A 57,671-nucleotide genomic window follows, 5' to 3' on the forward strand; every position below is an offset into this window, starting at 1 on the left:
TGGCGCGTCCTGGAGGATTCGAACCTCCGACCGCCTGGTTCGTAGCCAGGTACTCTATCCAGCTGAGCTAAGGACGCACTTTGTTCTTTGTTTGGCTGCTAACCCAAACAAGGCAAGAATGGCGGTGAGGGAGGGATTCGAACCCTCGATGCGGCTACAAACCGCATACTCCCTTAGCAGGGGAGCGCCTTCGGCCTCTCGGCCACCTCACCGTCTTGCGGAGGCACATATTACGATTTACCAAAAATATGTCAAACATTTTCTTGGCAAAAATAGCAAAAACCAAGTCAATCGTTGCCTATTTAATCAAAGCGCTATGAAATTACACTTTTATTAAAAATAAGCATCTCTTAAAAACAAAAAAGGCTGGCGAATATGCCAGCTCTTTTGAAAATTAGTAGTTGCCAGTTGCAACGTTACCATTGCCCTTTTCAGCTTGAATGCGCATGTAAATTTCTTCACGGTGAACAGATACTTCTTTCGGCGCATTTACACCAATACGTACTTGGTTACCTTTTACGCCTAAAACAGTAACAGTGACTTCATCACCGATCATTAGAGTTTCGCCAACACGACGAGTCAAAATTAGCATTCTTTGCTCCTTGAGTAATCTCTGAATTATCTTGCAGTTACACTATTATCCAACAGAAGTTATATTTTGGTAAACTCTGTTGGCAGTTTATTAACCTAAAGATACTTGCCTAGGTTGAAAATCTAATAGTTCGTCAGAAGTTATAAAAGCCTCATGCAAAATATTAGCTGCTGAATTAACACTTTCTGGACTTAACATAAGCATGAATGATTGCGAAGTCGTTGAAACATAATGAATATTTATGTCGTGCTCAGTCAGTAATGCAAAAGAACGGTCAACGAAGCTCGGGGCTTGTAAACCTACTGTGGTCAATAAACTCACATGCTCACTATTACGGATTTTGTCACTGAACACCAGCTTCAACTTAGCACAAGCATCAAGTTTTATGACCACTCCTGCCCAATCTGTATCCTCGATCACACTCCACACCTCAATACCTAACATTTGGCAACGTTTCTGTAGGTTTGAAAGCGCTTCATGTTCAATGGTAATCAAAGCCATATCTCTTTGAATGGCGATACCACAGACAGGTTTGGTTCCCTGTTCCCCTTTAATCAAACTACCTTGATTAACATCAAAAGTAGACAATACACGAAGTGGAACCGCATTGTCCCATGCGTACTGAACACATGGTAAATGTAAAACTTTTGCACCCTTACGAGCCATTTCTTCCATAGATGGGAAATCTACAACATCTAATTTCTGAGCATTCGCTACTACTCTTGGATCGCAAGAGTAGACACCATCTACATCAGTAAAGATTTGGCATTCGTCAGCCTTGAGAGCTCCGGCAAGTGTCACAGCACTTGTATCTGAGCCACCGCGCCCTAACGTGGTGATGTCCCCATTCTCATTAACACCTTGAAAACCAGCGACTATCACTATTTGATCTTGTTCTAGTAGCTCGTTAATCGTTCGTGTATCAATGTACTTAATCGTCGCGTCATTGTGCAGATTATCTGTCACTATGTTCGCTTGAGCTCCGGTTAGTGAACGGGCAGCAAAACCTAATTTATTTAAAGTCATTGCTAACAGTGCCATAGACACTTGTTCACCAGCAGAGAGCAAAACATCAAGTTCTCTTGCAGTTGGTACGCTATCGATTTGCTGAGCTAACGCGACTAATCGATTCGTTTCACCCGCCATTGCAGATACAACTACAACAACTTGATTACCATCATTTTTCGCCTTTATGATGTGTTCAGCTACAGTATGGATTGTTTCAATTGAACCCATAGAAGTTCCGCCAAACTTTTGCACGATAAGGGACTTTTTCACCAGTATTCACCTTCCCAAGACCGAAGTCTCATACGCACCAACTCGTTTATCCAACCGATAAATTCGTTTAGTAATAACAAAAACAAAACCAAGCAGATAACTGAGCGGAAAACTCCACCCAATTAAACCACTTGGTCAATGGAATTAAACATACGTCAGTTTAAGGTGAAACCGACGTAGCTAATTAATTTATAAGCGTTCTTCTAGCCAAGGCTGAACAGTTTGCATAGCCGCCGGTAAAGCTGATACGTCAGTACCACCTGCCTGAGCCATATCAGGGCGACCGCCCCCCTTACCGCCAACTTGTTCTGCAACCATTTTAACTAAATCACCTGCTTTAACTTTGCCAGTCAGGTCGTTAGTTACACCAGCAATAAGGCCGACTTTGTCATCCGCCACATTGGCTAGTAGAACAACACCACTACCAAGTTGATTCTTAATATCGTCAACCATGGTTCTTAGATTCTTACTGTCTGCGCCTTCAAGACCTGCGATAAGAACTTTAGTGCCGTTGATCACTTGAGCTTTGCCCATGATGTTGGCACTTTCAGCCGCTGCCATTTTATCTTTCAGCTTCTGAATTTCTTTCTCTAACGCTTTCGCTTTGTTAGCCGCTTCAACAAGTTTCTCTTCATACTTGCGTGTTTGCGCATCAATAACGTCTAGTGCTGATTCACCAGTAACCGCTTCAATACGACGGATACCCGCTGCGATACCACCTTCAGAAGTGATCTTGAACAGACCAATATCACCTGTATTTGATGCATGAATACCACCACACAACTCAGTTGAGAATTCACCCATTGAAAGCACACGAACTTGATCATCGTATTTCTCACCGAACAGTGCCATTGCACCTTTCTTCTTCGCTGATTCGATGTCCATGATGTTCGTTTCAATCTCGTGGTTACGACGCACTTGTTCGTTAACCAAACGCTCCACTTCTTTCAGCTCTTGAGCAGTTACCGCTTCCAGATGAGAAAAGTCAAAACGCAGGCCTTCAGGTTTCACTAAAGAACCTTTCTGAGTTACGTGTTCACCCAATACTTGGCGTAGTGCTGCGTGTAACAGGTGAGTCGCTGAGTGGTTAAGAGACGTTGCTTGACGACGTTTAGCATCGACAACCGCCGTAACTTTATCGCCTTTAGCAAATACGCCTTCAACAAGCACACCGTGATGAGCAAAAGCATTGCCTAGTTTCTGAGTGTCTTCGACTTTGAACAAACCTGATTCAAGTTTTAGAACACCAGCATCACCACACTGACCACCCGATTCTGCATAGAAAGGTGTTTCATCTAGTACGACAATCGCTTTGTCACCCGCAGACAATGAATCAACGTCATTGCCTTCAACGAACATAGCAGTGATAGTGCCCTGACCTTCTGTCGCGCTATAACCACAGAACTCAGTGCTACCATCGACTTTGATTAGCGTGTTGTAATCAGTGCCGAATTGACCCGCTTCGCGAGCACGTTGGCGTTGCTCTTCCATTGCCGCTTCAAAGCCAGCTTCGTCGATTGTGAAATTACGTTCACGAGCAACGTCGTTAGTTAAGTCAGCAGGGAAACCGTATGTGTCATACAGTTTGAATACTGTTTCACCGTCAAGCTCATTGCCTTCTAGGTTATCCAGTGCTTCATTTAGAATAGCCATACCGCGGTCAAGTGTGCGGCTGAAGTTTTCTTCTTCAATACGAAGTACTTTCTCTACCACTGCTTGTTGCTTCTTAAGCTCTTCACCTGCCGTACCCATAACATCAGCCAGTACAGACACAAGTTTGTAGAAGAAAGAGCCTTGAGCACCCAGTTTGTTACCATGACGAACTGCACGACGAATGATACGGCGCAGTACATAGCCACGGCCTTCGTTAGAAGGCATAACGCCATCTACGATTAAGAATGCACATGAACGGATATGGTCAGCAACAACGCGCAATGACTGGTTAGAAAGATCGTCATGACCTGTCACTTCAGCGGCTGCTTTAATTAGTGTTTGGAATACATCGATTTCGTAGTTTGAGTGTACGTTTTGCATAATTGCAGAGATACGCTCAATACCCATACCCGTGTCCACGGATGGCTTAGGTAATGGTTCCATCGTGCCATCAGCATGACGGTTGAACTGCATAAATACGTTGTTCCAGATCTCGATGAATCGGTCACCATCTTCTTCTGGAGAGCCCGGAGGACCGCCCCAAATATGATCACCGTGATCGTAGAAAATTTCTGTACATGGACCACATGGACCAGTATCGCCCATCTGCCAGAAGTTATCTGATTCATACGCTTTACCGCCTAGCTTGTCGCCAATGCGAATAATGCGTTCTGCCGGAATACCAACTTGTTTGTTCCAGATATCGAATGCTTCGTCGTCAGTTTGGTAAACCGTTACTAGCAGGCGATCTTTTGGTAGTTGCAGAACTTCAGTCAGAAATTCCCATGCGAATTTGATGGCATCTTCTTTGAAGTAATCACCAAAGCTGAAGTTACCCAACATTTCAAAGAATGTGTGGTGACGCGCGGTGAAACCCACGTTCTCCAAGTCATTGTGTTTACCACCAGCACGAACACAGCGTTGAGCTGTTGTGGCGCGAGTGTATGCTCGTTTCTCTAAACCTAGGAAACAATCTTTAAACTGGTTCATCCCTGCGTTGGTGAACAGCAAGGTTGGATCGTTAGCAGGCACCAAAGACGAACTTTCGACGATTTGGTGGCCTTTACTTTCAAAGAATGAGAGGAACGCGCGGCGAACCTCATCCGTGCTCATGTACATGCAGCTCTTCCTGAAATACTCAAGTTAGAATTTTGCGCTATTGTAAAGCATGGATAAGAGTTCGCCTAGTTTTCTTAAAGAAAAGACGAACAAGAATTGAAATTTAGCGGAATGTCATGAAGTTAAATGACAAATAGAATTGAGACGAGTGACAGCAAGCGACGGAGCAATTGGTGCTCAGTTAGCGCCTTCTTCATCAGCACTCAAAGCATAGTTTATTTGGTCGAAGTTAAAGCCACGATACTGAAGGAATCTTACCCTCTTCGCGTACTCTTTTTTATCTTGAGTCATAACCTGTTTGAATTTCTTTTCTGCCGTTTGCTTCGCTAACTCAAACCAATCGACTTCTTCTTGTTCTATTGCACTACTAATCGCATCATTTTCAACGCGTTTTTGTTGCAGCTCCTGACGAATTCGTCTTTCTCCATGCCCTTTCGCAATATGTTGTCTAACTTGGCTTCGAGCAAAGCGTTGATCATCTAAATAACCTTGCTCTTTGCAATAATTGACAGCTTGTTGAACGTCCTCTTCTTCAAAACCTTTCAACAATAACTTTTGCCAAAGTTCGAACTCGCCGTGATCACGTCTTGTCAGCAGATACAAAGCACGCTCTTTGCAGCTCATTTTATTGGGGCTTGAATACATAACACCTCAAAGACCTCACCTAAATCTGAGTAATAAAAAGCCCCGCTAAACAGCAGGGCTCTGAATTCACGATCACAGTGGTGATGAAAACCAATAGAGATTAAAACTCTTCTTCTTCAACAGACGGTTGAGCTACATCAGCAGACTCAGCCTTTTCTAAACTAGGGTTTAGCAACATTTCACGAAGTTTAGCATCAATAGTTGCAGCCGCTTCTGGATTCTCACGTAGGTATTTACATGCGTTAGCTTTACCTTGGCCGATTTTGTCGCCGTTGTAGCTGTACCAAGCACCCGCTTTCTCAACCAGTTTGTGTTTAACACCTAGGTCAATCAACTCACCTTCACGGTTAAAACCTTGACCGTAAAGAATTTGCGTATCCGCTTGTTTAAATGGCGCAGCGATCTTGTTTTTAACCACTTTGATACGAGTTTCGTTACCAACAACTTCATCGCCTTCTTTGATAGAACCGGTACGACGAATATCTAGACGTACAGAAGCGTAGAATTTAAGAGCGTTACCACCCGTTGTTGTTTCAGGGTTACCAAACATCACACCAATCTTCATACGAATTTGGTTGATGAAGATACACATACAGTTTGACTGCTTCAGGTTACCCGTTAATTTGCGCATTGCTTGAGAAAGCATACGAGCTTGAAGTCCCATGTGGCTATCGCCCATTTCACCTTCAATTTCTGCTTTCGGCGTTAGTGCTGCAACTGAGTCGACAACCATAACATCTACCGCACCAGAACGAGCCAATGCGTCACAGATTTCAAGTGCTTGCTCACCAGTATCTGGCTGAGAAACCAATAGTTCATCAATATTAACGCCGAGTTTGCGAGCGTAGATTGGGTCTAGAGCATGCTCAGCATCAATAAAGGCACAAGTTTTACCTACACGTTGCGCTGCAGCAATCAGTTCAAGAGTCAGTGTTGTTTTACCTGAAGATTCTGGACCGTAGACTTCTACAATACGTCCCATTGGTAAACCACCAGCACCTAACGCGATATCCAAAGAAAGTGAACCCGTAGAGATGGTTTCTACATCCATAGTACGGTTGTCACCAAGGCGCATAATCGAACCTTTACCGAATTGCTTTTCAATTTGACCTAGGGCTGCGGCTAACGCCTTCTGTTTATTCTCGTCCATTACTTTCTCCAGACTGTCACTTGCGTGATGTTAGGGTTCATTGACCCTGGAAATTGGTTTGACTTAACTACGTCGAATGCTGCTCATTATACTGTTGATTCATACAGTGTCTACCCCTGTATGGAAAAAAGTTGTCACTTGCCGAAAAGTCAGAGACTTAAGACAAATGTTCTTTAATTGTTTCTAAAGCATGGATCACTGCTTGGGTACGAACAGCACTACGATCGCCAACAAAATGTTGAGTTTCAACCTTGAGCCATTCGGATTTATCTGCCCAAGCAAAGCACACTGTCCCTACTGGTTTTTCTTCACTTCCTCCAGTCGGGCCAGCAATACCGCTGATCGAGACACCGATAGTCGCGTTGGAATTTTTCAGAGCTCCCTGCACCATTTGAATCACAACGGGTTCAGATACCGCGCCAAATTTCGCGAGAGTTTGCCCTTCGACGCCAATCATTTCTTGTTTTGCTTCATTGCTATAGGTAACAAAAGCCCGATCAAACCATGCAGAACTTCCTGCAATTTCCGTGATCGCACTTGCGACGCCACCACCAGTACAAGACTCAGCCGTCACTAAAACCTGTTTGTGCTTAAGCAATAACTCGCCCAGATGTTGGCTTAATTGTTCTACGGAATTCATGAGAAAACACCTAACCTTTTATCAATCAGATAAAGCTAACTGATAGTCAACCAATTGCCAACCGTAGAAACAACAAGAGTGCCAAATGGCACTCTTGTTGTAAGGGTTTGTTAAAGCATATAAAACAAACATTAAATCTCGAACATTAAGTTGCCCGGAGCCAAGAACGGCCAGCGTATTACTTCCGGTGCTTGATGGGAATCATCAGCAAAGAAGTAACCGACTTGAGGCAAAGCGAAAACCTGATCGCCGCGCTTTAGAGACTGCTCATTCAGAGATCTGTGAGAAAGTTTCGCTTCCCAAAGTTCATCGGTTTGCCAGCCAATCGGTGATAACTCAACACGCACTTCAGCCCCAACGGGGTTGATAGACACCACTTCGCAAGGCAATGATGCTTGGCTGTTTTCTTTTGTCGATAGACTCAGCTCATGGCTGCGTATGTAGAGCTGACCGTTTTTCTGTGTTGCTTCATTAAATGGTGGCAAAACAAACGCTTCGCCATTCTTCCACTGTTCTTGCTGCCAGTTCGCTTTGAACTGGTTGACGTTACCAAAGAAATCAAACACAAAACGGCTATTAGGATGCGCATACAGTTCAACCGGTGAATCTACCTGCTCAATACAACCATTACTCATCACCACCACGCGATCAGATAGCTCTAACGCCTCATCCTGATCGTGCGTCACGAATACGCTGGTAAAACCCAGCTCATCGTGCAGACTGCGTAACCAGCGACGCAAGTCTTTACGTACTTTTGCGTCCAACGCACCGAATGGCTCATCAAGTAAAAGTACTTCTGGCTTGGTTGCTAGCGCTCGCGCAAGTGCAATACGCTGCTTTTGTCCGCCAGAAAGCTGCTCTGGGTAGCGACCAGCTAAATGCCCAAGCTGCACAATTTCTAACAGTTGCTTTACTCGCTTATTGATTTCAGCTTGAGAAGGACGTTGTGAACGTTCCATAACCTGCAAACCAAACGCAACGTTATCAGCCACCGTCATGTGACGGAACAGCGCATAGTTTTGGAAAACAAAGCCAACTCGGCGGTCACGTACGTGTACGTTAGTCACATCGCGATCGCGGAAATGGATGGAACCAGAATTAGCACTTTCCAAACCAGCAATAATACGCAGTAGCGTTGTTTTACCTGAACCAGAAGGTCCAAGTAAGCCAATCATTTCACCATCTTCAATATGCAAGGAGAGTGGCGAAAGTGCCTGAAATTTGCCGAAATGCTTCGAAATATTGTCTAAACGAATACTCATAACGTTCCTTGCTGCTCTTGTTCTATGACATGATTTCGTTCTTGGCGCCATTCAACAAAGGCTTTCAAAATCAAAGTTAATAACGCGATAAAGGCCAAAAGTGATGCACTCGCAAATGCCGCTTCCGATTGGTAATCCTCATAGAGAAGCTGAACATGCAAAGGCAAAGTGTTGGTTTCTCCACGGATGTTGCCTGACACTACCGCCACTGCGCCAAACTCACCGACGGCTCTAGCATTGGTTAGGATCACACCGTAAATCAATGCCCACTTAATGTTTGGCAGAGTGACTCGGCGAAACAGTTGCCACCATGAGGCTCCGAGAATAACCGCCGCTTCTTCATCGCTACGACCTTGTTGCTGCATCAGAGGAATCAATTCTCTGGCAACAAATGGACAGGTCACAAACACCGTCACAAGTACAATGCCCGGCCAAGCAAACATGATTTGTAGATCGCGTTCATATAGCCATTCACCGAGCCAACCGCTGCTGCCATAAAGCAGCAGATAAAGCAGGCCTGCAACAACAGGCGATACAGCAAATGGAATATCAATTAAGGTGGTAAGAAATTTACGCCCTGTAAATTCAAAACGAGTTACAGACCACGCTAACATCACACCGAACACTAAGTTAATCGGCACCGTCAGTAACGCCACCACTAAGGTTAAGCCGATTGCATGTAACGTATCTGGCTCACTAAGGTTAGTGATATAAGTTTCTAGGCCACTCACAAAAGCTTGTTGGAAAATGCTTAGCAGTGGAATCAACAGCAGCACTGCCACAAAAAATAACGCGAGAGAGATTAAACTCCATTTAACCCAAGGCTGTTCACCGACTCGCAAAGGTCTTTGATTTGCCGTTCTTTGATTAGACATAACGAATAGACTCCCTATCGACCATGAATTCGGCGTAAATACGCGCCTTGCCACAGGTTAATCACTAACAGAAGTGACAACGAGGTAAGAAGGACGACTGAAGCAATCGCACTCGCCGCTGGGAAATCAAATTCCTGTAAACGAACAAAGATCATCAGAGAAGTAATTTCACTGACATAAGGCATGTTGCCCGCAATAAATATCACCGCACCAAACTCACCTAAACTACGAGTGAATGACAAAGCAATACCCACCAGCAAAGCTGGCCATAGCGAAGGCATTATCACACGCAAAAATACTGCGCTGTCAGACGCGCCAAGCGTCATACCGGCTTCTTCTTCCTCACGGGAAATTTCTTCAAGTACTGGTTGTACGGTACGAACAACGAAAGGAATACTGGTAAACGCCATAGCGACAATAATGCCCAAAGGGGTATACGCTACTTTCAAACCTATGCTTTCCAGCACACTGCCTATCCAACCGTGGCTTGAATACAATGTTGCTAGGGTAATACCTGCAACCGCTGTAGGTAGCGCGAAAGGCAGGTCAACTAATGCATCAAGAATTCGTTTACCTGGAAAGGTGTAGCGAACCAGAACCCAAGCCAGTAACAGACCAAAAGCACCGTTAAACAGTGATGCGACGAATGCGGATATAACAGTCACTTTGTAACTTGCTACCACGCGAGGGTCCGCGATCACCTGCCAATATTCACTAAAAGACATTCCCTTGGTTTGCATTACCAGACCTGTTGCTGGGAGCAACAAAATCAAGCTAACAAACAACAATGAGATACCTAAGCTAATTGCAAATCCCGGTAAAACACGGGTTTTCTTAGGTACTACATGATGTTTCGGGCGAGATGTCACAACAGATCCGCTCATAAACTCTCAACCTAACTTATCAAACAGGAAGATAACCGTCTCTTAGCCCTGATTTAGCAGAGGAAGAGACGGCCTTTATCGATTAACGACGTTGTAATTGGTCTAACTTAGCGCCATTAGCGAATTGGGTTTTCATTGCTTGGTCCCAACCACCGATGATCTGCTCAACAGTCAGTAGTTCTACCGCTGGGAAACGGTCAGCAAATTCTGCTTTCACTGTTTCATTGTGCACACGGTAATTAAAGCTAGCTAACATACGTTGTGCATCTTCACTGTATAGGTATGAAAGATACTCAGTTGCCACGTCTGTTGTGCCGTTACGTTTTGCATTACGCTCAACAACGGCTACAGGGAACTCTGCAAGAATTGACGTTTTCGGTACTACAACTTCGTAGTTATCTTCACCGTACTGTTTGCGGATGTTGTTTACTTCTGATTCGAACGTGATAAGAACGTCGCCTAATTGACGCTCAACGAAAGAAGTTGTCGCACCACGACCGCCTGTATCAAATACCGCAACGTTTGCTAGGAATTGTTTCAGGAATTCATCTTGTTTCGCTTCGTTATCTTTACCAAACGCTTTCTGAGCGTAGCCTAGAGCCGCTAGATATGTGTAACGCGCATTACCTGAAGTTTTTGGGTTAGGGAAAACAGATGACACATCTTCACGAGCTAGATCGCCCCAATCCTGTACATTTTTAGGGTTACCTTTACGCACCAAGAACGCCGTTGTTGAGTAATAAGGTGAACTTGCGTTTGGTAGCAACTCTTGCCAGTTGGCAGGAATCAATTTGCCTTTGTCATGGAGTACTTGTACGTCTGTAACTTGGTTAAAAGTCACCACATCCGCAGACAGACCTTGCAGAATAGAACGAGCTTGCGCAGATGAACCGCCGTGAGATTGCTTAATCTCAATCGTTTTGCCTGTTTTTTCTTTCCAGTGCTCTGCAAACAACGGGTTATATGAAGCAAACAACTCACGAGCAATATCGTAAGAAGAGTTCAAAATAGTTTGATCTGCTGCTGAGGCGTTGAATGATCCCGCAATTAACAAAGCTGCGAGTGCTGACTTCATCTTTTTCATTATGTTCATACTCCAAAATCATCTTGCCAATATGGCTTCCTTTTAAACTAGAGTATGTGCATAAAACGATTATAACAAAGGTTATAAATAGAACCTTTTGGAATAATATCAAACAATAAATTGTATGCTCATCGCTAATAGAGACTTGTGTTGGAGTGAAGAAGAATTAGACAATAGCAGCACTTAAAAGACTAACAATAAAGGGCTGATAACGTGTCTGACTTTCCAACCATTGAAGCTTATGTAGGCCAAACGCCTCTGGTGAAACTACAGCGTCTTGCGGCGGGTAGCCAAAGTACCGTGCTCGTGAAACTGGAAGGAAATAACCCTGCTGGTTCAGTTAAAGATCGCCCTGCACTGAATATGATTATCCAAGCCGAAGCTCGCGGCACTATTCAACCTGGTGACACCATTATTGAAGCGACGAGCGGTAACACAGGTATCGCTCTGGCGATGGCGGCGGCAATCAAAGGCTATAAAATGATTCTTATCATGCCGGATAACTCTACTCAGGAGCGCAAAGATTCGATGCGTGCTTATGGCGCAGAGTTGATTCTGGTAAGTAAAGAGCAAGGAATGGAAGGCGCGCGAGACCTAGCATTACAAATGCAAAGTGAAGGCAAGGGTAAGGTTCTCGATCAGTTCAACAACCCAGATAATCCTGATGCACACTTTCACTCTACGGGTCCAGAAATCTGGCAACAAAGCCAAGGCAAGATCACTCACTTTGTTTCGAGCATGGGTACAACGGGAACTATCATGGGTGTATCTCGCTACCTAAAAAGCCAGAATCCTGAAATTAATATTGTTGGTCTGCAACCTTCAGAAGGTAGTGCCATTCCAGGTATTCGTCGCTGGCCGCAAGAGTATTTACCGGGCATCTTCAATGCCGCCGACGTTGACCAAGTGATAGATATTAATCAGCAAGATGCTGAAAACACGGCCAGAGCATTGGCTCGTGAAGAAGGTATCTGTGCAGGCGTAAGCTCCGGTGGTGCAGTATTCGCAGCGATAGAAATTGCCAAACAAAATCCGGGATCAGTGGTGGTTGCGATAATCTGTGATCGCGGCGATCGTTACCTATCTTCAGGCCTTTTCTCTTAGCACCTCTTCCTTTCGAAGCTTTTGTCTCGTATTCATCCCCTTATCATTCGCGATGTAAGGGGATAATTGCTCTGTCGTTGTTTGATTTGTTATCATCACTCACCGTTTTCAAGTGACCTTACGCGTGACTTAGCTCATGACTATTTATCTGATAGTTAGAGCAAAAGGACTGCCAACGATACCAACAAGTGATGTAACGCCATGAATCAATCGAGCGAGTCTCTTTCGCACCACACTCCAATGATGCAGCAGTACCTGAAACTCAAGGCTGAAAACCCTGAGATATTACTGTTCTATCGTATGGGGGATTTTTATGAGCTTTTCTACGATGACGCTAAACGCGCGTCGCAACTGTTGGATATCTCTCTGACCAAACGAGGCGCATCTGCCGGTGAGCCTATTCCTATGGCGGGCGTTCCATTCCACGCGGTAGAAGGTTACTTAGCGAAATTAGTTCAATTGGGTGAGTCTGTCGCAATCTGCGAACAGATTGGCGATCCTGCCACCAGCAAAGGTCCTGTTGAACGTAAAGTCGTCCGTATTGTTACTCCGGGTACGGTCACGGACGAAGCACTGCTATCTGAACGCCTTGATAACCTTGTTGCAGCGATTTATCACCACGATGGCAAATTTGGTTACGCCACTTTGGATATTACTTCTGGTCGTTTCCAACTGAGTGAACCTGAAACCGAAGAAGCAATGGCCGCAGAATTACAAAGAACCGCACCACGTGAACTGCTTTTCCCTGAAGATTTCACACCAGTTCAGCTTATGGCGAGCCGTAAAGCTAACCGCCGCCGTCCTATTTGGGAATTTGAACTTGAGACCGCTAAGCAGCAACTTAACCAACAATTTGGCACTCGTGATCTGGTTGGCTTTGGGGTTGAAAATGCAAAATTGGGATTGTGTGCTGCGGGTTGTTTGATCCAATACGTCAAAGATACTCAGCGCACTGCGCTACCGCATATCCGCTCATTAACCTTTGATCGTCAGGATCAATCTGTCATTTTAGATGCAGCCACACGCCGCAATTTAGAATTAACACAAAACCTTGCGGGCGGAAATGATAACACCCTATCTGAAGTGCTTGACCATTGTGCTACCCCTATGGGCAGTCGTATGCTTAAACGTTGGATCCATCAGCCAATGCGCAGTCTGGAAACGCTCAACCAACGTTTAGATGCTATCGGTGAAATCAAACAATTAGGACTGTTTGCTGATCTTCACCCTGTATTAAAACAAATCGGCGACATTGAACGAATTTTAGCGCGTCTAGCTCTACGTTCTGCCCGACCAAGAGATTTGGCCCGCCTGCGTAATGCCATGCAGCAGCTTCCAGAACTTAGCGATACATTGACAGAGCTGTCACATCCTTATTTGGCTAAGTTACGTGATTACACCCAACCGATGGATGAACTGTGTGACTTGCTAGAACGAGCTATCAAGGAAAACCCACCTGTGGTCATTCGTGATGGCGGTGTGATTGCAGAAGGCTACAACTCAGAGCTCGACGAATGGCGAGATCTCGCCACTGGCGCAACCGAATATCTGGAAAAAATGGAAGCGGATGAGCGAGATCGTCATGGTATCGACACACTTAAAGTCGGTTACAACGCCGTTCACGGCTTCTTTATTCAGGTAAGCCGAGGACAAAGCCACCTTGTTCCACCGCATTATGTTCGTCGCCAAACCTTAAAGAATGCAGAGCGCTACATCATCCCTGAGCTGAAAGAACACGAAGATAAGGTGCTAAATTCAAAATCGAAAGCACTGGCTTTGGAAAAGCAGCTTTGGGATCAACTGTTCGATTTATTACTGCCTCATCTTGAGCAAATGCAGAACCTTGCATCCGCTTTATCACAGCTGGATGTTTTGCAAAACTTAGCAGAGCGCGCAGAAAGTTTAGATTACTGCCGCCCAACCATTACCGAAGATCCTGGAATTCATATTCAGTCAGGTCGCCATCCCGTGGTTGAGCAAGTCATGAATGACCCGTTTATTGCTAACCCAATAGAACTGCACGCTCAGCGCAAAATGTTGATCATTACTGGTCCCAATATGGGCGGTAAATCTACCTACATGCGTCAAACAGCGTTGATTGCCCTACTTGCACATATTGGTTGTTATGTTCCTGCGGAATCGGCACAAATCGGTTTGTTAGACAGAATCTTCACCCGTATCGGCGCTTCAGATGATCTTGCCTCTGGACGTTCAACCTTCATGGTTGAAATGACAGAGACGGCTAACATCCTGCATAACGCAACAGAGAAAAGTTTAGTCTTGATGGATGAAATAGGTAGAGGAACCAGCACTTATGATGGCCTATCGCTGGCTTGGGCGAGTGCTGAGTGGCTGGCAAAACAGATCGGTGCTTTAACCCTGTTTGCTACTCACTATTTTGAGCTCACTGAGCTACCAAATGTATTGCCAACCTTGGCAAACGTTCACTTAGATGCGGTTGAGCATGGTGATAGCATTGCCTTTATGCACGCGGTACAAGAAGGTGCTGCCAGTAAATCTTATGGCTTGGCCGTTGCAGGTCTGGCTGGAGTACCAAAATCAGTGATCAAAAATGCGCGCAGCAAGCTGACTCAACTTGAGCAACACAGTTTGCAGCAAAATGGGCAACTTTCTTCAGTATCAAGTTCTAGAGTCGATATCGCCAACCAACTAAGTTTGATCCCTGAGCCAAGTGAAGTTGAGAATGCATTAGCTGAGATTGATCCTGACGATTTAACCCCACGCCAAGCGTTAGAAGAGTTGTACCGTCTGAAAAAATTGCTGTAACTATTTGGCATGGATTCAATAAGAAAAGGCACTCATTGAGTGCCTTTTTACTAAATAAAATTTGAACTTAAGAGTGAGGGTATTAAGCTTCCACTTCCACGTTGAACAAAGATTCCATGTTCAAACCTTGTTTCATCAGGATCTCTCTCAAACGGCGTAGCCCTTCAACCTGAATCTGACGAACACGTTCACGAGTGAGATTAATTTCACGTCCAACTTCTTCCAAAGTTGATGGCTCATAGCCTAACAAACCAAAACGTCGTGCTAACACTTCTTTTTGTTTAGGATTTAGCTCTTCAAGCCATGCAATCAATGAATCACGGATATCATCATCTTGAGTCGAAACTTCAGGATCAGAGTTGTTTATGTCAGGAATAATATCGAGTAGCGCTTTATCCCCATCACCACCAATAGGTGTATCCACTGAGCTGATACGTTCATTTAAACGCAGCATCTTGCTGACATCATCAACCGGTTTATCCAGTTCAGAAGCGATCTCTTCCGCAGTTGGCTCATGGTCGAGTTTTTGCGAAAGTTCACGTGCGGTACGTAGATAGATATTGAGCTCTTTAACTACGTGTATTGGTAGACGAATCGTACGAGTTTGATTCATCAGCGCACGTTCAATCGTTTGACGGATCCACCAAGTGGCGTAGGTTGAAAAGCGGAATCCACGTTCTGGATCGAATTTTTCAACCGCGCGGATCAAGCCCAAGTTACCTTCTTCAATAAGATCCAGTAAAGCGAGACCACGATTGCTATAACGACGGGATATTTTCACCACCAGACGCAGGTTGCTCTCTATCATGCGTCGTCTTGCAGCTTCGTCTCCACGAAGTGCTCGGCGAGCATAAAGAACTTCTTCTTCGGCGGTTAAAAGAGGTGAGAAACCAATCTCGCTGAGATACATTTGCGTTGCATCTAAGCTTTTGGTGGAAGCATCGAACTCTTCACGGACTTCTTCCGTTTGGTCAATGTCATCGTCTTCGGTAGTAATCTTAGCGTCGACTTCAACAGCCTCTGTTGAATCAATATCTAAGTCAAGCTCTTCCTTGGTTACTGTATTGCTGATACTCATAGCGCCTCCCCCGGCGAGCTAGCAAGACATTACTGCTCAATATGTCACTACATAACTCTCACAAGTATGTTTAAGGTAAATACCGTTTTGGATTAACAGACTTACCTTGATAACGAATTTCAAAGTGTAGACGAACACCGCTCGTACCAGAGCTGCCCATTGTTGCTATTTTTTGGCCAGCTTTAACACTTTGTCCTTCTTTAACCAACAGGCGGTCATTATGGGCATAAGCACTTAAATAATGCTCATTATGCTTTACGATGATTAAGTTACCGTAACCTCGCAATGCATTACCCGAATAGACCACCGTTCCAGCAGCAGTAGAAGTAATGGCTTGACCTCGCTGTCCTGCAATGTCGATGCCTTTATTTCCTTGATCTCCTGCTGAAAAGTTTTTAACAACTCTCCCTTTTGTTGGCCATAACCACTTATCGACTTTATTGTTTTGTGGTTTGGGTTTACTTATAGTTTTGTTAACATTTTGTTGAGTATTAGAACCAACATACTCTTTTGTTTTCGATTGATCAATCGTCTTATTTGGATCTTTTTTGACCGAATTCGTCGATTTGTTAGCTTGGGCAGTATTAGTATTTTTGCTCGATTTTGGAGGAGAAACCGACGTTGATGTGGTTGTAGCGACCGCTGGAATACTAGATGTAGTAGCAACGACTGCACCAGCCCCAGTGCCACCATAGGCAGGCGCAGTATATGCAGGACGCCAAAGCCTTAACTTTTGACCAGGGTGGATTGTGTAAGGCGGTGTAAGTTTGTTGTAACTGATGATGTCTTTTACATCTTTATCTGTGACATAAGCTATAAAATACAGCGTATCGCCACGGTTCACTTCATAGTAACTACCGCGATAACTGCCTCGTGCAATTTCTCGGTAATCTTTTTTCAGCCCAGAGACTGGCGCAGGAGAGCTTGCTGTACATCCTAGTAATAGGCCACACAGTCCACACGTCAACAATGTCTTAAGCTGAAAACGCTTCATTACGCTAAGTCACCAGCAACTAAAGGTACAAACCGTACCGTTTCTATTAGCTGAGAGATAAATTCATCACCTTTACGAATAATCTTGTAGAGCTGCTGCTCATCTTCACCGACCGGAATAACTAAACGTCCTCCGTCAGCAAGTTGATCCAACAAAGCTTGTGGCACTTTCTCCGCCGCAGCCGTTACTATAATGGCATCAAAAGGAGCTTTTGTTGCCCAGCCCTGCCACCCGTCGCCATGTTTAGTCGAAACGTTATAAATATCTAGCTGCTTTAGACGACGTTTCGCTTCCCATTGCAAAGATTTAATCCGTTCAACAGAAAACACATGCTCAACTAAGTGAGACAAGATCGCGGTCTGATAACCAGAGCCTGTTCCCACTTCCAATACTCGGCTCTGTCTCTGCAACGCCAACATTTGAGTCATTTTTGCAACAATATACGGCTGAGAGATGGTTTGCCCTTGACCAATCGGCAGAGCATTATTGTCATAAGCTTGATGAACCATCGCCTGAGAAACGAAATACTCACGAGGCAATTGATGTATTACCTGCAAAACTTGCTGATCAGTAATACCATTTGCTAATAAAAACTGAATTAATTTATCGGCTTTTGGATTAGCCATCAGTTCTGTCCTTTAACCAATGATCCATACTACCTAAAGACTCATGGGCAGTAAGATCTACCTGCATTGGAGTCAGTGAAACAAACCTATGCTCAATGGCATAGAAGTCAGTCCCTTCACCGGCGTCTTGCTCTTTACCCGGAGGACCTAACCAATAAATATCATGACCACGAGGATCTTTCTGCTTAATCATGCTTTCTGCGTGATGACGAGCACCTAAACGCGTCACTTGTGTACCAGCAAGCTCTTCAAATGGGACATCTGGAACATTAACGTTCAATAAACGATTGGTTGGAATAGGTCGACGCAGATGTTGCTCTACCAATTGGCGAGCAATTTTTCCTGCTGTAGAAAAGTGTTGGTTTCCAACTAATGAAAAAGCAATCGACTGAACACCTAGGAAGTGACCTTCCATTGCAGCGGCAACAGTACCAGAATAAAGAACGTCATCGCCAAGATTCGCGCCATGATTGATCCCAGTTAACACCAGATCCGGCATTGAATCTTTGAGCAGTTCATTCAAAGCAAAATGGACGCAGTCCGTTGGCGTACCTTGAACTGAGTATGTATTCTGCGCCACTTTAGAAACACGCAGTGGCTGTTCTAATGTCAGAGAGTTCGAGGCTCCAGAGCGGTTTCTGTCTGGCGCAACAATAATAACTTCTGCCAGATCCGAGATGGCAGCCGCTAGAGCATGAATACCATCGGCAAACACGCCGTCATCATTGCTTAATAGTATTTTTAGTTTCTTATTGCTCATACACACGCTCTACAGGAATTTCTTCTATGAGTTCTCTCACTATCGAAGTCGCAAAACTGCCCGCATCAAGAGCGAATTTTAACGTAATAGAATCACCATCCACTTGCCAACTCAAATCTTGAGCTTTCAACGCTATTGCTCTGCGATCATGACGCATGCGATTACCGCGAATCAGCTTCATTAAGTCTTCTTCAGCATCGATAAAATGCTGTTCAATTTTTTGTGCTTCAGCTTGTGTCGGTAGTGCGTTATCACCAGCCAAAGCCGCAGAAATCTGTGCTTTATCTTGCTCAAGCTGTTGGTTGAATTCAGCAACCTTGTCTGCACTCACCAACGTTTGCTCACCGTTCACCAAAGCGATATCACCGTCGATGAAACGATAGAAACAGTTTTGCTCAATACGCGAAGAAACAATGCGGTTGAATATCCATGAGCGAGCAGTGGAAAGATAAAGACTACGCTGATTCTGATTGCGAGTACGGACATTTTCACGTCCCCAGCGACGAGATTCTTCTAAGTTGTTCCCATCTTTGCCAAAACGCTGATTACCGAAGTAATTAGGCACACCTTGTTTTGCCACCACTTCTAAACGATTAACCACTTCTTCAACATCGGTGACTTCTGACATAGTGACTTCGAAGTAGTTACCCGCTAAGTCACCCGGACGTAACTTTTTGTTGTGGCGAGTCATCGTTAACACTTCAATGCTCGGATGCTGCGATTGAAACAGCGCAAGATTCGGAAAACCCGCGCTAGGTAAATGAACACTTAACCATTGTTCTGTCACCGCATGGCGGTCTTTCAAGCCTGCCCAGCTAACATCTTTTGACTTTACGCCACACGCTTTCGCCAGTTCATTGGCAACAAAACTGGTATTTTCACCCGTCTTACGAATAGAAACCATAAGGTGCTCACCGCTACCCGTAAACTCATACCCCAGATTTTCAACCACTTTAAAATCTTCTGGTTTAGCTTTTATTTTGCCTTTCGCTGTAGGTTTACCGCACAGGTAAGCGAGTGAAGATAAAATATCTGTCATTTTCGACTCTTTATGCTTTCATCAGTAGTACAACGGCTTCACACGCAATGCCTTCTTTACGGCCAGTGAAACCTAAACGTTCAGAAGTCGTTGCTTTGACATTTATATTACCAATGTCTGTTTCTAGATCCTGAGAAATTGCCGCACACATCGCTTCTATATGAGGAGCCATTTTAGGTGCCTGAGCAATAATGGTGACGTCCGCGTTTCCTAGGCGATAGCCCGACTCTTTTACTCGACGATAAACATCTTTCAACAGTTCACGGCTATCTGCTCCTTTCCATTTATCATCAGTATCCGGAAAGTGCTTACCAATATCACCCGCAGCAATAGCCCCGAGTAGTGCATCACTTAATGCATGCAAAGCAACATCACCATCAGAATGCGCAATTAAACCTTGTTCATAAGGAACGGCAACTCCGCCAATAATGACAGGGCCTTCACCACCAAATTTATGCACATCAAAACCATGGCCAATTCGTATCATGCTTATTCCTTATTTCGGCTCAAATAGAACTCAGCCAACGCGAGATCTTCTGGCTGAGTAATTTTTATATTATCTGCTCGGCCATTAACCAAAGCCGGGCTTAAATTCAGTCTTTCGAACGCGGATGCTTCATCGGTAATATTCGCTTTACTCGCTAACCCATCAATCAAAGCTTCGCGCAAAGGTAGAGTGCGGAACATTTGTGGTGTCAAAGCATGCCAGAGATTCGAACGTTCAACCGTGTGATCGATATTCTGTAGCTCATCGCTACGCTTCATCGTATCTCTGACTGGAGCTGCGAGAATGGCGCCAACAGAATGATTTTCAGCACATTCGATGAGTCGTGTAACATCCAGCTCTGTGAAACAAGGGCGAGCCGCATCATGAACGAGAACCCATTCACTGACTTCATGTTTACAGATGTAATTCAATGCAGAAAGAACGGAATCTGCTCGTTCTTTGCCGCCGTTAACTCGAATAACTTGAGGATGGTTAGCAAGTGCTAACGTAGAAAAGTAAGGGTCATCTTCGCTGACTGCGACAACCACTTTGGAAACTTTGGGATGCGCGAGTAGCTTGGACACGGTGTGCTCAAGTACGGTTTTACCCAAAAGCTTTAAATATTGTTTGGGACGGTCGGCCTGCATCCGACTGCCAACGCCCGCAGCAGGTACAACCGCAATGATTGATTTATCCATTAACGATTATCCTCTCCGGTAATACGGTAAAAAGTTTCTCCACTTTTCACCATTCCCAATTCATGACGAGCTCTTTCTTCAATCGCATCAAGCCCTTGTCGCAAGTCATCAATTTCCGCGAACATCTCTTGGTTACGTTGATGTAAGTTAGTATTCACTTGCTCTTGAACTTCTATCTCTGCCGCAACAGCATGATAATCAGATATTCCGTTCTTCCCCTGCCATAAGCTGTATTGTAGAAAACCAAGCAGCAGGGTTAAGGTCACCGCAAGTACTCGCATTACTTTCACACTCGTCAATATTGATAAAAATCGGTGTATATAGAAGAAAGGCCGAATAAAAACGGCCTTTTTGTCAATTTGGGTAGAAACGCCCTATTTATACCATAAGCCCCCTTTTCAGGCGACTAACGGCTTAATAGAAAGGCAAATAACCCCACACCTAAAATCAAACGATAAATTACAAATGGGGTCATACCCATTCGAGAAATAAGCTTTAAGAAAAAGAAAATACAGATATAGGCGCTAACAAATGACGTCAAAATACCTGTCATCAAGAATCCTAGATGGATTGGTTCACCACTGGTAACCAGCTTCAAACCTAGGTAGCTTCCCGCCAGTACGATAATCGGAATCGACATTAAAAACGAAAAACGCGCTGCCGCTTCACGAGTAAAACCAAGATAAAGAGCCGCGGTAATGGTAATACCTGAACGTGAGGTTCCAGGAATCATGGCTACCGCTTGTGCTAAACCGATGAAGAGCGCTTTCTTCCAACCAGATTGATATTCATTAATATTCTGTTTAGCCGTTTTATCGGCGTACCACAGAGGAATGCCGAAAATAATGGTAGTAGCGGCAATCACCCATGCGCTACGCAAGTAGACTTCAATGACGTCTTTCATCACTAAGCCAAAGATACAAGCTGGGATAGTCGCTAAAATAATGCACCAAGCTAGGTTGGCTTCTTTGCTTCGATCTCCTTTGAAAATAGAAGCAAAAAATGCGCTTAATAGTGCTTTGACTTCGTTTCTAAAGTAAATCACAACCGCAGTTAGGGTGCCGACATGAACCGCCACATCAAACGCTAAACCCTGATCAGCCCAACCTAATACTGCCGATGGCAAGATAAGATGTGCAGAGCTGGAAATTGGCAAAAATTCAGTAAAACCCTGAATTAAAGCCAACATAAAAGACTCGAAATAACTCATTATTTTCTCTTACTTGATACTAAACCAGAGGGGAACTGGTTTCAGTTGTTCTAAAAGTTCAGCGTTTTGCCAGACCTTTTCGATAGACAAATCTGTTCCCGGAATATTGAGTTCTGGGCATAACTCATACAAAGGCTGTATCACAAATGGATATTGATAAATATCCAGACGCGGGACAACAGGTGAGCTTGGGGATATGACATCACCAAACAGAATAATATCCATATCCAGAGTACGATCTTGATACTTTTTCGCATCAATATCGCGTCCCCAACGATACTCAGCATCTTTTAAAGACTGCTGAAAATTGTGTAGAGACAATGAAGTTTTTAACTCCACCACTAGATTGAAAAAAGGATGACTATCAAACCCTTGAGCTGGGCACTCATATATCGTTGAAAGACGTAATTCGCTTCCCACTAAGCTCAGCTCTTGAATTGCAGCTTCAATATGACGGCGTCGTTCTATGTTAGAACCTACACCAACATAGGCAGTGATCATAATGATCCTCTTTCGATGATCACTCCTACACCTTTCGCCTGCGGAACTGCACCCGGTTTTGTTAGTCGAATACGAATCCAAGGCACACTAAAGCGTTGCATGATTAAGCTAGCGACTTCTTCTGCCACCCTTTCAACCAATAAGAAACGGCCTGATTCAATATGTTCAATCACAGCTTGGCTGACTTGAGCATAGTCTAGAGCATGCGCAACATCGTCGCTGTTGCCTGCTGGCTTATTGTCATGAGCCATTTCCAAATCGAGAACCAGTTTTTGTTTAATGGTCTGTTCCCAGTCATAGACCCCTATTGTGGTAATGACTTCTAGCTGCTCTATAAAGACTTTATCCATCTTCTATCGAATTCCTTCCAACAGTTAAACGCAATTACAGGTCGGATACCTATATTGAGTAAAAAAACGTACTATCGTCGCCAATCGCGATATCATATACGAAACCGCGTTTAGATGGGTAAACCAAACAGAATTTTTACTTAAAGACACTCATGCCAACTTGAAGTTACCAATCGCATGGGTATAACAAAACAATGTAAAGCCCAGTTCAAAAAATTACCGTATTGAGGCAATAATGACGCCATTGGCACTAATAATGATAATTTCAGCTTACTTACTGGGGTCGATCTCCAGTGCGGTGCTGATCTGTCGTTTATTGCATCTACCAGACCCCAGAGGTGTGGGTTCAAATAATCCGGGCGCTACAAACGTATTACGAATTGGTGGGAAAAAAGCCGCCGCTGCTGTGCTACTGTGCGACATGCTAAAAGGCACGATTCCTGTTTGGGTGGGTTACTTTCTAAAAATAGATCCACTTATATTGGGTGTCGTAGCGATTGCGGCATGCCTTGGTCATATGTACCCTATTTTCTTTCACTTTAAAGGTGGGAAAGGTGTCGCCACGGCTTTAGGTGCTATCGCCCCTATCGGATTAGATTTAACAGCCATGATTATGGCGACTTGGTTATTTGTGGCGGTTGTTTTCCGCTATTCATCCTTAGCCGCAATTGTCACTGTATTACTAGCGCCATTTTATACTTGGCTAGTGAAGCCACAATATACCTTGCCCGTAGCTATGCTCTGTTGCTTAATCATTTTGCGTCATCATCAAAATATTAAGCGTCTTTTTGCAGGAACAGAGCCCAAAGTCGGCGAAAAAAAGAAAGCATAGCGCTTTCTTACAGACACAAAAAAACGGTCGCCTTGGCGACCGTTTTCTTTATCAGATGTGTTACTCGATAGGGGTCAGTTGATCGATTGGCCAACGAGGACGAGCTTCAACGCTCAAATCTGTCACGTCACCATTTTTTAAACGTTGCATACCAGCAAACGCAATCATGGCACCGTTATCGGTACAAAACTCGGTACGTGGGTAATACACTTCACCACCGATTTTTTCTGCTAGCTTAGCTAAATCTGCGCGTAACTGTTTATTGGCGCTTACACCACCAGCAATGACAATTCGCTTCATGCCAGTTTCTTCCAACGCACGTTTACACTTAATCACCAGCGTTGAACAAACTGCATCTTGGAATGCATAGGCAATATCGGCACGAGTTTGTTCATCGTCACCGTTTGCAGCAATGGTATTAGCCGTAAAAGTTTTCAGGCCAGAAAAGCTCATATCTAAACCAGGACGATCCGTCATAGGACGTGGAAATTTAAAACGTCCCGGCGTACCCTTTTCTGCTAAGCGAGAAAGCAAAGGACCACCTGGGTAATCCAGACCCATCAGTTTTGCGGTTTTATCAAACGCTTCACCTGCAGCATCATCAATAGATTCACCAAGAATACGGTATTCACCAATGCCTTTTACTTCTACCATCATGCTGTGACCGCCAGAAACAAGCAATGCAACAAATGGAAACGGAGGTGGATTGTCTTCCAACATCGGAGCGAGTAAATGGCCTTCCATATGGTGAACGGCTACAGCAGGAACATTCCAAGCGTAAGCAATACTGCGTCCAATGGTTGCACCAACTAATAGAGCCCCTACCAAACCTGGTCCTGCGGTATAAGCAACACCGTCAATGTCTTTAGGCGTTAAATTCGCTTCTGCCATTGCAGCTTTAATAAGAGGGATGGTCTTCTTAACGTGGTCACGCGAAGCCAGCTCTGGCACAACACCGCCGTAGTCAGCATGAAGTTTTACTTGGCTATAAAGCTTATGTGACAGCAATCCCTTTTCGTCATCGTAAATCGCTATACCCGTCTCATCACAAGAGGTTTCAATACCAATAATACGCATATTTTTCTCAGCACACTGCCATCTAAAATTTCAAATTGGCGCAATGTTACAACGGCTTCGCTTCACAAACAAATTTTGTACAGAGGCTAAGCGACAAAGTACTTTACAAAGGTACAACGATCGGATTAAAATTCCGCACCATTTTTGATCTAGCTGATTAAAGACCAAACGAATAAGAAACCTTGTTGATTTGGTCACTGAATATCAGCATTAACGAATAACCCCTGAGGTGAAAGGCATATGCCAGTAGTTAAAGTACGTGAAAACGAACCGTTCGACGTTGCACTACGTCGTTTCAAACGCTCTTGCGAAAAAGCAGGTATCCTTTCTGAAGTGCGTCGTCGTGAGCACTACGAAAAACCAACTACAGTTCGCAAACGCGCTAAAGCAGCAGCTCAAAAGCGTCACGCTAAAAAGCTTGCTCGTGAAAACGCTCGTCGCGTTCGCCTGTACTAATAACTTTTCCTAACTAAGGAACGAGTTATGGCTCTTATTGATAATCTTAGAGAAGAGCAAAAATTAGCGATGAAAGCCAAGGACAAAGCGCGCCTTGGCACTATTCGTTTAGCCCTTTCAGCAATCAAACAACGCGAAGTCGACGAGAAGATTACTCTGACCGATGACGATATCGTAGCTGTGCTGACCAAAATGGTTAAACAACGTCGCGACTCTGTATCGCAATACGAAGCAGCAAATCGTTTAGATTTAGCTGAAGTGGAGCAAGCAGAAATCACCGTACTTGAGGAGTTTATGCCTCAACCACTGAGTGAAGAAGAAGTGTTAGCTCTGATTGAAAGTGCTATCGCAGAATCCTCCCCAGCGGGCATGCAAGACATGGGTAAAGTGATGGCTATCTTGAAACCACAAATTCAAGGGCGTGCAGATATGGGTAAAGTCAGCGGTTTAGTTCGCGCTAAACTGGCTTAATCCAGAACTCTATTGCAGCAAGCCGTGCTATTCTTTGAATGCACGGCTTGTTTGTATCTCAGGTCTGTTGACCTTGCACATTCGTTTTTATCTTTTTTTTAGGTTTTATGGCAGGACAGATCCCTCGTAGCTTTATCGATGACCTCCTAGCTCGACTTGATATTGTCGATGTTATCGACGCACGTGTGAAACTTAAAAAAAAGGGCAAAAACTACGGTGCATGTTGTCCATTCCACAATGAAAAAACCCCGTCATTTAGCGTAAGCCAAGAAAAGCAGTTCTATCACTGTTTTGGCTGCGGCGTACATGGTAACGCCATCGACTTCATGATGGAGTACGAACGCCTTGAGTTTCCTGAAGCAATTGAAGAATTAGCTTCATCTCTCGGACTAGAAGTACCCAGAGAAGAACGCTCAAATAGTGGTTTCAAAAGTAACACACCAAAAGTTAGCAGCGACGAAAAACGTAATCTTTACGATTTAATGGGCAGCATCGCTCAGTTTTATCGTCAACAACTTAAAGTTCCAGCTAACCGTCATGCCATTGAATATTTAAAAAATCGCGGTTTATCCGGCGAGATTGTTCAAAAGTTCGGTATTGGCTATGTGGCTGACGAATGGGATTTAGTTCGAAAGAATTTCGGACAACAAAAACATGCCCAAGACATGCTGGTTTCTGGCGGCATGTTGATTGAAAACGACAACGGTAAACGCTATGACCGTTTTCGTGGCCGCGTTATGTTCCCGATTCGGGATCGTCGAGGCCGAGTGATTGGTTTTGGTGGTCGTGTGATTGGCGAAGGTACGCCTAAGTATCTGAACTCACCTGAAACACCTATTTTCCATAAAGGCAAAGAGCTGTACGGACTTTATGAAGTTTTACAGGCTTACCGTGAACCACCGCAGATCCTCGTGGTCGAAGGTTATATGGATGTAGTTGCTCTGGCGCAATATGGCATTGATTATTCCGTAGCTTCTCTAGGAACATCAACCACAGGCGACCATCTACAACTGTTGTTCAGACAAACCAATACTGTGGTTTGTTGTTATGACGGTGACCGAGCAGGTAAAGAAGCGGCATGGCGAGCACTGGAAAATGCGCTTAGCTATCTGAAAAGCGGCAACATATTAAAATTCCTGTTTCTTCCAGATGGCGAAGATCCTGACAGCTTTGTTCGTAAAAACGGTAAAGAAGCATTTGAAGAAATGGTTCGCAATGCAGAACCATTATCAAAATATCTATTTTCTAATTTGCTGACTCAAGTAGATGTAGGTAACAACGAAGGCAAAGCAGCATTAGAAGCGCTTGCTCTTCCTTTAATTAATAAAGTACCTGATGAGTCCATGCAAAATCAGTTACTTAAAATTTTAGGTCAAACGACTGGGATTTATAAAAAGCCAACACTACCGACGGATTCTAAAACTAGACCTCAACCGCATAAAGAAATAAAGCGAACACCGATGAGAGATGTCATCGCTTTGCTTCTTCAGAATCCGAGCTATGCTGATATGGTGCCAGACCTTTCTACTACTCAAGGTTTGGACATTCCAGGGTTGAAATTGTTGACGGAAGTGCTTGAAAAGTGCAAACAACAACCCCATATAAAGACGGGTCAATTGTTAGAGCATTGGCGAAACACAAAAAACGAGGCACTGTTGTCTCGACTTGCAAGCTGGGATATCCCACTTGTAGAAGATAATCAAAACGAACTATTTTTTGACTCATTGGACAAAATTATTGCCCAGTGCGTAGAGAAACAAATTGAAAACTTGCTCGCTAAATCAAGAAGTATCGGTTTATCAAGCGACGAAAAAAGGGAGCTTCAAGAACTCATGAGAGATTTGAAAGCGTAACCCTGTTTGAATAGTCAGCAACAAATTAATTTGTTATTATTCGTGGTTTGCATTTCGCATACTATTCCTTCACCAGATACGAAGTTGGATACCGTCTATGGATCAAAATCCGCAGTCACAGCTTAAGCAACTTGTCATTCGCGGCAAGGAGCAGGGCTATCTGACCTACGCCGAAGTAAATGACCACCTACCAGCAGAAATCGTAGATTCTGAACAGGTAGAAGATATTATTCAGATGATCAATGACATGGGTATCAAAGTTGTAGAAACTGCCCCTGACGCTGATGATCTAGCTCTTAATGATGATGAAACCATCACCGACGAAGACGCAGCTGAAGCTGCTGCTGCTGCGCTGTCTAGCGTAGAGAGCGAGATTGGTAGAACAACTGACCCAGTTCGTATGTATATGCGTGAGATGGGTACAGTAGAACTACTAACTCGTGAAGGTGAAATCGATATCGCGAAGCGTATCGAAGATGGTATCAACCAAGTACAAAGCGCTGTTGCTGAATACCCTGGAACGATTCCATACATTCTTGATCAATTTGACAAAGTTCAAGCTGAGGAACTTCGCCTAACCGATATCATTAGTGGTTTTGTAGACCCTGATGATGCTGAAAGTGAAGCACCAACAGCAACACACATCGGTTCAGAGTTAACAGGTTCAGACCTAGATGACGAAGACGACTCCGATGATGAAGATAAAGACGAAGATGACGAAGACGATTCCGATGATGAAGAAGTTGGTATCGATCCTGAACTTGCTTTAGAGAAATTTACTGAGCTTCGCAATCAATATCAGAATCTTCAACTAGCGATCAACGAGCATGGCGACAACAGCAGCAAAGCTCAAGAAGCAACTGAACTTGTGCTAACGGTCTTCCGTGAATTTCGTTTAACACCTAAGCAATTTGATCATCTTGTGAATACTCTACGCAATTCTATGGATCGCGTACGTACACAAGAACGTCTGATAATGCGCACTGTTGTTGAAAAAGCTAAGATGCCGAAAAAATCATTTATTTCGGTATTTACTGGCAATGAATCTGATGAGGCTTGGTTTGACCAAATTCTTGCATCAGATAAGCCATATGTAGCTAAGATCCGTGAAGATGAAGAAGATATTCGTCGTTCAATTCAGAAACTACGTATTATCGAACAAGAGACATCTTTAACGGTAAACCGTATTAAAGATATCAGCCGTCGCATGTCTATTGGTGAAGCGAAAGCTCGCCGTGCGAAGAAAGAGATGGTTGAAGCGAACTTACGTCTGGTTATTTCTATTGCTAAGAAATACACAAACCGTGGTCTACAGTTCTTGGATTTAATCCAAGAAGGTAACATCGGTCTGATGAAAGCAGTGGACAAGTTTGAATACCGTCGTGGTTACAAGTTCTCGACTTATGCAACATGGTGGATCCGTCAGGCAATTACTCGTTCAATTGCAGACCAAGCTCGTACGATCCGTATCCCTGTTCATATGATTGAAACGATCAACAAACTGAATCGTATCTCTCGTCAAATGCTACAAGAAATGGGGCGCGAGCCTCTGCCAGAAGAGTTGGCAGAACGTATGCAAATGCCGGAAGATAAGATTCGTAAAGTACTGAAAATTGCTAAAGAGCCAATCTCAATGGAGACACCAATCGGTGACGACGAAGATTCGCATCTAGGTGATTTCATTGAGGATACAACACTTGAACTACCACTAGATTCTGCAACGGCAACTAGCCTACGTGCAGCAACTCGTGACGTTTTGGGTGGTCTAACTCCTCGTGAAGCAAAAGTACTTCGTATGCGTTTCGGTATCGATATGAATACTGACCACACTTTGGAAGAAGTTGGTAAGCAGTTCGACGTAACTCGTGAACGTATCCGTCAGATCGAAGCTAAAGCGCTACGTAAACTTCGTCACCCAAGCCGTTCAGAAACTCTGCGCAGCTTCCTAGACGAATAACGGAACAGCAAGCTTTCATAAAGCATTGAATAAAAGGTGAGCGATAGCTCGCCTTTTTTATTATCTACAGTTCTAAGTGGATAAAAACTAAGCGCTATTACCTTACTTTGTGTCTAGACACACCCAAGCCCTTCCCCTATAATCATTGACCTATTCGGCCCCTTAGCTCAGTGGTTAGAGCAGTCGACTCATAATCGATTGGTCATGTGTTCAAGTCACATAGGGGCCACCAAATCCCGATAAGGCGTATGAAGAAATTCATGCGCCTTTATCTTTTCTGGTCCGGTCTATATCCGGTCCGCGATTACTTCCGGTAAGCTCTGGTCCATTAGGTCAGCCGAAACTCTCCACGTAGTCACCACAGAGTCACACTTCCCCTATCAGAGTGATATCCACCATCAGAACCTTCTCTCATCTGTACAACGTAAATCAGAGCAGATACATACCACTCAACACCAGAACCAAACCCCAGAAAAACTCCGCACTGGGTACTTTTTCCACAATGGAGCAAACTACTTTCCAGCTTACTAAAGACGACAATGCCATCCAGTCTGAAGTATTGATCACCTCTGACGATGAGATTTTTGGCACCATCATCAGCCAAAGAATGGCGAATGACCCCAAGCTACATAAAGTACTCATTCCCTACTGTGGAAACCCTGTGATGCAGATAATTATCATCGATAGCAGCACACAAAAAGGACTGGTAATTAATAACCTATCTCAACTCAGTTGAGTTTCTCTTCACAATGGCGGATGTGATTATTTAGGAAGGCTCGTTATAACAGGGCCTTCTTTATACCTTTCCTTCTCTACCCCATCCCACATTCATCATTTTGCAAAAAATCCGCCATCAAAGACTCATATAACTGCAGCGTAGGTGAAATATTCGCCTTCTAGCATGGGCTAATAATACAAGTATTGTGAGGTTAACATGCTGTCTAAAAGCCCTTTTAAATTGCCACGAAAAACGCCGTTTGGTTTAGGTGAAAACCTAGCAGAATGGGCAACGGGTTTAAGTCAACTTGATAAATTCTATGCACAGCGTCCTGCAGGAGGCGACACTCGCCAGTTCCTTCGCTTCACGCTCGAAATTTTAGGTATTGATTACCAACTGATAAAAGGTTCACTTAACAACGTACCGCAAATTGGACCAACGGTTGTCGTTGCCAACCACCCACTAGGCTGTGTTGAAGGTGTGATTTTGGCAGAGATGCTCCTTACGATTCGATCTGATGTGCAAATACTGGCAAACCAGTACTTAAAGACAGTTCCTGAACTGGACTCTCTCTTTATCGGTGTTGATGTATTCGAAACAGATAAAGCACGTAAAGCAAACCTTCAAGCGATGCGTCAGGCTCATAAACATTTAGAGCAAGGCGGCTTATTGTTGATGTTCCCTGCTGGCGAAGTTTCCCAATTGGTAGATAGCAAACAACGTCGATTGGAAGATAAAGAATGGAGCCAGTCGGTAAGCCGCTTGATTAAAAAGCATAAAGCGGCAGCCGTACCTGTGTACATCGAAGGACACAACTCCACCCGTTTTTATATGGCAGGGAAAATACATCCACTGCTTCGTACCGTAATGCTCGGCAGGGAGTTGCTCAACAAAAAACAAACCTGTATCGACATCTCCATTAGCGACGCAATCCACTATAAAGAACTGCAACATCTTTGCGATCAGCAACTGGTTAATTACTTGCGTCTCAACACTTATCTACTCGGTGCAAAAAAAAGTCTTTCACGAGATAAAACTAACCTAGATGAAACCTCACAACCGATCGCTGACCGATTACCTCTGGTTGAACTGCTTGAAGACCTTGAAGCACTTCCTTCATCATCATTGCTGCTTAGCCTGAATGAGTTTGATGTTTACTGCACTCAATCAGAGAATATTCCTTCTTTAATGCATGAGATTGGACGCTTACGTGAGAAGAACTTTCGCCAAGTCGGTGAAGGGACAGGTATGGCTTTAGATGTCGACGACTATGACCGAGAGTATTTACATCTTTTCATTTGGGACAGAGAGCGCGATGAAATGGTTGGCGCTTATCGCCTGGGGCTGGTAGACAAAATTGTCGCAGCCCAAGGTATTCAAGGACTCTATTCCAGCACCCTATTTAATTACGATCCGCGCTTTCTAGAAAATATGGGTAACGCTATAGAGCTAGGACGCTCAGTGATTGATGAGCACTACCAGAAGAGCATGGCACCTTTGCTTCTGCTATGGAAAGGAATTGGCGCATTTATACATAGAAACCCTCAATACACTCACCTGTTTGGCCCGGTTAGTATCAGCAATGATTACAGTGACCAAGCACGACGTTTGCTGGCCGATACCATGACGCTACACTTTTACGACAACGAGCAAGCGAACTTAGTCGTCGCATCAAACCCATTACCTTTGATGCCTGCTCAGTGGAATGCGAGCCTATTAACATCATTGGCGGATCTTCAATTGCTCTCAAGAGTAATAGCCCGTATTGATGAAGGGAAAGGTATTCCTGTCCTGCTGAGACAGTACTTAGGACTGAACGGAAAATTGGTCAGCTTTAACGTTGACCCCGCATTCAACGATGCCTTGGATGGTTTGATTGTAGTGGATTTACACGATGTGCCGATGAAAACCCTAGGTCGCTATATGGGTGTGAAAGAAGCGGAAGAGTATTTGAAAGCGGCTAACTAGACTAGCAATAAAAAGGGCGCTAAGCGCCCTTTTATCAACTAGAGTTCACGGTTAGAAGTTATATTCCACGCTTGCACCCCAGTTACGGCCGGCTTGTGAATCAAAATCACTTAAACCGTCACTTTCACCATTTAGGTCAGAGAATACCCAGTATTTTTCGTCAAAGACGTTAAACAAACCTGCACGGACAGTCATGTCTTTGATTGGACGATAATAAGCCGTTAAATCAACAATGTTGTACGAAGGCGCTTCAACGTTATCTTCTTCTTCCCATTCATCTTTCTTGGCTACAAATTTGTAGTTAACCAATGCACCGTATTTTTCGTCTGCTGAGTTATAACCTAAGCCAACATTTGTAGTAAACGGCGCAATAGAATCTAGCTCGCGGCCTGTCGCTTTATCTTCACCATCAGCGTAAGCCAAACTTAGACGGCTATAAATGCCTTTAGGACCAAGAACCGTTGCGGCAAACTCTGCACCGTAAATACGCGCTTCATCAATATTTTGCATGGTGATGATGTCTTTACCTGTGCTTGCATCTTCACCGACGACGTTGTCAGTAATGAAGTTTTTGTAATCGTTATAGAAAATACTTGCTTCATATTGCAGGATCTTATTCTCACCACGGAAACCAAGCTCATAAGACAGGCTGGTTTCAGCTTCTAGGTTTGGATTCCCTTCGAAAATAACCCCTTCACTGTAGCTGTAATATAAGTCATAAACAGTAGGAGCTTTGAAGCCTTGGCTGATTTGAACGTACGGGCTAAACATATCTGCGACATGATAAACAGCCCCTACACGACCAGTCACCGCATCATTGCTGCTTCCCACCTGCTCAGTATCATAACCTTCTGTTGTTTCAGGCGTTGTTTTAAATGAGTCATAACGAAGACCTGCTGAAAGGACTAACTTTTCATCAAATAGGAATAGCTGATCTTGAATAAACATACCCCACTGGCGCACGTCTGCATTCGGCAAACCAGTACTCCCAGAAGATTGTGTACCACTGCTCAGAATATAGTCTGTATTCTCTAATGAGAAATCATTCTGAAGATAACTCGCGCCATAGGTTAACTGATGATAGTGCGCGTCAGCTTCAATCAGTTTGTTAACTTGAGCATCAAACTGGATGGAATCATCGCTAGAAATACGCTGACGATTACGCATACGGTCAACATAAATACTTCCCCAGTTAGTTATATCATAGTTATCAGATTCGCTTTCTGTCGCTTGGTAGCTCAACTTCCACAATAACTCATCAGCCAACGCTGCATTCATTTTCCAGTCGTGTTCAAAACCAACACGCGTTCGAGTATTTTCATCTTGTACCGATGAATCGTTATAAACTAAAGTCCCCATCGCACCCATGTTGATTCCAGAACCTTCCTCGGATGCAAGGTATGAATTGTTTTGATAATCATAATATTCGAATGTCAGACCAAAGCGATGCGCTTCATTGGCTTGATAAAAGACTTTCGCTAAACCATTCATCAATTTCGTATCAGCCGGATCTGCAGCGCCTCGATCTGTGCCAACGACATCGGCACCATCGCCATGCGTTTTGTACTCACTACCATCGGCATAAGTAAGCATAGTGATCGTTTCCCAATCCCCTTTGCGCAAAGCCCAAGTTAGCGTATTTTTGAACTCACTATTCACCGATGAGTAACTACTCTTAATACCAAAACGGTGCTCATCGCCCTCTGTAACTAAAACATCTTCTGGATTCTTTGTGCGGAACAACACCACACCACCAAGGGCATCGGAACCAAACAAACTTGAAGATGGTCCTTTGTTCACTTCTACCGATGTTAAAGTATCTAGCTCGATGGTATTAGGATATTTGCGCTGCTGACTAGCACCTGGATTGTAAGGTACTGGCTGTTGAACGCCATCAACCATCACTTTCACACGGCTGTCTTCCATACCACGAATATTGAAACCTGAAACACCAAATCGACCGTCAGCTTGTGCATCAACACCGGGTGTATATTTGAAAGTATCCTTCAAATTTGAAGTCATCGTTTCATCAAGTTCTTCACGATCAACAACTTCAACAGATGAAGATACGTCCTTCTTATCCTGTTCAATACGCGTTGCCGACACAACGACTTCGTCAAATGAATAGGTAGTTTCTTCTGCAACAGCGGGCGCTGATAGCAACGCGCCGATAACTATCGCAAGCGGAGTTTGCTTAATCATTATTATGTCCATGTTTAAATGTTAAGTGAGCTCAGTGGTTTCCCTGAATTTGAAGTGCACGAATCCAAGCGGCGTTCGCACGCGAGCCGCTTCGAGGCATCAAAATTATGGGAATATTGTTATTAGTTGAGCTGAGATTTCAGATTATGTCTTTACTTAGTAAGCATTGGCTTTTAAGTATTAGTTATTGCTCCATACGCTCCTTTTCAGCTTTCACATGCCCTTCTGTTAAATGAACAAAATCGAGCATGTCATTGCCGGAAATAACAAACGCTTGTCCGAACCCTTTGACGTAACGTCCTGATTCAGGCACTAAGCGGTAAAGATTGAAGTCACCTAGCTGGCTTAAATTATCGATAATCTCTCCAAATCGCGCTTTTAGCGCGGCAACACCTTGGACCCAATCTTCGGTCTGTCTTTCGACAAGTTCTGCGCGCGTGTCGAAAGTCAGTCTCTTACGGGCATAAATGTTCTTACATTCACTTTCATCTTCGATCATTAAAATCGAAACATTGCGGTTCGTTTTTAAGTTCTGCCCATGAGCGGCAATATCACTCACGAGGATGTAATAAGCTTTGCTATCAAAAGCGAATGGCGCATAGGTAGCGTTCGGAATACCAGCAGCGTTAATAGTTGCTAACTGCAAGGTTTTGCGAGAATCACGAAACTCACGAACTTCTGGCTCTAATCGACCTTGCAGACGTTCACGACGAACTTCTTCTCGTTGAACATTTTCTTGTGGCTGACTTTCTATATTCACGCGGCAAACTCCTTTTTCATTTGCTTAAACGCTTCTACCTGCGATGGGAAAAGCTGACGTTTTTTGTCTCGGCCTACGTATACTTTAAACACACAATCCCCATCAGAATTGAAGAAACCAATATAGTAACTTTCCATTCCTCGGAATGGCTTACTCACAAACGCGATATGTTCTACGAGATCTAAGCGAAGATGACCATGCAGTTCGCCCTCTCTTCCCATTAAGTTATAGTAGCCGTGCGCTTCTTTGCCTTTCGGGAAATTGGCTTTGGTTTCAAAGATCGAGCCTAAAGAGTGAACGATAGTCGTAACACTTCCCCACTCTGGTAACTGTTCTAAAATAGTCTGGGCGTGTTCACCTGCTACTCGCGTTACCATCTCGTCAGGCAGAGCAAAAGTAATGGCGCCTTCGCTTACCCCCAATTTCTGAGACATGTTAAATACTGGGGTAGAGTCATCTTCCGACAACGCTGCTGTCACTTTGTGTTTTACTTCTTCTTCGGAAAAAGTGGTGTACATGGTTACTCCTAGTTACGCTTTGGCATTCAAGTAGTTACCACTACTATTGAACAAGTCATTCGCCAAATCCCAACTCAAAATGTTTAATTTATAAAACGAAAATCGGATGAGTGGCTATCATACCCAGTCATTTTAACAATGCAAATGATATTTGATATCATTTGCATTTAAGAATATTATCATTTTTAACATTCTTTGATAGATTCATTAATGGCTGAAAATGACAAAGCTCCGTTATCTCATTGCTGGCTTAATAGCATGCCTAATACACGGTATTGCGCTGTCGTACACCCCACAGAAAGACACAATCAATGTCTCGACCGAGGAAGGAACACAATCTTTTCAAATTCAGCTGATGACGATTTCTGCCGTTAAGCCCGTGACTGAAACCGAAAATAGCATCACGGAGAAAACAGTAACAGCAACGCCGCCAAAGGAACAAAAACCAGCGGAAGTTGAACAACAAAATACGCAAGCGCTAGTCCGTAAGCCAAATACAAAATCCGCTTCTCTTCTCCCGGAGAAAAGTCTCCCTATTAAGCAGAAAAAAGATCAAGCTAGAAGCAAAACCCCTACTCATATCGTAGAACAGAAACCACTAAGCAAGCCCGAAAAGAGTGTATCCAAAGCTGAAGAACTCGTTTCTGTTCAACCTTCGAAGGAAAAACCAGCAACACCCCAAACCGAAAAGCGACAGCACACTCCACCAGCACAGGTAAACGCACAAGACAGTAAACCTATGTTGGTGAAAAAACCTAGATTTAACGCAAAACCAACGCCTGTGACCTATCCAAGGATCGCAAGGAAGAAAGGCTTAGAAGGCAAGGTTCTGATTGAGGTGTGGCTTGACGAACAAGGTAATCAAATCAAGCAATTACTGCTTGAGTCCAGTGGCCACCGCGTACTTGATGAACGGGCCCTAAGCACAATCAAAGAATGGCGTTTTTCAAATCAGCTAGAGCAAGGGCAAGCCATCGCTCTTCGGGTACAAATTCCCATTAATTTCCAATTACAGTAGTCGCTATCATGCAAACATTAACCAATATTCACAGTCAGCTCGGCCTTATGACATGGCCATTTATCATCATGTCATTTCTCACTATCGCTATCTTGGTCGAACGTACGATCTACATGCTACTCAACAGCCGTACTCATACCACAGCAATCCTCAGAAGGATCCATAAACTGGATTTTTCTCGCCCGCAGGAAGTGGATGCGTTTATTAACAATGAACTAAACGGCAAGCAACTGATATTTCAATCCATGCGCATGCTTTTGGGTCATCGACATTTTACCAAACCACTCCGTGAAGAAGCCGTTGGTATCTGGCTATTCAAAAAACGACAGCAGTTTCGATCAGGCATTCGCCTATTGTCGATGATTGGCGTGATAAGCCCGTTGATTGGACTACTTGGAACCGTATTAGGTTTGATGGAAATGTTTAGCGGCATGACCGACGCTAGCGCCGTCATTTCACCAGCAACCTTAGCGGATGGTTTAGGTCTCGCTATGACCACCACTGCCGCAGGTTTGATCATCGCGTTGCCTGCAATTACAGGTGCACAACTTCTAGGCATGTGGGTGGAGAAGACGCTTGCCAAGATTGAGTACACTCTGAATCACAGCAATCTGCATATTGAGGGGATTGTGGTTGACCCTTTCTCAGATACTCAAAGCGAATATACCGTTACCACTGACGAGGTGCTGTAATGATCCAATCACACTCTCGTTATAGCGAAGACGAATTTAAGCCAGATCTCACACCGATGATCGACATCATCTTTATTGTGATGGTGTTTCTTCTGCTTACTGCGAATGTCAGTGTTCAAACACTGAATGTCGACATCCCAAAAACGGAAGAAGCCAGCCAACTTTCCTCGCCAGATAAACCCGTTATTTCAATCGGTATCTTGCACAATGAAGAGGAAAAGTGGGCATTAGATGGCGTGAAATACAGTGATTGGAAGATTTTCACTACAGAACTACTGAAAACTCGCAGCACCTACCCTGATAAACCTCTTGTGATTGCCGCAGACAAAAAAGCCGATGTGGAATCCATGCTCAACCTCTTTGCATTCATGCAGAAACACCAAATTTCCGCCACTAATATCGTTATGGAAGAACAACAATGAAAAAACTCGCTTTGGCATTCAGTCTATTTTTATCGATTCCTTTTTTATCAATGGAATCGGCTTACGCTCAACAAGAAACACAGGCAAACAATCGCATCATTAGTGCAGGCTCAAGCATTACCGAGCTACTGATTGCGCTAGGCGCGAAAGACCAGCTTATCGCTGTGGATGTAACAAGCCGCAAATACAACGCTGACGAAGCCTTGCCGCAAGTAGGGTATCACCGCCAGTTATCTGCTGAGGGCTTAATGGCTCTTTCACCAACTCATTTAATTGGCTCACATGAAATGGGACCGGAAAACACCTTAACATTGTTAAAAAGTGGCGGCATAAAAGTCGAAACAGTGCCTTCTGGAGATACAGAAGAAGACCTGTTTGGCCGTATCGATAAAATCGCGCAAATCACAGGAACGCAAGAGAAAGCAAAAGCACTCAAAGCATCCATTGATAAGCAACTAAATGAGCTGAAATCTCGCAAGCTTGAGCATCAACCCAAAGTGCTGTTTGCCATGCTGACCAAAGGCAGGCCAGCCACTATCGCAGGCGATCAAACCACCATCGACGTGATCATCAACCTTGCTGGTGGTCAGAACCCTGCGAAATCAGAAATGAGTTCATACAAACCACTAACCGCAGAAGCCATCGTACAAATGCAGCCTGATTTCTTGTTGGTCAGCACTCGTGCTTGGGAAGCATTAGGTGGGCATGAAGGCATTCTAAAAGAGTTCCCTCTTCTTGCGGCTACACCTGTTGCAGGCAAAGACCGCATTATTCCTGTCAGCAGTAGCGCCATCATTGGCGGCTTTGGACTTGAAAGTTTAGAACTGAGCGACGAGCTGTATAAAACATTCCAGACGTTCAATTAAGTCGAGTCTCAAGCTCATCAAAATGAAGAAAAACAACAATGACAGATTCTAGAATGGTTTCAGCCAAGGCCTTATGCATCTCATCGGCAGTCGCACTTTATTTGGCCACAGTCGCCTCCATCAGCATGGGTGCGATGAACATCAGTTTATCTGACAGTTTGAAATCTCTTTTACCGATAGCAAGCCACGACTTGCCTGCGCACGTCACTATGATTGTTCAACAAGTACGTTTGCCTCGTACTTTGTTAGCCATCGCTGTCGGAGGGATTTTAGCAATCAGTGGTGCTGTAATGCAGGGGCTATTTCGTAATCCGCTCGCTGATCCCGGCATCATAGGGGTATCTTCTGGTGCTGCATTAGGAGCAGCTTTAGCGATCGTAGTGTTTGGTGATCTTGCTAATCACTATCCAAACTTGCTGTTATTCGGAACGGTACCCATGTTCGCCTGTATCGGCGGCGCTTTGACTACCTTCGCCGTATATCGCCTTGGCACCAGCAGTAACGGAACTTCCGTCACTATGATGCTGCTTTCCGGTGTCGCCATTTCTGCACTGGCAGGCGCGGCATTAGGATTACTCAACTATTATGCCGATGACCAAGCTCTTCGAGACCTGTCGCTTTGGACGATGGGATCATTGGCGAGCGCCAATCAAAAAGGTTTATGGCTCGCTTTTGCTACGCTCATCATTTTGTTTATCGCTTACTATCGTGATGCCGATAAGCTCAACGCCATGTTATTAGGTGAAGCGGAAGCGCGTCATATGGGCATTAACGTTCAGACGTTAAAGCGTCGCCTAATTGTATTGGCAGCCTTTGGTGTCGGAGTCACCGTAGCATTAAGCGGTATGATTGGCTTTATCGGACTTATCGTTCCTCATTTAGCCCGGATGATCATTGGCCCCAACTATCGTTCACTATTACCAGTAACGCTCTTTCTCGGCGCACTGTTATTACTGATTTCCGATATGTTGGCTCGAACCGTGGTCGCACCTTTAGATATGCCTGTTGGGATTGTCACCGCATTGCTTGGCGCACCTTTCTTTGTTTGGCTTTTGATTAAGCAAAAGGGACGAATCTAATGCTGCCTCTCTTATCTTCGAAATTTACCTCATCAAACACAGCGAAAGAATCGATTGAATACTCCGGTATTGAAACGGTCGAAATACGCCATTTGTCCGTGACTCTTGGTGATAAAACCATACTGGATAATATTGACCTTACACTGAATCGTGCCGAGTTTACGGTTCTGCTTGGCCCTAATGGCACTGGTAAAAGTACCTTGTTAAAAGCACTAACTGGTGAAATCAGCACAAAAGGCGAGTTTGCACTTTTTGGTCAAGAGCGAGATTCATGGTCAGCACCATTGCTAGCAAAACATTTGGGTGTACTGCCGCAAAGCAGTTCTTTGTCGTTTAACTTTATGGCTAAAGAAGTAATTGAGTTGGGCGGTATTGGGTTAACGATGTCCAATCGGCAACTTGAAGATGTGGTGGCAAAACATATGCGTGACACAGATGTTGAGCACCTGCGTTTCCGCTCATACCCTACTCTCTCAGGTGGCGAAAAACAGCGAGTGCATCTCGCTCGTGTACTCACCCAACTGGAGCAAAGTGATCACAACAAAATTTTGCTACTGGATGAACCCACCTCTGCATTGGATATTCACCACCAGCACACAACATTAGCGTTGGCACGTAAGCTAGCAAATGAAGGCGCTACGGTTGTCGCTGTACTGCACGATCTTAATTTAGCGGCTCAATACGCTGACAGAATCGTTATTCTAAACCAAGGCAAAATTGCCGCAGACGATATTCCGGCTAAGGCTCTTAAACCTGAAATCATAGAAGCGGTTTACCACCATAAAGTCGATATCATTGCGCATCCTACACACGGCCACCCTGTTGTCATTGCCTGTTAATCAGCTTACCGAACTACATTGAGTTGAAACACTCAACAACAAAAAAAGGCGATGAACCAAATGGACATCGCCTTTTTATTATATGTGAGAGTAGAATAAAGTTTCATACTAAGTAATCTCTTAAGCCCCGATCCACAAGGGGCTTAAATCTTAGGATAAAAAATAAAGTATCATACTAAATCCACTCCCTACACTCTAACCCACAAAAAATTGAGTAATAGAGATTCATACCAGTTAACCACTGCACCAAGACAATCTTATTATATTTGCTAACTGAAAAATTTCTTCTTCATCTGCAAAAGGAACTTGGCACAAAATAACCCTTCCTTCTCCTGAGAGTTTTGCAGCAAGGTGGCCGCGACCAAGTAATCTCTCAGCACCCGGCTCATCAAGAACCAGTATGGAGTTTTTCTTATCGGCGACCTTCAGCACCAGTCTGTTTGTTAAATTGGCGCGGAGCTGCATTGGCAAGGCGTCCTTATCTGGTCTCTGCGTAATCAGCACAAGGTTTATTCCCGCAGCTCGCGCCTTAACGCCCAAACGGCTTGCATTCAAATCAACGGCATCCCTGTACTCGTTAATCATCATCCAGTCCGCTAATTCATCATGGAACAACCAGATACGAGGAAGCTGCTCGGATGGAGGGACTTTTCGATTGTAGTTGTCCAGCTTGGTGACACCAGCTTCCGCAAGAAGGCGGTTTCTTCTTTCCATTTCGGCCACCAATTCTTCGAGAGCATGAATGGCTTCATCCTGCTCGGTGATGAGGTCTCCATCAAGATGTGGCATATTACGCAGCCAGGGAAAATCAATCCCGGCTTTGGGATCAATCATACGGATACGCGCTTTTTCCGGAGAGTTGGTTGCACATATATCCAATAGTAAAGACTGTACCAGTACACCTTTACCACTCCCTGTTTCCCCGGCTATAAGGGTGTGTGGTCCGTGTGGCTGATGTCCACCGAATTCATTGCCGACATTCAGGTATAGAATTTCACCGTCAGCCTCTTTCGCACCCAACAGCAAACTCGTGTTCGACTCCGGTGCTGTTGAGGGAAGTAGCCGTCTTCTCCAGAGATCCTGTAAACGCAAGATTGCTCGGTATGGTCGTTTAACCATGATGATAATTTCCATCGGAGCAGCGAGGATATTGATGACATCAACAGCATGGGAGGTGAGTAGTTCTTGCCGCTTTTTCTCGACCTTCGGTACGGTGAGATCGTCTGACCCCCTGAACCGAACAAGGGCTGCATTTGGGGTAAGCCTTGCACCAATCAGTTCAGCGGTCATTTCATAGCCCCGCAATGCTCTTTGTAGGGCTTTGACTGTGTTATTCAGCCAATCTTTCGTGTCTTCATCGTCTTCCTCCGAAGCAGCCCCGTTATTGACCCATTCGGCAAGCTGCCGTGACGGCCACATATCCAGCAATTCCTTTGGAACATCAGGCTTGGTTTCTTCTATTTCGTGGCCATGCTGAGATGATGTGTCACTTCCCGTTTGGGCAGAGGAACTCGTAACCAGGTCAACCGGGGTTGTCGGCTCTTGTTCAACGCCACATTCTATAGATTCTGGTTCTGTGGGCCAGGTTTGTGCGCTAGATGATGTATTTGATTCCGTATTCGCGGTTTCTTCTTGTGTTTTTGAAGCGGCTCCCGTTGAAACAAGTGCATCGTCCCAAGTGCTACCTTCGGATTGTGACTGTTCTTCAGACTCATGGTACTTGTTGGCAAACGAGCGGAATGCACCAGAGACTTTCGCTTTATCAAATACCTGCTGTACACAGTGTGGCATGCCTTTTAGAGGCGTCGCGTCGCCACTATCAACATACTCGTAATTATCGTGGACAAATACATGCGAAAAACCGGCTAGCTGTATTGGTATCTTGTCCTGCCGGACTTCGTCTGACCACTTGTGTAAGTCCCAACCATTCATCAAATCTGAGTCAAACGGCTCCATACCTTCAATCATGAAATCGCCTATTCGATTTAGCCAAATGTCACGATCAATTCGTTTGTGACTGGGGTCTATGGCCCGTCCTAAGCGTGCTACGGTTTCTTCCAGTTGTTTGGCGGACTTCTTCGCCTGTGTTCTGTACCCGCGAGAACTTACAAACTTCGCTTCCGATATCGCCACTTTGAGAACTGGCTGGCCATCTACGATGCGAGGAGCGATGGCCATGATATCGGCAATTTGCTCTTCGCGTTGTCCGAACCAGGACGCAAAATCATCCAGAAAATACCAACCTATAGGCAGATTTGAATCTCCAAGCCCATTTCGAATTTCTTCCATGGAAAGGACAATGCCAAGCAACTCGTTAGCGTAATGGCCATAGCGAGCAGCACGCATAACCACCTGGCCAGAGAGAGTGTTGGCTTGGTCAATAAGCTGGTCAATCACCAGCTGATCATCGGAGGTAATTGCAGGATCTAGCCTGTCGAGCCGCTCTTTGAGAAGGATATGTAAAAGTTTGGGGTTGGACGTGGTCGAGACGACGATATTACGGTCTACTTGCCGATCTCTAATATGACGAATTACCCGCACCCCATTGTTGCTCAGAAGACGGCGGTCAACCAATTCATCAAAGTTTACAACCCATTCACCGATTTTGTGAGTTTGAGTGAATACGTTATTGATATCGCCATCTCTATAGTTGACTTCGCGGGCTGGGATCACATTACCCGGAAGAGCATTGTCCCCCTCCAAAAATCCCTGAATGAGATTAAGATAACTCTGGCCCGGTTGTGGCTGCACAGGACAGGCCAAATACACGGAGGTGGTCGTATCAGCGAGGCCGATGGGTCGGCGGCGTGACCAGCGTGCCGGAACATGAGCGCTTAACTCGGGATGCCTATCACCGGGTGCTCTTTTCCATGCGAGTTGAGCATTCCTTGCCACAACGTCTTGAAGTGCCACTAAGTCAGCGGCACGCTCATTCTCGTCCTCCGGAATTTTAGCCGCATCGAGAAATCCTACCCGGAGTCTGGAAAGGAAATTTCTAGCCGCTTCACTGGCCATGACCGAGCCGGATTCTTCGCTTACAGTGACATTCTGTTGCTCATAAATCCGTCTAATGCGTTTGGGCTCTGAATGCGTAAGCAGAAGATCACATTGCAGTTGATTCTCTTGTTCAACTTTGCTGGACAGCTCCGATGCCAATGCGCTTGGTAATGCCTTGGATTCGGAGTTATACAGAACCACTGAAAAATTGCTTCGCTCGTGAGGCAGGAGCTTTAAATACTGCTCTGCGACATTGCCAAAGGCTTTGGCCGCGACACCCGGTTCAGTATCAAGAGCATCGTCTCCATTCTGTTGGTTTCTCCTTAAGGGAGGCTCTGCAAGCGTATAGTCATAGGATGTATCAGCCGCTGATAGGAGTATCGGCTGATCCCGTTCAAAGCCGATACATACTTCCGGGTAATAGTTCGCAAGCAGCTCGAACTGAACCTGCGAAAACAGAAGGTCCGCACGGAAAATATCATCTTCCTCCGCTTCAAGGACATCATGAATCAGTGTTGCAGCCTGACAGGCTTTGATATGAATTTCTGCGAGGCGTAGAGGATGCCATGGGGTAACGATAGCCGCCGGACTTCCGGCGCCGACATTAGCAACACCAATTCGTAGAATTTCCTGCCAAAGCTTTTCTCGGGCGAGATCATTACTTGCCTGTTCTACAAGGGCAACAAGTAGTTCGTCATATTCTATCGCCTGTTGAGAAAACGCAGTTGAACTTATTCCAGGACCTTCCGCTGCAACCCAGTTGCGAATAGCCTGCGAATAGGCTTTGCGAAAGGCTTCAAACTTTTCGCCGATAATTTTGGTGGCCTCTGTACTCAATAGACCAGAAAGTTCAGTCAATTTAGTCAGAAAGGCTTCGCTTCGATCACCGCTTTGCTTATTCGGCGCAACAAGCTTTCCATCATTAGTATTCGTGACATCGCGGATTGTATTCACATCATTCAACGCGATGCGCTGGATGCTCCCTTTCGCACTGACGGATTGTCTGGCGATGTCTGCCGTAGGCAATAGTGCATACTGCTCTTCTTCATTGGCAACATTCAGCAAGTCATCCGGCATGGCGGTGGCAATCACATCAACCGGCATTTCCCAGTGAAAGATCAGCTTAGCCTTTACACCATTGGGGTCGAGTACGGCTTCGAACTTAATGGATCGAGCCTCTTTAGACCCGGATGTTGTTTTAGCAAGATCGTGATCGGTTTGTGGAAAGTAAAATTCCATCAACTTTCCGAAATCTAATTCGACCTTATCTCCCAGTATGGTTTGTAGTCCCCGATATCGGAACGCGAAGTATCGCGCTACTTTCGGGTTCTTTCCGCGCCAAAAGCTTTTTTCTCTAGCGTTGGGGATGCGAATTGATAATTTCTTTTCGGTTAAATCGTCGTCACTGAACCTTCGGCGCAAGCTGTCCAGGGTAGCCAGTAACCCAACCAGAAAGTCATGGTACGTTTGCGGATTGCGATAAATGTATCTTTCCCATTTTCCGGACAACTTTTTATCACGCGCCAAGTGCTCTCGGTGTGTTTCAAAAAAGTCTTGTAAATCGTCCGATGGGTCTTTCGGAAAATCGCTCGAAAGAAGCTCTCGTTCCTCTTCCTCAAGTAAATCGTTAAATTCGTCGTCAAAGAATTTGACTGTTTCTTCGCCCAATGGAGTTGACGAGGTTTTTGTAATTCCTTCAAAAAGGTCGGAGACAGATCGCCAATCTAAGTCAACCAATCCTTTTTGCGCTTCTGACCAATCATCAATACGCAAATCAGCCTCTAAAAATGATTCTATCGCTTGGCGTTCTGACTCACCCAAACGTTCGGAAATGTCATCGAAGTTCGTGCGTAATTGCTCTCTTGGAATCGGCTCACCTTTCTCTGTTTCCTGAACTAGAAGAGGACGGACTTTGCTATGCAGTCCTTTAAATATTTTGTCCCATTCCTTGGCTGAATTGCGCTTCTTTTCAGGTATGCGATCAAAGTAACCTGAATATCGTGGAAGTTTTAAGCTCGGAAGGGCGTTATCAATGGCTTTTTGTAGAGGCAGTCCTTTGGTGATAATTCCTTCGGCAATAGAAAGAACAAAATCTGCAAATGTCTCAATGGTTCTTGCGGCATATGTGTTGTTTGCCGACTGAAGGGCGGTCAGTAAATGTTCACGTTTAGGTCCATCGAGATATACTGAGGTTAAACCAACCTGATCAACCCAGGCATCATATCGTGCCCTTAGAGTGTCTGTTTCGATTTTTGTGATTTTTTCAACGCTCTTATCGTTACGCTGTAGCTCTTCGTGTGATGCGGCAAAGAGCACGGCACGTATACCTTCCGGTAGACGACAATGACGCCAGTGTGTAATAGACTGATCGCTTCTCGCCTCTGGCGGGAGAGTGGCTTCAGGGTCAAATAAATTCGGAATTCTTACAGCAACATCTGATGAAGCATCTGGGTTAGCCAATAAGGCTTCTGCGATAGAACGTACGAGAGATGCTTCAAGACCAAGCATGCAAAAGCGCATGGAGCCATCCGGCTCTTGGTCCAAATACCCCTTTATAAAGTCAAGCGCGACTGCCGCGATGAGTTCGTTTTTTGTCATTTATTGCTCCTGAACGGGTTCTCAACGTAGGCACAATCATCAGATAGACGACGAAGTAATCCTAATGCCCTTAAACGCTGTTCTAAACGCTGCGTATTTTGCATGAAGGCATTTTGATCCGTGGGCAGAGTTCCAAACGCTCTCTCTGCTTCTTTGGCACCGATTACCAAACAGAAGCGGTCGTAGAGTTTTGCTAGAAAGCGATGGTATTCCTCTCGACCTTCATCCACAACACACATGACCAGGGCTTTGAGTAGAGCGTCATCTGGTGAATACCATGTTCCCGCCCCGCGCCGTGATACTGCCAATCCAATTTGCCTTGCCCATTCATTGTGTACTTTGGCCACATGCTGCTGGTGACGCTTCTCGGCATAGGTTCTTAAGGCATCAAAGATCGTATCCGGATCACCAGAGGGAGGACCATCGTCCGGCTGCCATTCATAGCGTTCGGTAAGATATTCCCGTACCGCTTCTGCTGGTGCTCGGGCTTGTAGTGCTTCACGCCAGCGGTCGTCGTTTTTTGCAGATTCTATGTATGCGCGAACGGCTCGTGCCGGTAGCATGCGGTTAGCGCCGAAATTCTCCTTCGAGAGTTCGAAGAGAGCTGTTCGGCGAGGTGAGGCGATTTCCAGGACAAACTTAGGTTCACTGACATCGCTCACTTCTTCATTTGCTCGTTTGAGCATATACAAAAGCATGTGTAAAGAAGAGAGACGCATCAAAGGATCGAGCAATGCTTCACCGGACAAATCCAGATTAAGCAAGCGAGTCCATGTTTCGGCAAGATCTTCGTATTCTGGGCGCTCGGCAAAAGGCAGATATCCAATGGTACTCGACACCAAATTTGAATCGATCCTATACCCATCAGGTAATAGCGCCCGAACGATGCGATTCCACGTTTCATCTTGGCGCAACAGTTTCTTGGAAATCAATTTGGCGAGTTCTTCTCCCTTACCGCTACGGTTCAGCATCAAGTAAAGCAGTTCACCACCTCTTCCAAAGAAACGTCTGTCGGGACTTCCGTTGACATTAGCCGGTAAATCCGCATACAGGCAATTCGGGCCGTAAGGAAATAGAAAGCGAGATGTCCATCGACGTTGTCGGTGCGGCTCAATGGCTGTGGTTTGAAAGAATTCAACGACACGGGAAAGCCGGGCGAATGAACCAAAACGCTCTTGTAGATATCCGAAATCATCATCTGTAGAAAATGTTTTCAACCATGCTCGCCATCTCTCTGTATCAGACTGGTGGTTGTCTTCAACATATCGAATGTGAGGGTTGTTAAAGACCAATTGCCTAAGTGGAATAAGACGTGGAATATAATATGTGAACGTCTCGTGCGCACCGTCACTGCGGATTTCTTTCAGTGCTTTTCCTTCAGCGTCTCTCGACTGAAAGATAGATAGGAACTCCAGAAACACAAGCCACGGCGTCTGGTCGTTGTAAAGACGGTGTCCCCAGATGGCTTCGTCAACCCAAACATTAACATCGCTTCTGTATTTAGCAGGAGCTTTAAGACGTGTACTCATGAACCCACCCTGATCCGTACATTGTCGGGATGAGCTCGGCCATGCTCATCCACCGTAAGTGCTTGCAAGCTGATTTCATTACCGGACGGCTCTTCTCCGATTAGGTCATCAAGCCTTTTGATCAACCTTAATTTAAAATCCAGAAAGTCTTCGTTGCATTGCCGGGAAAAGCTGGCAGGTAAACTGCCGCTTGCAACACGGACAAGATACTCGAAATGAGTAAGCTGAAGGGTCAGGCTGTCCACAATCCCGTCACCGTCAGCAGCAGGATCAACGATCTGTAAGCATGGTGTAGCGTCGTCGGTTCCCATGGCGAAATTCAGGTATGGGTCTCTTCTGTGGCGGGTTGTCGGCAAGTCGTAATTAAGGAGAGAGGCAATACGCCCCCGGCCATCACCACCGGACGATGCAAGGTAGAGTTCTGTTCCATCATCTATCATCATTCCACAGAATGTCCTGTTGAGCCCCCGAACAAGAAGTTCTGTTGCCCTAGATGTGTCGCCGCTGTTTTTTAATCCTTCTACGAAACTTAGAAACTGTCCCGAGGCCTGATAAACCGTTAAACGCCAAGGATCAAAAGGGCTTTCGTCAGGCAAAGAGAAGAAGAGCCTCTGTCTTTGTCTTGAAAGTGCCTGCATAAATGCTTCAATATTCTCGCGCGCACCTTCAAGATAGTCTCGTAGATACGGCTCATACGCAGGCGCACCGTAATGAGAGTCCTTGGATACGAGATCAGTGTAGAAAGGTGAATCGCTATATGAGCCGTAGATGAGCAAGTTATCAAATTTGTTATCCGTTTCGCGTCCTATTCCAAAGGCTTCAAGGATATTGAAAACTTGATACTGTTGCCGTTGACGCTCAGATAAGTTCGTTCCGAACACATTGGCGTAGGGGTTTGTTAAACGGTAGTCTTCTTTCTGTGCGCGATTCTTTGCCGTGCGACAGGTTAGTATAACCTGCCCGCTCAGTCGGTCTCCCAACAGTATATTGACACCGAGAAGCAGCAAATCTCGGATGGGAATGTGCATACGATTGGCCCGAGCTAGCTTCATCAGCTCTCTCAATCGTTTACGAAATACCGACCCTCCGTTTCCGTTGCGAAGACGCTCTCTGTTAATGCGGATAGGGCATGTGGTAGCTCCATCTCTCTTCAACATGTCGCATCCTTCACATTGAGACCACTGTGGGTGCTCAACCACTTGTTCAATGAGTTCTTCAAAATGTTCAGATGCATCAAGACGGCTGAGGTTGTAAAGATTCAGGTTAAGAGCATCGTCTCTTGTACGTTCCTCAACAAGCATGTCTTCAATGATTTTGAATAGCTTGCGCTCCTCTGTACCTTGATTTTCCGACCAGTCACGCCAACTAGCCAGAAGTTGACCGTCATTGGCCGCGACCAAGTAGATGTTGTCAGAGTCTTTCCCTGTCACGGACGCGGCTAGGCTCGCTAGCATTTCGTTCTTTTCGTCCTGTGTCAGTTCACTTAAGTCTTTGACAATGATTAATACTTTTCCCGAAGTCGGAAGCATTAGCGAGACAATCTTTTCTCCAGCGTTCCAGTGTTCGGGGTCACCACCGAAAGTCGCCCAGATTTGACGGCAGTGAAAGGTTTTCCCGTCTCCGGCCGTTCCTGTCAATATGACGTTGCGAGGTTCTGCCGATCCGAAATTCTCTTGGACTTCTTTTAGCCTCTCGGGAGTAATATGAATGACCGGGTCAATGCCATGACGTTCGATCTCTGTTTGAATCAACTCGTCATACATATTATCCCCGGCAGGGATTGGCCCATAGTGCCGCAAAAAAGAAATCAAAGGGTTTGATTTGATCATTTACCTAACTATCCTTTGGTATAGAAAAAGCCTGATACTAGCCATAATCAATCATCTCTAATTATGAACCTAACAACTGACTCTCTCTATAGCACTGTTGTACAACTTATTGAAAAAAGTAAAAATTATCTCTCCCAGCAGCATCCTGATATTTGAAACTATAGCTAAGAAGGGCATCTATGCCCTTCAAATCACATTAAGATCACTTATGACAAATATTACAAGCACCATTACCTTCATCAGAAAAATAAAGCTCATCAATATCATCTAAACCATGATGTAAAGCATTCACAGGTTTACTTTTTCTCTCTCTGAGTTTACGAGCCTCAAAGTCAGATTTGATTTGAATAATTCTTTCCGGTTGTTCCAATTCTTCTAATGATTCTCCCTGAGACCAGAGAAATGGAGATTTGTATTCAATAGCTTTCTTTTCATATCGCTTAGCTTCCTCGAATGCCTCAGGGTGACGCTCCTTAAGGTTAACCCATTCAATCTTTTGCTGAAAAAAGCAAAAAGTACAACCACTTCTAGAACGCCACTCATAATACTTGGGAATCCCTAAAGGGGAGTCTTCTAGCAAGCGAAAAACGTCATTTCTTGTATAACCAGCCTCTCGGAAAGGAAAGTGTATATGTAAATTTTCATGATGACTGCTATATCCATCACGATGCTCTTCATCAAAACGAATTGCAACAAAACTATGAACTATATGTCCTTCTTTAATCATAGAATTAACCCAATGTTTAAAGGGCAATAGCTTTAATTGACGGGTACACCACCTAGTTTGAGCCGATGGAAGATAATTTTTATATTGTTCCAACCAAAAATCAAAACCTCGTTCTTCATTGAGTCTAAGAATAGGTTTTCCGAGGAAGCCCTCTAACTTATTGAGATATTCGTATACTTCTGGAAGCTCTTTTCCTGTGTCAGTAAAAAAGTATTCTATATCCAATTCCGGATGTTCATGTTTCATAAAGATAGCCAATGCTGCACTATCTTTACCGCCAGACAAACCTAGAACGTACTTATGTGCCATGATTTACCTCATCAAGTTGCTCTAGCGCTGAAATAAGTACAGATAATTGTTCGTGTCTAGGTAATTTGGACGCTTTCAAATTGCCCAGCATCTGTGCGCCTAAAACGGCTAATTCAGACTGTCTTTTGTTATCTAGTTCTACATTTGTTTCTATCAGCCCTTTACGAGGGGTCGTATAAACAATAGCAACTGACTCTCTCTGATTATCTAAACCATGAATGTGAGCAAGAGTTTCTAACTTCCTGAATCTCGCAGAAAACTCAGCGATTCGATTTTTTGCTGCAACGACATCAAAATCAGTCCAGTCATCTGTCTTTTTCTCGACAATGGCCCCTAATACATTTTTTAAAGCATATTCAGAACCATCGAAATGAGAAATTCGACCTATAAATGCATTATCAGATAAAGTAGAAGCTCTATCCTTTATTACCACAGCTCTTTCATTCAGACGTTGAACCTCACTTTCATCTAACTCTTTAAACAATAGAGTTGATAGTTCTTTAAGTAGATTAGGATAAGCACTCACTAAATCACTCAATGACCCTTGTAGCTTCTCCAGAATTTCATCAATTCTATCTGTTCCATAAATAGATGAAATATCGTGAAAAATAACTTTATGTGGGTCAGAAGCTCTTCCAAGCTCATCTCTTAGCTTCAACGTTTCTTTTGGAAACTGCCTAGAACTTCTAGTCCATTTAGGTAAACGATGTATCAATGCAACGAGTGCTCGGGCGGCTTCCAGTGGTGAAGCCTGCTCAGCAACTTTATAGTTTAAATTTTGTAATACAGAAGAGATGCCTTTAAGAAAACGTTTTCTCTCTTCTGTTATTTCAACACCTTGTAACTCAAATCTTGCAATATTTTGTAAGCTCTCATCCAGCATAACCTCATCAACATTAGGAACATAATAGTGGTCTTTATACAAACCGAGTTTAGATTTATTTGCGAAATAAAATGCCCAAAATAGTACAGGTAATAACCCTTCCTTTACACCAAATGGAGGCTTGCCCCACAAAGCATATATGTCTGAAACATTCAATTTTCCTTCACCAGAATTAATGAGATTCATCGCTTCTTCCCATAAAAAGGAAATAGCATTATCTGATGACACAGGTTTTGAAAATACCCACAATCCTTTCTTATGATCAAACTGATGAATTTCAGTCACTTTTAGGCACGTTAAGTACAATCCTTTTTCTGCTGGATATCCATCTATCCCTAAATCTTCAATAGCTTCTGATTCCAACATTTTGTACAGCAGAGTCTTTCTTGCCTTAACACTATTGCTAGATAAAACATCTCGATTAATTAATTCACTCGATATTTTAGGTGTGTGAGAATAAATCCTGTCTGCTATATTTGAACAAAGCTGAGAAACATTATTACTATCTTCACCAGAGATTACTCTACGGTGATACCACTTAGCATTCACCATAGAAATGGAGATTGCACGTTTTATTCTTTCTACTGAAATACGCCGTCTTTCCAATAGTTCTTTTCGTGCTACGGAATCACCGCTTAACTCCTGGTGAGATTCAATTTTATCTAAAGCTGATATCTCTTGGATTAAATCATAAATTTCCGCTCTATTATGAGGAATACCAACTACACTATTACTTTCATCATTCTCCAATAAATTTAAGATCGATTCATTCAATTCATCTTGATCTAAAAGCAGTAGAAATTGTCCAAACTCACTCTGGTTTGGCTGAAATGAAGCAATTTTTCTCGAAAGTGAATCTTTATCAACGACAGAAACCTTCATCCATCGTAGGGCTCCAGTAAGGTGAAGATGCTTTTTAGCAACAACAGGGTGTAGTCGGACATGCTTTTCCGCTTTGTCTATATCGAAACTACCCTTTGAAAGCTCATTTGTAAGGGCTCCATTAAAATCAAAATCACTACCTTCAAACACAGACCAAGCATCATTAAATCGACGGAAGATAATAACCTTCCAACTCTCTAACTCATTAAGAGCCTTTTGAATTTCATGCCGAGAATGCCCAGGATATAACGTTTCAAGAATAGTCGTACTCGCACAGAGTCCTGTTCCATTTTTGAATAAATCAATGACTGCTATACTTTTAGCCAATGATACATGCAGATCTTTTCCTTTTTGTGTCGCTCTCTCAACAGAAGTATTCGCCAATATCCAACGTTGGCTATCTATTGAAGAAATAATCGAAGGCTCTAAGTTCTCTTTTAGGTAGCCCCAATACATATCGGGATTGTATGACACAGATGATGTTGCCTCTGTGCGGTTTAGGAAAAACTGGAAACCAAACGTTTCTTGTGAACTTAAAAAGCCAAATACACTTCGTTCATTTTGTCCGTATTGCTTTTTTGAAGCAGGGCCAAGCATCATGGCAGTGACAGGATGGATAGGCCAGCATTCCTGCAACTGTTCATGGAAATCATCGCTTATTGAATACCGCTTTGTTTTTATGAAATTGGCGACATCAGAACAAATACGATAAGCCTGGCCATTTATAGAACTGTCACACTTTATTGCCTTACCGATTAGCTCGATAGTTTCATCTGAACTTGTTACAAGAGGGATATCAGAGAATCTACCTTGAACTTTTTCCCACTCATGCTGAACTTTTTCCGAGAAGTTCTGATGCTTAGCGTACTGTCTGAAAGATTGATGCAGTATCCCTATGAGTACAATATGTCCTTCAGTTCTTGAAACAAATTCAGCAAGCTCTTGGAAAAAATAAATATCATCTCCTTGCTGTTCAGTTCCCTCTAGCAATTTTCCCATCTCATCTACGATGAGCAATAGGCCATCATTAGATAATGACAAGCTTTCTAGCGTCGAAAACAGCTCTTCTTGAGAAGAAATGGGCTGGCTTGTGTGAGCTTCAACCGCCTTAGAAATAACAGAAACTGAACTACTTCTACTTCCTACGACAGGTACAACAAGCCACCCCTTTTTTCCTTTTGGAAAGGCATCTTGGAATCCCTCAACTAAGGAAAGATCAGCAATATTTTTGTTATACTCTTCATTCCCTAGCAAGTTAGCCAAAGCCAATGCCAGACTAGACTTACCGCTACCAAAAGGTCCTGTCCAGGTAAAGGCTCTCTGATTAGAATGAATAATTTGCTGAGACATTGTAAATAACAGTTTTTTAGCCGTTTCTAAACAAACATATCCACCTAAAGCATCTGAATTTTTTATATCATCAGTTAATCGCACAGATTTCTGATAATACGGAGCGATATCGACAAATTGATTCAGCGTCAAATTCTTATTCATAAGCTTTCTCCAATAGTGCCGTCATTAGCTCTTTAAAATCAGTATCAGTACGCAAAATTTGCTTAATACCCGCAGAATCAGACCAAATCAATTTACCTTGAGTTAACTCTTCAATAGACAGTAAGCGCTCAGCAACTGAGTTTTCATCCAGCTTGAACACTCTTCCAGGAGATCCCTCCGCATATGTAATTATATCTAGAGACAAGGTATTTGAATGACTTTCAAGTGCATTCCAAAAACTTAAAAGGGAATATGTGAACAAATAGTTATTTAGTGATTCTTTCGGTCCCCGATTAAAGGAGAATACTCCATTTTCATCTTGGTTGATTAATCCCAATTCACTAAACACGGGCTCAGCAAAATCTTCTTGATATCGTTCAGAACCACCAAGTTTTAGTGAATAACTACGAAAAACTATATCTAGATCTTTTGACACACTACTCAGAGAGATATTTTTTCCCTTAGATTCAATTAAGCTTTCAAGCTCTTCTTTTACATCATTTTTTTTAAATTTACTTATATTTAATCGATTAAAAACATAATAAATACTTGTCGCTTTATACCCTGTACTGGCTAGAATCCAATGTAATAGCCAAGTAGTAGTAACTGACTCAGAAAAAGGGTCAAGTCCATCATCAGAGAACACTTTTTCAGCTAATTCAGTTAGCTTAAAATGAGCATTATCATACTCAGCAATAACACCACATGCTGAGGCCCAATGCTTCATTGAAGATAACATGTTTTTTCCCACTCCTAATTCAGCGAGCTGTCGCGGATCTGAAAACTTCTTCTTTTCAATCAAACCATTACTTGAAATTCTTACGACTTTTTTCAGCCAAGTTTGTCGTAAAGGAAAGGTTTCATGCCCACTAAATGTCAGAGCATATTTGGTATTATCAAGAACGCTATACATAAATTCCTCATACTGGATGTAGTTCGCCAGTGCATTGACTTAGTATACTGTATAGGCATCCATCATTGAAGTAGATACTGGAGGATATTATCCAGTCGAGTTAACACAAGTAAAAATATATAAGTAAAGATCTACTCCCTATTGGTATCCCCCCTTTAATCCAAAGAGATTAAAACTATAAAAATCAAAATGATATATAAATCTTAACAAGCAAAACTTCTATTAGAAAAGAAACCAATCTATACAGTAATCTTTCATATCCCTCAACTGGGCTACATTATCGGGAGAAATTAATTACTTTTTCTATCGCTTTTATTCACCAGCAGCATGTACCGCCTCTGTAACTTTATGGTTTAGTTGTCCAACCACCCAATAACCCGCTCAGCCCACTTATCGATATCAGCGGGATCGATCAACCCTTTGTGCTTACTAGGCGGATGAGAAATCCCATCAAAGTTACCGTCACCACAAATCATTTCAATGTAGTCACGAGGCCACGATAACGACTTTTTAAGCAGTCGGATTTCCAACTCTGCAATTTGATCAAAAAGACCACTGGTATCTTTTAGCTTCATAAGCATGGTCGATATTGAATTTTTCGCATCCGAAGTATCTACTTCAACAAGATGGTATATCTGCCCTTGATAATTCAATTCTACGACCGCCAAACATCTCGGGTTTGCATCATCCGCCATCATATGTTTTGTGCATCGGGAAAGTTTAGGCAACTTTCTTAACGGATAACGATACGTATTGCACCTGTGATTAATCTCCAATCGCTCGATCATCTCAAGAAAGCTATTGAATTTACTTTCATATAAATATGAATCGTCACTTTCGTCATTCAAAACGTCATAATCAGCACCGGCAATTGTACCTGTAGCATTATCACCATTCGGCGATAACTTATTGGGAAGTAGTTCATTAGACTCACTATCATCGGGCTTACCACGATTAGCCTTCCGAGTTTTATCAGTTACTCGATTAGTCTTGAATGGCTTACGAAATGACAAGCCAACTGATTCAGTATCTAAAACAACACGTTTTTTATCGGGGTCAGCCTCTTCCTCATCATCAAGTTCGTGCTCTTCCGGACGTTTAGGCCTACCTGAATTAGCTCCGCCACCTTGACCTGTTACCTGCCTTTTGAAATCAGGGTGATAAAAATCTAGTTCATCAGGCATACTCGATGGCAAGTCTTCCACCCTTCTAATTTCCCAGACAAAAAAGCTGTTACTGTTCCAATCGTGCCACCCTGACACTTCTAGTTTTGTTCTATTTAAGCAAGGAGGTATAAAAGAGAAATCCCAAAATTTATACTGCCCACTGGATGTATGCTCTCTCATCATTGTCTGGTGAATACTTTCAAATGAAGTTCGAGCCTCCGGGTCCATCAATATCCAACTTAAGAATCGTCGTGAACGTTCATCATTAAAAGCGGCAATCGGATAGCTAGAACTTGGCATCACATCAATCTGCCAATGCCCGTTTATATTGGTGATATTGAAGTCTGATGACAGCTTTCCGTGTTCCAAACAGATTCTAGACATATAGTTATCATGCAGAAAAAGAACACGTGCTAATTCAAGCTGAGGTAGGAAAACAGTTGGACCATCGGGCACATCAAATTCAAAGCACCACTGTTCAGAATTGTGCCCATTCCCCATTGAATGAAAAGCCGGGCAGTCCCTTAAACGCTTTCTGCCCCACTGCTGAGCATCCCTAATGGTAAAAGTTAACTGTCTTCCTTTTAACTGATTAGACTGATTGGCACTTAATGATTTGTAGCGTCGAATCAATGGAACACCAGCAATGGGTATTGATGGACGATCAAGCTTTTTTGAAAAGCTGAGGTTAATTCCCCAAAACACGTTACTATTTTTCTTAAACAGCGAACCAACGCCCAACACTAACGCATCTTCTGGGATGTGCTTAAATCTGTAATCGCCCATATACCTTCCGTTATTCCTGTTAAAAAACATCGAGCCAGTGGAGTTAAGCGCTCTTCACTTAGCCCAGAGCCACGTAGCAAACGCCACCGTTCAGTCTGAATATTTTGTAAATAGAGTGAGATGTACTGATTTCCCAATCGCCGAATTTGGTATTGAGCAACCGATTCTGAATACTTGGCAAGAAACAGCTTAGTTAAAGGTAAGTGCCGAAATTTCCTCTCTGGCATTGCACCCAGCTTTAGTTTTGACAGTAAAAAAGTACTCGTCATACGGGGAGACAAATCATCTTTTTCATACACTTGCCGCAACTGAAATAATCGACGGACGAGCGAACGATCTCGCTTAGGCCAATCGACCCGCCGATCTTCATATATAATCGGATGCTCATAGCGTCGGTTAATTTTCATCAGCCATTCGTAATCATGCCGGTACAACCACATGTACAAACCTTGCGATCCATGTAGTCGAGCGTGTTTACACCCGCACTCTTTCAACAGCTTCAACCATTGAGTTCTTTTGTCTCTATTAATCTGCTTCGGCAAAACCACTGGATGGACATTTCTTTGCTTTTGCGGGTAACGCTTTACGTTAGTCAAAATGTCAGATGGTGAAATATCTCGGTCTAGTAAACTCGACTGAATGATCAGGTGCTGCATAAAACTGAAGGATTTTCGGTGCTTTCGTAAAATAGTTCTGGACCAGCAAGTATCTCGCTTCATCAGTGTGAGTTGGTTATCCGCCAACCAATCTCTACTCCAGTACGAATGGATACGCTCCCGAACTTCATCATGTTTTACATTGGAACCTCTGTTACAACCGGCTAGCACAACCAAATCATGGTAATAGCAACTCCATTGATAAAAAGTGGGCGATTTTTGTGGTTCCACTTGCAGAAGTTGTTCGACAACATGGCTGATGCGTAAAGCTTCCCTTTTATGATGCCGTATTGGTCTGTCATCCACTGTTGTGTCTGCCGCATAAAATTCATGGCGATGTTCGTAATGTGGCTGAATA

Annotated in this window: 48 protein-coding genes and 3 tRNA genes (1 of these 51 running past the window's edge); 16 read left to right on the forward strand and 35 right to left on the reverse strand. The window is 43.9% G+C overall.

Annotated elements, in window-relative coordinates; genetic code table 11:
- From ACRQQK_RS19145 to cysP, 12 genes are all read right to left on the reverse strand, one after another.
- Window positions 1-77, reverse strand: a tRNA-Arg gene (locus ACRQQK_RS19145).
- 42 nt (window positions 78-119) lie between these two features.
- Window positions 120-212: transfer RNA gene (locus ACRQQK_RS19150), tRNA-Ser, on the reverse strand.
- 182 nt (window positions 213-394) lie between these two features.
- Complete coding sequence (gene csrA / locus ACRQQK_RS19155; RefSeq protein WP_021712262.1) at window positions 395-592, reverse strand: carbon storage regulator CsrA; 198 nt, start codon at window positions 590-592, stop codon at window positions 395-397.
- A 90-nt stretch (window positions 593-682) separates the two neighbouring features.
- Window positions 683-1,870 carry an aspartate kinase gene (locus ACRQQK_RS19160; RefSeq protein WP_457514066.1) on the reverse strand — a complete coding sequence of 396 codons (1,188 nt, stop codon included), beginning with the start codon at window positions 1,868-1,870 and terminating at the stop codon, window positions 683-685.
- A gap of 189 nt (window positions 1,871-2,059) precedes the next feature.
- Window positions 2,060-4,642: an alanine--tRNA ligase gene (gene alaS, locus ACRQQK_RS19165; RefSeq protein ID WP_457514068.1), complete on the reverse strand. Its 2,583-nt coding sequence runs from the start codon at window positions 4,640-4,642 to the stop codon at window positions 2,060-2,062.
- Between the two features lie 177 nt (window positions 4,643-4,819).
- Entirely contained in the window at window positions 4,820-5,287 is a 468-nt protein-coding gene (gene recX, locus ACRQQK_RS19170) for a recombination regulator RecX (RefSeq protein WP_457514070.1), read from the reverse strand.
- Between the two features lie 100 nt (window positions 5,288-5,387).
- Complete coding sequence (gene recA, locus ACRQQK_RS19175) at window positions 5,388-6,437, reverse strand: recombinase RecA (protein WP_457514072.1); 1,050 nt, start codon at window positions 6,435-6,437, stop codon at window positions 5,388-5,390.
- A gap of 157 nt (window positions 6,438-6,594) precedes the next feature.
- Complete coding sequence (gene pncC, locus ACRQQK_RS19180) at window positions 6,595-7,077, reverse strand: nicotinamide-nucleotide amidase (RefSeq protein ID WP_457514074.1); 483 nt, start codon at window positions 7,075-7,077, stop codon at window positions 6,595-6,597.
- A gap of 131 nt (window positions 7,078-7,208) precedes the next feature.
- Complete coding sequence (locus ACRQQK_RS19185) at window positions 7,209-8,339, reverse strand: sulfate/molybdate ABC transporter ATP-binding protein (protein WP_457514076.1); 1,131 nt, start codon at window positions 8,337-8,339, stop codon at window positions 7,209-7,211.
- The gene (gene cysW, locus ACRQQK_RS19190) at window positions 8,336-9,214 is read right to left on the reverse strand and encodes a sulfate ABC transporter permease subunit CysW (protein ID WP_457514078.1); all 879 of its coding nucleotides are present in this window, start codon (window positions 9,212-9,214) and stop codon (window positions 8,336-8,338) included. Before cysW ends, ACRQQK_RS19185 begins: the two co-directional genes overlap by 4 nt.
- A 14-nt stretch (window positions 9,215-9,228) precedes the next feature.
- A complete protein-coding gene (cysT, locus tag ACRQQK_RS19195; protein ID WP_457514079.1) occupies window positions 9,229-10,098 on the reverse strand; it encodes a sulfate/thiosulfate ABC transporter permease CysT in 870 nt (289 codons plus the stop codon).
- A gap of 82 nt (window positions 10,099-10,180) precedes the next feature.
- A complete protein-coding gene (gene cysP / locus ACRQQK_RS19200; protein ID WP_457514081.1) occupies window positions 10,181-11,182 on the reverse strand; it encodes a thiosulfate ABC transporter substrate-binding protein CysP in 1,002 nt (333 codons plus the stop codon).
- Window positions 11,183-11,395: 213 nt separating this feature from the next.
- Between cysP and cysM the strand changes: the two genes are divergently transcribed.
- Window positions 11,396-12,286: a cysteine synthase CysM gene (gene cysM / locus ACRQQK_RS19205; RefSeq protein WP_457514083.1), complete on the forward strand. Its 891-nt coding sequence runs from the start codon at window positions 11,396-11,398 to the stop codon at window positions 12,284-12,286.
- Between the two features lie 201 nt (window positions 12,287-12,487).
- Window positions 12,488-15,073 carry a DNA mismatch repair protein MutS gene (gene mutS / locus ACRQQK_RS19210; RefSeq protein WP_457514085.1) on the forward strand — a complete coding sequence of 862 codons (2,586 nt, stop codon included), beginning with the start codon at window positions 12,488-12,490 and terminating at the stop codon, window positions 15,071-15,073.
- Window positions 15,074-15,155: 82 nt separating this feature from the next.
- Here mutS and rpoS read toward each other — a convergent pair whose 3' ends face one another.
- From rpoS to folB, 11 genes are all read right to left on the reverse strand, one after another.
- Window positions 15,156-16,151: an RNA polymerase sigma factor RpoS gene (rpoS, locus tag ACRQQK_RS19215; RefSeq protein WP_457514086.1), complete on the reverse strand. Its 996-nt coding sequence runs from the start codon at window positions 16,149-16,151 to the stop codon at window positions 15,156-15,158.
- Window positions 16,152-16,221: 70 nt separating this feature from the next.
- The gene (locus ACRQQK_RS19220; protein ID WP_457514088.1) at window positions 16,222-17,145 is read right to left on the reverse strand and encodes a peptidoglycan DD-metalloendopeptidase family protein; all 924 of its coding nucleotides are present in this window, start codon (window positions 17,143-17,145) and stop codon (window positions 16,222-16,224) included.
- Window positions 17,145-17,771: a protein-L-isoaspartate(D-aspartate) O-methyltransferase gene (locus ACRQQK_RS19225; protein WP_457514090.1), complete on the reverse strand. Its 627-nt coding sequence runs from the start codon at window positions 17,769-17,771 to the stop codon at window positions 17,145-17,147. Before ACRQQK_RS19225 ends, ACRQQK_RS19220 begins: the two co-directional genes overlap by 1 nt.
- A complete protein-coding gene (gene surE / locus ACRQQK_RS19230; protein WP_457514092.1) occupies window positions 17,764-18,531 on the reverse strand; it encodes a 5'/3'-nucleotidase SurE in 768 nt (255 codons plus the stop codon). Before surE ends, ACRQQK_RS19225 begins: the two co-directional genes overlap by 8 nt.
- Window positions 18,521-19,570 carry a tRNA pseudouridine(13) synthase TruD gene (gene truD, locus ACRQQK_RS19235; RefSeq protein WP_457514094.1) on the reverse strand — a complete coding sequence of 350 codons (1,050 nt, stop codon included), beginning with the start codon at window positions 19,568-19,570 and terminating at the stop codon, window positions 18,521-18,523. The genes surE and truD overlap by 11 nt, the downstream gene beginning before the upstream one ends.
- 10 nt (window positions 19,571-19,580) lie before the next feature.
- The gene (gene ispF / locus ACRQQK_RS19240; RefSeq protein WP_457514096.1) at window positions 19,581-20,057 is read right to left on the reverse strand and encodes a 2-C-methyl-D-erythritol 2,4-cyclodiphosphate synthase; all 477 of its coding nucleotides are present in this window, start codon (window positions 20,055-20,057) and stop codon (window positions 19,581-19,583) included.
- A 2-nt stretch (window positions 20,058-20,059) separates the two neighbouring features.
- The gene (ispD, locus tag ACRQQK_RS19245; protein WP_042480608.1) at window positions 20,060-20,755 is read right to left on the reverse strand and encodes a 2-C-methyl-D-erythritol 4-phosphate cytidylyltransferase; all 696 of its coding nucleotides are present in this window, start codon (window positions 20,753-20,755) and stop codon (window positions 20,060-20,062) included.
- Entirely contained in the window at window positions 20,755-21,036 is a 282-nt protein-coding gene (ftsB, locus tag ACRQQK_RS19250; protein ID WP_042480612.1) for a cell division protein FtsB, read from the reverse strand. Before ftsB ends, ispD begins: the two co-directional genes overlap by 1 nt.
- Before the next feature lie 125 nt (window positions 21,037-21,161).
- Entirely contained in the window at window positions 21,162-21,965 is an 804-nt protein-coding gene (locus ACRQQK_RS19255; protein WP_457514098.1) for an undecaprenyl-diphosphate phosphatase, read from the reverse strand.
- A 9-nt stretch (window positions 21,966-21,974) separates the two neighbouring features.
- Window positions 21,975-22,466: a 2-amino-4-hydroxy-6-hydroxymethyldihydropteridine diphosphokinase gene (gene folK / locus ACRQQK_RS19260; protein WP_457514100.1), complete on the reverse strand. Its 492-nt coding sequence runs from the start codon at window positions 22,464-22,466 to the stop codon at window positions 21,975-21,977.
- Window positions 22,463-22,816 (reverse strand): bifunctional dihydroneopterin aldolase/7,8-dihydroneopterin epimerase, encoded by a 354-nt coding sequence (folB, locus tag ACRQQK_RS19265; RefSeq protein WP_102943022.1) that lies wholly within the window; start codon window positions 22,814-22,816, stop codon window positions 22,463-22,465. Before folB ends, folK begins: the two co-directional genes overlap by 4 nt.
- A 235-nt stretch (window positions 22,817-23,051) precedes the next feature.
- Here folB and plsY point away from each other — a divergent pair, with 235 nt between their 5' ends.
- Window positions 23,052-23,648 (forward strand): glycerol-3-phosphate 1-O-acyltransferase PlsY, encoded by a 597-nt coding sequence (gene plsY / locus ACRQQK_RS19270; RefSeq protein WP_457514103.1) that lies wholly within the window; start codon window positions 23,052-23,054, stop codon window positions 23,646-23,648.
- A 60-nt stretch (window positions 23,649-23,708) separates the two neighbouring features.
- Here plsY and tsaD read toward each other — a convergent pair whose 3' ends face one another.
- Window positions 23,709-24,725, reverse strand: coding sequence for a tRNA (adenosine(37)-N6)-threonylcarbamoyltransferase complex transferase subunit TsaD (gene tsaD / locus ACRQQK_RS19275; protein ID WP_102955394.1), 1,017 nt, complete (start codon window positions 24,723-24,725; stop codon window positions 23,709-23,711).
- 240 nt (window positions 24,726-24,965) lie between these two features.
- On the opposite strand from tsaD, the gene rpsU reads away from it, so the two are divergent.
- The 7 genes from rpsU to ACRQQK_RS19310 all read left to right on the forward strand — a co-directional run bounded on the left by rpsU (window position 24,966) and on the right by ACRQQK_RS19310 (window position 32,148).
- Complete coding sequence (gene rpsU / locus ACRQQK_RS19280) at window positions 24,966-25,181, forward strand: 30S ribosomal protein S21 (protein WP_001145625.1); 216 nt, start codon at window positions 24,966-24,968, stop codon at window positions 25,179-25,181.
- Between the two features lie 27 nt (window positions 25,182-25,208).
- The gene (locus ACRQQK_RS19285) at window positions 25,209-25,652 is read left to right on the forward strand and encodes a GatB/YqeY domain-containing protein (protein ID WP_457514107.1); all 444 of its coding nucleotides are present in this window, start codon (window positions 25,209-25,211) and stop codon (window positions 25,650-25,652) included.
- Window positions 25,653-25,759: 107 nt separating this feature from the next.
- Window positions 25,760-27,505, forward strand: a complete 1,746-nt coding sequence (gene dnaG, locus ACRQQK_RS19290) for a DNA primase (protein ID WP_457514109.1) — start codon at window positions 25,760-25,762, stop codon at window positions 27,503-27,505.
- A 97-nt stretch (window positions 27,506-27,602) separates the two neighbouring features.
- The gene (gene rpoD, locus ACRQQK_RS19295; RefSeq protein ID WP_457514111.1) at window positions 27,603-29,462 is read left to right on the forward strand and encodes an RNA polymerase sigma factor RpoD; all 1,860 of its coding nucleotides are present in this window, start codon (window positions 27,603-27,605) and stop codon (window positions 29,460-29,462) included.
- A 156-nt stretch (window positions 29,463-29,618) separates the two neighbouring features.
- Window positions 29,619-29,694, forward strand: a tRNA-Ile gene (locus ACRQQK_RS19300).
- A gap of 270 nt (window positions 29,695-29,964) precedes the next feature.
- A complete protein-coding gene (locus ACRQQK_RS19305; protein WP_457514113.1) occupies window positions 29,965-30,198 on the forward strand; it encodes a hypothetical protein in 234 nt (77 codons plus the stop codon).
- 198 nt (window positions 30,199-30,396) lie between these two features.
- The gene (locus tag ACRQQK_RS19310) at window positions 30,397-32,148 is read left to right on the forward strand and encodes a lysophospholipid acyltransferase family protein (RefSeq protein WP_457514115.1); all 1,752 of its coding nucleotides are present in this window, start codon (window positions 30,397-30,399) and stop codon (window positions 32,146-32,148) included.
- Window positions 32,149-32,199: 51 nt separating this feature from the next.
- Here ACRQQK_RS19310 and ACRQQK_RS19315 read toward each other — a convergent pair whose 3' ends face one another.
- From ACRQQK_RS19315 to hutX, 3 genes are all read right to left on the reverse strand, one after another.
- Window positions 32,200-34,350, reverse strand: coding sequence for a TonB-dependent hemoglobin/transferrin/lactoferrin family receptor (locus ACRQQK_RS19315; RefSeq protein WP_457514117.1), 2,151 nt, complete (start codon window positions 34,348-34,350; stop codon window positions 32,200-32,202).
- A 184-nt stretch (window positions 34,351-34,534) separates the two neighbouring features.
- Window positions 34,535-35,110, reverse strand: coding sequence for a heme utilization protein HutZ (gene hutZ / locus ACRQQK_RS19320; protein ID WP_102955389.1), 576 nt, complete (start codon window positions 35,108-35,110; stop codon window positions 34,535-34,537).
- On the reverse strand, window positions 35,107-35,628 hold the full coding sequence (hutX, locus tag ACRQQK_RS19325) for a heme utilization cystosolic carrier protein HutX (protein WP_457514119.1): 522 nt from the start codon (window positions 35,626-35,628) through the stop codon (window positions 35,107-35,109). Before hutX ends, hutZ begins: the two co-directional genes overlap by 4 nt.
- 220 nt (window positions 35,629-35,848) lie before the next feature.
- Here hutX and ACRQQK_RS19330 point away from each other — a divergent pair, with 220 nt between their 5' ends.
- Genes ACRQQK_RS19330 through ACRQQK_RS19355 form a run of 6 tightly spaced genes read left to right on the forward strand, consistent with a single transcriptional unit; the run spans window position 35,849 to window position 40,544 of the window.
- A complete protein-coding gene (locus ACRQQK_RS19330) occupies window positions 35,849-36,646 on the forward strand; it encodes a TonB family protein (RefSeq protein WP_457514121.1) in 798 nt (265 codons plus the stop codon).
- Window positions 36,647-36,654: 8 nt separating this feature from the next.
- The gene (locus ACRQQK_RS19335) at window positions 36,655-37,338 is read left to right on the forward strand and encodes a MotA/TolQ/ExbB proton channel family protein (RefSeq protein WP_457514123.1); all 684 of its coding nucleotides are present in this window, start codon (window positions 36,655-36,657) and stop codon (window positions 37,336-37,338) included.
- Complete coding sequence (locus tag ACRQQK_RS19340; protein ID WP_457514125.1) at window positions 37,338-37,760, forward strand: ExbD/TolR family protein; 423 nt, start codon at window positions 37,338-37,340, stop codon at window positions 37,758-37,760. The genes ACRQQK_RS19335 and ACRQQK_RS19340 overlap by 1 nt, the downstream gene beginning before the upstream one ends.
- Window positions 37,757-38,626: a heme/hemin ABC transporter substrate-binding protein gene (locus ACRQQK_RS19345; RefSeq protein WP_457514127.1), complete on the forward strand. Its 870-nt coding sequence runs from the start codon at window positions 37,757-37,759 to the stop codon at window positions 38,624-38,626. Before ACRQQK_RS19340 ends, ACRQQK_RS19345 begins: the two co-directional genes overlap by 4 nt.
- 38 nt (window positions 38,627-38,664) lie before the next feature.
- Window positions 38,665-39,705, forward strand: a complete 1,041-nt coding sequence (locus ACRQQK_RS19350) for a FecCD family ABC transporter permease (protein ID WP_457514129.1) — start codon at window positions 38,665-38,667, stop codon at window positions 39,703-39,705.
- Window positions 39,705-40,544 (forward strand): heme ABC transporter ATP-binding protein, encoded by an 840-nt coding sequence (locus tag ACRQQK_RS19355; RefSeq protein ID WP_457514131.1) that lies wholly within the window; start codon window positions 39,705-39,707, stop codon window positions 40,542-40,544. The genes ACRQQK_RS19350 and ACRQQK_RS19355 overlap by 1 nt, the downstream gene beginning before the upstream one ends.
- Before the next feature lie 234 nt (window positions 40,545-40,778).
- On the opposite strand, the gene ACRQQK_RS19360 is transcribed toward ACRQQK_RS19355, so the two are convergent.
- From ACRQQK_RS19360 to ACRQQK_RS19395, 8 genes are all read right to left on the reverse strand, one after another.
- A complete protein-coding gene (locus tag ACRQQK_RS19360; protein WP_457514133.1) occupies window positions 40,779-46,139 on the reverse strand; it encodes an FtsK/SpoIIIE domain-containing protein in 5,361 nt (1,786 codons plus the stop codon).
- Window positions 46,136-47,668: a hypothetical protein gene (locus tag ACRQQK_RS19365; protein ID WP_457514135.1), complete on the reverse strand. Its 1,533-nt coding sequence runs from the start codon at window positions 47,666-47,668 to the stop codon at window positions 46,136-46,138. The genes ACRQQK_RS19360 and ACRQQK_RS19365 overlap by 4 nt, the downstream gene beginning before the upstream one ends.
- Window positions 47,665-49,497: a hypothetical protein gene (locus ACRQQK_RS19370; protein ID WP_457514137.1), complete on the reverse strand. Its 1,833-nt coding sequence runs from the start codon at window positions 49,495-49,497 to the stop codon at window positions 47,665-47,667. The genes ACRQQK_RS19365 and ACRQQK_RS19370 overlap by 4 nt, the downstream gene beginning before the upstream one ends.
- Before the next feature lie 202 nt (window positions 49,498-49,699).
- Window positions 49,700-50,533, reverse strand: coding sequence for a phosphoadenosine phosphosulfate reductase domain-containing protein (locus ACRQQK_RS19375; RefSeq protein WP_457514139.1), 834 nt, complete (start codon window positions 50,531-50,533; stop codon window positions 49,700-49,702).
- Window positions 50,523-53,792: a hypothetical protein gene (locus ACRQQK_RS19380; RefSeq protein ID WP_457514141.1), complete on the reverse strand. Its 3,270-nt coding sequence runs from the start codon at window positions 53,790-53,792 to the stop codon at window positions 50,523-50,525. Before ACRQQK_RS19380 ends, ACRQQK_RS19375 begins: the two co-directional genes overlap by 11 nt.
- On the reverse strand, window positions 53,785-54,705 hold the full coding sequence (locus tag ACRQQK_RS19385) for a DUF4007 family protein (protein ID WP_274681901.1): 921 nt from the start codon (window positions 54,703-54,705) through the stop codon (window positions 53,785-53,787). The genes ACRQQK_RS19380 and ACRQQK_RS19385 overlap by 8 nt, the downstream gene beginning before the upstream one ends.
- A gap of 353 nt (window positions 54,706-55,058) precedes the next feature.
- Window positions 55,059-56,657: a Tn7-like element transposition protein TnsE gene (locus tag ACRQQK_RS19390; RefSeq protein WP_457514143.1), complete on the reverse strand. Its 1,599-nt coding sequence runs from the start codon at window positions 56,655-56,657 to the stop codon at window positions 55,059-55,061.
- Window positions 56,615-57,671: the 3' portion of a TnsD family Tn7-like transposition protein gene (locus ACRQQK_RS19395; RefSeq protein WP_457514145.1), read on the reverse strand. Its footprint extends 488 nt past the window's final position; the window shows 1,057 of its 1,545 coding nt (coding positions 489-1,545); the start codon falls outside the window, past its right edge — the gene reads right to left on this strand; the stop codon is at window positions 56,615-56,617. The genes ACRQQK_RS19390 and ACRQQK_RS19395 overlap by 43 nt, the downstream gene beginning before the upstream one ends.

This window comes from Vibrio sp. C8 (assembly GCF_054051265.1).

Coding starts and splice junctions, on each gene's coding strand:
- csrA (WP_021712262.1), bottom strand. CDS start 592: ATGCTAATTTTGACTCGTCGTGTTGGCGAAACTCTAATGATCGGTGAT.
- alaS (WP_457514068.1), bottom strand. CDS start 4,642: ATGTACATGAGCACGGATGAGGTTCGCCGCGCGTTCCTCTCATTCTTT.
- recX (WP_457514070.1), bottom strand. CDS start 5,287: ATGTATTCAAGCCCCAATAAAATGAGCTGCAAAGAGCGTGCTTTGTAT.
- recA (WP_457514072.1), bottom strand. CDS start 6,437: ATGGACGAGAATAAACAGAAGGCGTTAGCCGCAGCCCTAGGTCAAATT.
- pncC (WP_457514074.1), bottom strand. CDS start 7,077: ATGAATTCCGTAGAACAATTAAGCCAACATCTGGGCGAGTTATTGCTT.
- ACRQQK_RS19185 (WP_457514076.1), bottom strand. CDS start 8,339: ATGAGTATTCGTTTAGACAATATTTCGAAGCATTTCGGCAAATTTCAG.
- cysW (WP_457514078.1), bottom strand. CDS start 9,214: ATGTCTAATCAAAGAACGGCAAATCAAAGACCTTTGCGAGTCGGTGAA.
- cysT (WP_457514079.1), bottom strand. CDS start 10,098: ATGAGCGGATCTGTTGTGACATCTCGCCCGAAACATCATGTAGTACCT.
- cysP (WP_457514081.1), bottom strand. CDS start 11,182: ATGAAAAAGATGAAGTCAGCACTCGCAGCTTTGTTAATTGCGGGATCA.
- mutS (WP_457514085.1), top strand. CDS start 12,488: ATGAATCAATCGAGCGAGTCTCTTTCGCACCACACTCCAATGATGCAG.
- rpoS (WP_457514086.1), bottom strand. CDS start 16,151: ATGAGTATCAGCAATACAGTAACCAAGGAAGAGCTTGACTTAGATATT.
- ACRQQK_RS19220 (WP_457514088.1), bottom strand. CDS start 17,145: ATGAAGCGTTTTCAGCTTAAGACATTGTTGACGTGTGGACTGTGTGGC.
- ACRQQK_RS19225 (WP_457514090.1), bottom strand. CDS start 17,771: ATGGCTAATCCAAAAGCCGATAAATTAATTCAGTTTTTATTAGCAAAT.
- surE (WP_457514092.1), bottom strand. CDS start 18,531: ATGAGCAATAAGAAACTAAAAATACTATTAAGCAATGATGACGGCGTG.
- truD (WP_457514094.1), bottom strand. CDS start 19,570: ATGACAGATATTTTATCTTCACTCGCTTACCTGTGCGGTAAACCTACA.
- ispF (WP_457514096.1), bottom strand. CDS start 20,057: ATGATACGAATTGGCCATGGTTTTGATGTGCATAAATTTGGTGGTGAA.
- ispD (WP_042480608.1), bottom strand. CDS start 20,755: ATGGATAAATCAATCATTGCGGTTGTACCTGCTGCGGGCGTTGGCAGT.
- ftsB (WP_042480612.1), bottom strand. CDS start 21,036: ATGCGAGTACTTGCGGTGACCTTAACCCTGCTGCTTGGTTTTCTACAA.
- ACRQQK_RS19255 (WP_457514098.1), bottom strand. CDS start 21,965: ATGAGTTATTTCGAGTCTTTTATGTTGGCTTTAATTCAGGGTTTTACT.
- folK (WP_457514100.1), bottom strand. CDS start 22,466: ATGATCACTGCCTATGTTGGTGTAGGTTCTAACATAGAACGACGCCGT.
- folB (WP_102943022.1), bottom strand. CDS start 22,816: ATGGATAAAGTCTTTATAGAGCAGCTAGAAGTCATTACCACAATAGGG.
- plsY (WP_457514103.1), top strand. CDS start 23,052: ATGACGCCATTGGCACTAATAATGATAATTTCAGCTTACTTACTGGGG.
- tsaD (WP_102955394.1), bottom strand. CDS start 24,725: ATGCGTATTATTGGTATTGAAACCTCTTGTGATGAGACGGGTATAGCG.
- rpsU (WP_001145625.1), top strand. CDS start 24,966: ATGCCAGTAGTTAAAGTACGTGAAAACGAACCGTTCGACGTTGCACTA.
- ACRQQK_RS19285 (WP_457514107.1), top strand. CDS start 25,209: ATGGCTCTTATTGATAATCTTAGAGAAGAGCAAAAATTAGCGATGAAA.
- dnaG (WP_457514109.1), top strand. CDS start 25,760: ATGGCAGGACAGATCCCTCGTAGCTTTATCGATGACCTCCTAGCTCGA.
- rpoD (WP_457514111.1), top strand. CDS start 27,603: ATGGATCAAAATCCGCAGTCACAGCTTAAGCAACTTGTCATTCGCGGC.
- ACRQQK_RS19305 (WP_457514113.1), top strand. CDS start 29,965: ATGGAGCAAACTACTTTCCAGCTTACTAAAGACGACAATGCCATCCAG.
- ACRQQK_RS19310 (WP_457514115.1), top strand. CDS start 30,397: ATGCTGTCTAAAAGCCCTTTTAAATTGCCACGAAAAACGCCGTTTGGT.
- ACRQQK_RS19315 (WP_457514117.1), bottom strand. CDS start 34,350: ATGATTAAGCAAACTCCGCTTGCGATAGTTATCGGCGCGTTGCTATCA.
- hutX (WP_457514119.1), bottom strand. CDS start 35,628: ATGTACACCACTTTTTCCGAAGAAGAAGTAAAACACAAAGTGACAGCA.
- ACRQQK_RS19330 (WP_457514121.1), top strand. CDS start 35,849: ATGACAAAGCTCCGTTATCTCATTGCTGGCTTAATAGCATGCCTAATA.
- ACRQQK_RS19335 (WP_457514123.1), top strand. CDS start 36,655: ATGCAAACATTAACCAATATTCACAGTCAGCTCGGCCTTATGACATGG.
- ACRQQK_RS19340 (WP_457514125.1), top strand. CDS start 37,338: ATGATCCAATCACACTCTCGTTATAGCGAAGACGAATTTAAGCCAGAT.
- ACRQQK_RS19345 (WP_457514127.1), top strand. CDS start 37,757: ATGAAAAAACTCGCTTTGGCATTCAGTCTATTTTTATCGATTCCTTTT.
- ACRQQK_RS19350 (WP_457514129.1), top strand. CDS start 38,665: ATGACAGATTCTAGAATGGTTTCAGCCAAGGCCTTATGCATCTCATCG.
- ACRQQK_RS19355 (WP_457514131.1), top strand. CDS start 39,705: ATGCTGCCTCTCTTATCTTCGAAATTTACCTCATCAAACACAGCGAAA.
- ACRQQK_RS19360 (WP_457514133.1), bottom strand. CDS start 46,139: ATGACAAAAAACGAACTCATCGCGGCAGTCGCGCTTGACTTTATAAAG.
- ACRQQK_RS19365 (WP_457514135.1), bottom strand. CDS start 47,668: ATGAGTACACGTCTTAAAGCTCCTGCTAAATACAGAAGCGATGTTAAT.
- ACRQQK_RS19370 (WP_457514137.1), bottom strand. CDS start 49,497: ATGATCAAATCAAACCCTTTGATTTCTTTTTTGCGGCACTATGGGCCA.
- ACRQQK_RS19375 (WP_457514139.1), bottom strand. CDS start 50,533: ATGGCACATAAGTACGTTCTAGGTTTGTCTGGCGGTAAAGATAGTGCA.
- ACRQQK_RS19380 (WP_457514141.1), bottom strand. CDS start 53,792: ATGAATAAGAATTTGACGCTGAATCAATTTGTCGATATCGCTCCGTAT.
- ACRQQK_RS19385 (WP_274681901.1), bottom strand. CDS start 54,705: ATGTATAGCGTTCTTGATAATACCAAATATGCTCTGACATTTAGTGGG.
- ACRQQK_RS19390 (WP_457514143.1), bottom strand. CDS start 56,657: ATGGGCGATTACAGATTTAAGCACATCCCAGAAGATGCGTTAGTGTTG.